We start from the raw sequence: 57,671 nt of genomic DNA on the forward strand, positions 1-57,671 counted from the left end.
TCCTGAAGGGCGAAGGCGATCTGGTGCTGAGCTATACCACCTCGCCCGCCTATCACCTGATCGAAGAGAAGAAAGAGAACTACGCCGCCGCGCCCTTTGCCGAGGGCCACTATCTGCAGGTAGAGGTCGCGGCGCAGCTCGCCAGCAGCAAGCAGCCGAAGCTGGCGCAGCAGTTTATGCAGTTTATGCTGACGCCCGCCTTCCAGAACGCCATCCCGACCGGCAACTGGATGTATCCGGTGATTAAAAGCGAGCTGCCGGCAGGTTTCCAGACGCTGAGCGTGCCGCAAACCGCGCTGCAGTATAGCCCGCAGGAAGTGGCGCAGCAGCGCGCGAACTGGATCAGCACATGGCAACGCGCCGTCAGCCGCTAATCCCGCTCTGGATGGTGCCGGGCAGCGCCGCCGCGCTACTGCTGTGCGGCGTGGCGCTGCTGGCGTTCGGCGCGCTCTGGGCCAGTGCGCCGGCAGGCGACTGGCGTGGGCTGCTGCATGACAGCTATCTGCGCCACGTGGTGCGCTTCTCCTTCACCCAGGCGCTGCTCTCCGCCCTGCTGTCGCTGCTGCCCGCGATACCGCTGGCGCGCGCCCTCTACCGGCGCCGTTTTCCCGGCCGTCAGCTGCTGCTGCGCCTCTGCGCCATGACGCTGGTGCTGCCGGTGCTGGTAGCGGTCTTCGGCCTGCTAACGGTCTATGGCCGCGTCGGCTGGCTGGCGCAGCTCTGCCAGCTGTTCGGCGTCGACTACCGCTTCTCGCCCTACGGGCTGCAGGGCATTCTGCTGGCGCACTGCTTTTTCAACCTGCCGCTGGCGACGCGCCTGATGCTGCAGACGCTGGAGAGTATTCCAGGCGAACAGCGTCAGCTCGCCGCCCAGCTCGGGCTGCGCGGCTGGCACCTTTTCCGCCTGCTGGAGTGGCCCTGGCTGCGCCGTCAGCTGCTGCCGACCGGCGCGCTGATTTTTATGCTCTGCTTCGCCAGTTTCGCGACGGTGCTCTCGCTGGGCGGCGGCCCGCAGGCCACCACCATCGAGCTGGCGATCTTCCAGGCGCTGAGCTACGACTACGATCCCGGTCGCGCCGCGCTGCTAGCGCTGATCCAGCTCGCCTTCTGCCTGACGCTGGTGCTGCTGAGCCAGCGCTTCAGCAAGGCGATCCCGGCAGGCAGCGCGCAGCTGCGCGGCTGGCGCGATCCGCACGATTCGCGGCGCGCGCGCCTCGGCGACACCCTGTTAATCGCGCTGGCGCTGCTGCTGCTGCTGCCGCCGCTGCTGGCGGTTATCGTTGACGGGCTGCGCGGCGTCTCGGGCGGCGCGCTGGCGCAGCCGGCGCTGTGGCAGGCGACGCTGACCTCGCTGCGTATCGCCCTCGGCGCGGGCGCGCTCTGCGTCACGCTTACCCTGATGCTGCTGTGGAGCAGCCGCGAGCTGCGCCTGCGTCAGCGCCTGCTGCCTGCGCAGATGATGGAGACCAGCGGCATGCTGATCCTGGCGATGCCGGGCATCGTGCTGGCGACCGGCTTCTTTTTACTCTTCAACGCCACCACCGGCCTGCCCGACTCGCCCGACGGGCTGGTGATCTTCGCCAACGCGCTGCTCGCCATCCCCTATGCGCTTAAGGTGCTGGAAAACCCGATGCGCGACAGCGCCGAGCGCTATTCGCACCTGTGCGCCTCGCTGGGGATCGCAGGCTGGAACCGACTGTGGCTCATTGAGCTGCGCGCGCTGAAGCGCCCGCTGGCGCAGGCGCTGGCCTTCGCCTGCGTGCTCTCGGTTGCCGACTTCGGCGTGGTGGCGCTGTTCGGCAGCGCCGACTTCCGCACTCTGCCCTTTTATCTCTATCAGCAGACCGGCGCCTATCGCGGCGCGGACGGCGCGGTGACTGCCCTGCTGCTGTTAGCGATCTGCCTGCTGCTGTTTACCCTGATGGAAAAATTACCTGGCCGCCATGCTGACACTGACTAATCTGACCTACCTCTACCAGCATCTGCCGATGCGTTTCAGCTTCAGCGCCGAACGCGGCGAGCGGCTGGCGGTGCTCGGCCCCAGCGGCGCGGGTAAAAGTACGCTGCTCAGCCTGATCGCCGGCTTTCTGCCGGTGAGCCAGGGCAAGCTCTGCATCGACGGCGCGGATCACACCCATAGCGTGCCGTCGCAGCGTCCGGTGTCAATGCTGTTTCAGGAGAACAATCTGTTTCCGCACCTCAGCGTGCAGCAGAACATGGCGCTGGGTCTGCACCCGGGGCTGAAGCTAAACGCCGCGCAGCGGCGGCAGCTGGAGGAGATTGCCGATCAGGTGGGGTTAAGCGACCTGCTGACGCGCCTGCCGGGCCAGCTCTCCGGCGGCCAGCGCCAGCGTGCGGCGCTGGCGCGCTGTCTGCTGCGCGACCGGCCAGTGCTGCTGCTGGACGAGCCCTTCTCGGCGCTCGATCCGGCGCTGCGTAACGAGATGCTGCAGCTGGTGCGGCGCGTCTGCGAGGCGCGGGCGATCACCCTGCTAATGGTGTCGCACAGCCTGGAGGATGCGCAGCAGATTGCACCGCGCAGCCTGGTGATCGTCGATGGCCGCGTCTACTGGGACGGCGCGACCGAAACGCTGCTGTCGGGCAGCACGCGCGAGGCCGACGTGCTGGGCGTCGCGCGCGCGTCAGGCAAAGAACACCTGCCATAACAGCTGGCGGAATAGCGGCATCATCGGGTGGAACTGGATCGCCGCGAAGGCGGCGACCGCAACAGCGATGCCCAGCGGCGCCAGCCAGCGCAGGCGTGCGGGCGGCAGATAAGCCGTCGCCCAGTCGCGGCTCTTGCCGCTGCGCCACCAGCGCCAGCCGAGCCAGCCGCCCAGCCAGACCAGCAGCGCCACCAGCAGCAACAGCCATTTAAACGCGCCGCTCTGCGCGTCCTTCGGCACGTCGATCGCCACGCCCGCCAGAATACCCGGCAGCAGATAGAGCGGCGGCCACAGCACACAGCCAATCAGGTTCGGCGGTAAAAACTTGCGCACCGGCAGCTCGAGCATGCCGGCCGCCAGCGGGATCAGCGGACGCGTCGGCCCGACGAAGCGTCCGACCAGAATGGTGAACATGCTGTGCTGATGCAGCGCGTGCTCGGTTTTATCCAGCAGCCCTTTGTATTTCTGCAAATATTTCCAGCGGTGCAGCGGCCCCTGAAACTTCCAGCCGATGCCGTATGAGATCCAGTCGCCCAGCAGACAACCTACAAAGCCCGCCGCCCAGGCGGGATAGAGCCCAATCTGTCCGCTGCCCACCAGCGCGCCCAGGCTGGCCATCATCACGGTGCCCGGCAGCAGCAGGCCAACAAAGGCCAGCGATTCAAGAAAGGTCACCAGCGCAACGGCGATCAGCGCGTACTCCAGCGACTGCGTAAACAGATGTTGAATCCAGGCTTCCATAACCGTCCTTACTCATACTTTGGATGCTGGATTGTCCAGAGGCGGCACGACAGCGTCAAGGTAAGAATTGTAGGGCAATATTGACAAAAGCCGCCGCGCGCACTGGATAAATAACCATGTTATACTCTGGCTGTTTTTTCGTCTGGAGCCGATGTGAATACGCCTCGCGCAGGATTCCTGCTTACCCGCCACTGGCGCGACAGCGCCCAGGGCACCGAAATCGTTTTCTGGCTGGCAACGGACAGTGGCCCGCAGCGTCTGGTGCTGCCGGTGCAGGAGTCGATCGCCTTTATTCCGTGCGACTATCAGCCGCAGGTGGAAGCGCTGCTGCGCGACGAGCGTCAGGTGCGGCTGCAGCCGCTGGCGCTGAAGGATTTTCGCCGCCGCCCGGTCTTCGGTCTTTACTGTCGTCAGTATCGCCAGCTGCAGCGGCTGGAAAAGCTGCTGCGCGAACAGGGTATTCCGGTATTTGAAGCGGATATCCGCCCGCCGGAGCGCTTCCTGATGGAGCGCTTTATCACCGCGCCGGTATGGTTCAGCGGCGAGCCGCAGGGCGACGCGCTGGTCAACGCGCGCCTGAAGCCCCATCCCGACTATCGTCCGCCGCTGAAGTGGGTGTCTTTGGATATCGAAACCACCCAGCATGGCGAACTCTACTGCATCGGCCTGGAGGGCTGCGGCCAGCGGCAGGTCTTTATGCTGGGGCCGCCCAACGGCGACGCCAGCGCGCTCGACTTCGATCTGATCTATGTCGATACCCGCCCGCAGCTGCTGGAAGCGCTCAACGCCTGGTTCGCCGAGCACGATCCCGATGTGCTGATCGGCTGGAACGTGGTGCAGTTCGACCTGCGCGTGCTGCAAAAACATGCCGACCGCTACGCCATTCCGCTGCGTCTCGGGCGTGAGAGTACGCCGCTGGAGTGGCGCGAACACGGCTTCAAGCCCGGCGTCTTTTCCGCCAGCGCGGCCGGTCGCCTGATCATCGACGGCATTGAGGCGCTGAAATCCGCCTTCTGGGCGTTTCCCTCCTTTAGCCTGGAGGCGGTGTCGCAAAACCTGCTGGGCGAAGGCAAAGCGATCGATAACCCCTGGCACCGCATGGAAGAGATTAACTGGCGCTTCGCCAACGACAAGCCGGCGCTGGCGCGTTACAACCTCAAAGACTGTGAGCTGGTGACGCGCATCTTCCATAAAACCGCCATCATGCCGTTTCTGCTGGAGCGCGCCTCGGTCAACGGCCTGGCGGCGGATCGCCACGGCGGATCGGTAGCCGCCTTTAATCATCTCTATATTCCGCGTATGCACCGCGCAGGCTTCGTCGCGCCCAACCTCGGCGAGGTCGCGCCGGAAGCGAGCCCCGGCGGCTACGTGATGGATTCCCGTCCCGGCCTCTACGATTCGGTACTGGTGCTCGATTACAAAAGTCTTTATCCGTCGATTATCCGCACCTTCCTGATCGATCCGGTCGGGCTGATCGAAGGCCTGGCCCATCCCGACGATGCCGATTCAGTGCCCGGCTTCCGCGACGCGCGCTTTTCGCGCCATACCCACTGCCTGCCCGCCATGGTCGAGCAGATCTGGCAGGGGCGCGAGGCGGCGAAAAAAGAGGGCAATCAGCCGCTGTCACAGGCGTTGAAAATCATTATGAACGCCTTTTACGGCGTGCTCGGCACCAGCGCCTGCCGCTTCTTCGATCCACGGCTCGCCTCATCGATTACGCTGCGCGGCCACGCCATCATGCAGCAGACGCGCGAGCTTATCGAAGCGGAGGGCTTCGATGTGATTTACGGCGATACCGACTCTACTTTTGTCTGGCTGAAGTCGCCGCACGACGAAGCGGAAGCGGCCGCCATCGGCCGCAGGCTGGCGGAGCAGATCAACGCCTGGTGGCGCGAACATCTGCAGCAGCAGTACGGCCTCGAGAGCGCGCTGGAGCTGGAGTATGAAAACCACTTCAGCCGCTTTCTGATGCCGACCATTCGCGGCGCCGAACAGGGCAGCAAAAAGCGTTACGCCGGGCTGATCCGCGAGGGCGTAAAGGAGCGACTGGTGTTAAAAGGGCTTGAGTCGGTGCGCACCGACTGGACGCCGCTGGCGCAGCAGTTTCAGCAGGCGCTCTACGGTCACATTTTCCGCGGCGAGCCCTGGCAGGATTACGTACGCGACACCGTAGCGCGGCTGCTGGCGGGCGAGCTGGACGACCTGCTGGTCTATAAAAAACGGCTGCGCCGCCCGCTGGCTGACTATGAGCGCAACGTGCCGCCGCACGTGCGCGCCGCGCGACTGGCGGATGAGCAGAACCGCAAGCTGAACCGTCCGCTGCAGTATCAAAACGGCGGCTCGATCCGCTACGTGATGGCGACCGCAGGCCCCGAGCCGCTGGAGGCGCGCGTCACGCCGCTGGATTACGATCACTACGTCAGCAAGCAGCTGCAGCCGGTAGCGGACGGCATTTTGCCTTTCGTCGACGGCGACTTTGCTACACTGATTACTGGGCAGCTAGGGCTTTTTTGACAGGTGACGAACGGCCTGCCTTCCAGTACCATAGCGCCCTTCCTGCATCTCACCGCTCTTAAAACCTGACCAGACCGCCCTTTGTCTGGGGAAAAGGTATTGCCTGTGGCGGGGAAACATCACCAAAAACACCTTAAAAATTCGAGCTAGAAAAATATGGTTTTTACATTAGGTCAGCGCTGGATTAGTGATACGGAAAGTGAACTGGGGCTCGGAACGGTCGTGGCGGCAGACGCCCGCATGGTTACGCTGCTGTTTCCGGCCACGGGCGAGAACCGCCTGTATGCCCGTAACGACTCTCCGGTGACTCGCGTTATCTTTAATCCGGGCGATACGGTGACCAGCCACGAAGGCTGGCAGATGCGCGTCGATGAAGTACGCAACGAAAATGACCTGATGACCTATATCGGCACGCGTCTTGATACGGATGAAAGCGAGGTGGTGCTGCGTGAAGTGATGCTCGACAGCAAGCTGGTGTTCAGCAAACCGCAGGATCGCCTGTTCGCTGGCCAGCTCGATCGTATGGATCGCTTCGCCCTGCGCTATCGCGCCCGCAAATATCAGAGCGCGCAGTATCGTCTGCCGGTAAGCGGTCTGCGCGGCATGCGCACCAACCTGATCCCGCACCAGCTGCATATCGCCCACGACGTGGGCCGCCGCCATGCGCCGCGCGTGCTGCTGGCGGATGAAGTCGGCCTCGGCAAAACCATCGAAGCCGGCATGATCATCCAGCAGCAGCTGCTGGCCGGACGCGCCGAGCGCGTGCTGATCATCGTGCCGGAAACCCTGCAGCACCAGTGGCTGGTCGAGATGCTGCGCCGTTTCAACCTCCACTTCTCGCTATTCGACGACGATCGCTACGCCGAAGCGCAGCACGACAGCGACAACGCCTTCGAGACCGAACAGCTGATTATCTGCTCGCTCGATTTCGTGCGCCGCAACAAGCAGCGTCTTGAGCTGCTGGCAGAGGCGGAGTGGGATCTGATGGTGGTCGACGAAGCGCACCACCTCGCCTGGAGCGAAGGCGAGCCGAGCCGCGAATATGCGGTTATCGAAAAGCTGGCGGAGCAGATCCCCGGCGTGCTGCTACTGACCGCGACGCCAGAACAGCTGGGCATGGAGAGCCACTTCGCCCGTCTGCGCCTGCTCGATCCCAATCGCTTCCACGATTTTGCGCAGTTTGTCGAAGAGCAGCAGCACTTCCGCCCGGTCGCCGACGCGGTCTCCTCGCTGCTGGCCGACAAAGCGATCTCGCAGGAAGAGATGAACATCATCAACGATCTGGTGGGCGAGCAGGATATCGAGCCGCTGCTGCAGGTCGCTAACAGCGAACGCGACGGCAAACTTGAGGCACGCAAAGAGCTGATCGCCATGCTGATGGATCGCCATGGCACCAGCCGCGTGCTGTTCCGCAACACGCGCAACGGCGTGAAGGGCTTTCCAAAACGCGAGCTGCACCAAATCCGCCTGCCGCTGCCCGCACAGTATCAGACCGCCATCAAGGTCTCCGGCATTATGGGCGCGCGTAAAAGCGCAGAGGAGCGTGCGCGCGACCTGCTCTACCCTGAGCAAATTTATCAGGAGTTTGAAGGCGACAGCGGCACCTGGTGGAACTTCGATCCGCGCGTTGAGTGGCTGCTCGGCTACCTGACCAGCAACCGCAAAGAGAAAGTGCTGGTGATCTGCGCCAAGGCAGCCACCGCGCTGCAGCTGGAGCAGGTGCTGCGCGAGCGCGAAGGCATCCGCGCGGCGGTGTTCCACGAGGGGCTGTCGATTATTGAACGCGACCGTGCCGCCGCCTGGTTCGCCTCGGAAGAGAACGGCGCGCAGGTGCTGCTCTGCTCCGAAATCGGTTCTGAAGGGCGCAACTTCCAGTTCGCCAGCCGTCTGGTGATGTTCGACCTGCCGTTTAACCCGGATCTGCTGGAGCAGCGCATCGGCCGTCTCGATCGTATTGGCCAGGCGCACGATATTCAGATCATGGTGCCCTGGCTGGAGAAAACCGCCCAGGCGGTGCTGCTGCGCTGGTACCACGAAGGGCTCGACGCCTTCGAGCACACCTGTCCGACCGGCCGCACCATCTACGACAGCGTGCATCAGCCGCTGATCGACTTCCTCGCCGCGCCGGAAAACAGCGAGGGCCTGGATGAGTTTATCGCCGAGTGCCGCAAGCAGCACGAATCGCTGAAGTCGCAGCTGGAACAGGGTCGCGACCGTCTGCTGGAGCTCAACTCCAACGGCGGCGAGGCGGCACAGGCGCTGGCGGCGGAGATCGCCGCGCAGGACAACGATACCGAGCTGGTGAACTTCGCGCTGAACCTGTTTGATATCGTCGGCATAAATCAGGAGGATCGCAGCGATAACCTGATCGTGCTGACGCCGTCCGACCATATGCTGGTGCCCGATTTCCCCGGCCTGCCGGAAGATGGCTGCACCATCACCTTTAACCGTGACCAGGCGCTGTCGCGCGAAGATACCCAGTTCATCACCTGGGAGCATCCGCTGATCCGCAACGGCCTGGATCTGATCCTCTCCGGCGACACCGGCAGCTGCGCGCTGTCGCTGCTGAAAAACAAGGCGCTGCCGGTCGGCACGCTGCTGGTGGAGATGATCTACGTGGTCGAGGCGCAGGCGCCGAAGCATCTGCAGCTGACGCGCTTCCTGCCGCCGACGCCGATCCGTATGCTGCTGGATCGCAACGGCACCAACCTGGCGGGCAAGGTAGAGTTTGAAAGCTTTAACCGCCAGCTCAACGCGGTGAATCGCCACACCGGCAGCAAGCTGGTCAACGCGGTGCAGCAGGATGTGCACGCGATTCTGGTGCAGGCGGAAGAGAAAGTGGTGCCGGAAGCGCAGGCGCTGATCGCCGCGGCGCGCGCCGAAGCGGATGAGAAGCTGGGCGCGGAGCTGTCGCGTCTTGAGGCGTTGAAAGCGGTCAACCCGAACATCCGCGAAGATGAGATTGAGGCGCTGGAGAGCAACCGCCAGCAGGTGCTGGAGAGCCTCAGCGAGGCCAACTGGCGTCTCGACGCGCTGCGCCTGATCGTGGTGACGCATCAGTAATCTTTGGGGCCATTTGGCCCTTTAGACTGTCACAAAATCAAAATGCAGGTGGCATAGACCGAAGAGCAAAGCGTCCCGCGCAAGGGACAAAAACGCCGGGAGCGTTTTTGAACAACGCGGCGCGTTGGCCCGGTAACGGGCGCACCTCAGGGATGAGGGGCGTAATTGCGCGGGCCGAGCTGTCAGGGATGACGCTTTTTGCGTCTTTGCGATCGGTCTATGTCACCTGCATCCGCACCTTGTTAACAATCTTTAGGGCCATACAGCTCCCTTTTACTTTAGACAGAAAGCGAATACATCATGGAACCCTACAATCCGCCGCGCGAGCCCTGGCTGCACATCCTCTATCAGGATGCGCACATTATGGTGGTCAACAAGCCGAGCGGGCTGCTGTCGGTGCCTGGCCGTCTGGAAGAGCACAAAGACAGCGTAATGACGCGCATTCAGCGCGACTACCCGCAGGCGGAATCGGTGCATCGCCTCGATATGGCCACCAGCGGCGTGCTGGCGGTCGCCTTAACCAAGGCAGCGGAGCGCGAGCTGAAGCGCCAGTTTCGCGAGCGCGAGCCGTCAAAAAGCTACGTGGCGCGCGTCTGGGGCCATCCGGCAGCGGAAAAAGGGGTCATCGATCTGCCGCTGATCTGCGACTGGCCGAACCGGCCCAAACAGAAAGTCTGCTTTGAAACCGGCAAAGCGGCGCAGACCGAATATGAAGTGCTGGCGTATCTGGAGGACAACAGCGCGCGCGTGGCGCTGAAACCGATCACCGGCCGTTCACACCAGCTGCGCGTGCATATGCTGGCGCTGGGCCATCCTATCCTGGGCGACGGCTTTTACGCCCATCCCGAGGCGAAAGCCCGGGCACCGCGCCTGCTGCTGCATGCTGAGTCGCTGACCATCACCCATCCGGCGTTCGGCAACAGCATGACCTTCCGCCAGCCCGCCGATTTTTAAGCGGGCCCGCGCGCTACTTAAAGCCTTTCTCGCGGCGAATCAGATCGTAAGCCGCCTGGATCTCCTGCGCCTTCTGCTTCGCCATCTCCATCATCTCCGGCGGCAGGCCTTTCGCCACCAGCTTGTCGGGATGATGCTCGCTCATCAGCCTGCGGTAAGCGCGCTTGATGGTGGTGGCGTCATCGCTGCTTTTCACCCCCAGCACGCTGCAGGCATCTTCCAGCGTCGGCCCGCGCTGCGCCTGCTGATAGCCTGCGCCTTGCCCGCCGCCGAACTGCTGGCCGCCCTCCATCATGCGCAGAAACTGATCGAACTGAATGCGCGAGATGCCGAGCTCTTCGGCGATCACGTAGAGCACCTGACGCTCGTTCGGATGTAGCGAGCCGTCGGCGAAGGCGGCCTGAATCTGAATTTCCAGAAACATCCGAATCAAATCAAAGCGGCCGAAACAGGCGCTGCGCAGCTCTCGCAGCTTGCTACGCAGCGGGTAGTCACCCTGCTTGCCTTCGCGGAAGGCGCGCTGCGCGGCAGTGCGGGCCTCGCCGTGCAGCTGCATGCGATCCATTAATAAAGAAGCGATTTGAATATCGGCTTCGGTAACGCGCCCTTTCGATTTGGTCAGGTGGCCCATCACCTGAAAAGTGGTCAAAAAAAACAGCGTCTGCCGGGTTTGGTTATTCGCGAACCAGGCCTGTCCCTTTGCGCCGCGAACCTTATCGATCAAATGGCCAATCGCCAGGCCGAACACAATGCCCCAAAAACCGGCGCCGGAAAGTAGCCCCAGCACCAGCCCAATAACTTTTCCCCAGTAGCGCATAAACTCCTCAATTCGCCATGCTTGCGGCTGAAAATTGCATTATCATACCTGTCATTTATCCCAGCGCCTAACGGCAACGCGGACAGACACGGATTAACACTGGCACAACGCCGGGCAGTACGTTAGTCTCTGAGCCGATTGTCGGCATGATGCCAGTTTTCATGGAATTCTCGATACCGCGTATGAATAAACGACTACCTACCCTGCTGGCCACCATGATTGGCGCAGCGATATCCAGTCAGTCTGCCCTGGCCGACGATCTTATGTCGCAGTGTATGCTGGGCGTACCGAGCTATAATCGCCCGCTGGTCACTGGCCAGACGAACCAGCTGCCGGTCACGATTCATTCCGACGCGGCAAAGGGAAACTATCCGGACGACGCGGTATTCACCGGCAATGTAGAGGTACAGCAGGGCAACAGCCGCCTGCAGTCAGATGAGATGCAGCTGCATCAGCGCCAGCAGGAAGGACAAACCACGCCGGTTCGTACCGTCGACGCGCTGGGGAATGTGCGCTATGACGACAATCAGGTCATCCTGAAGGGGCCGAAAGCCTGGTCCAATTTGAACACTAAAGATACCAACGTCTGGAACGGCAACTACCAGATGGTGGGTCGTCAGGGACGCGGCGACGCCGAGCTGATGAAGCAGCGCGCCGATAACCGCTACACCATTCTGGAAAACGGCAGTTTCACCTCATGCCTGCCCGGCTACAACAGCTGGAGCGTGGTGGGATCGCAGGTGATCCAGGATCGCGAAGAAGAGGTGGCGGAGATCTGGAATGCCCGCTTTAAGCTGGGCGCGGTGCCGATCTTCTATAGCCCCTATCTGCAGCTACCGATTGGCGATCGTCGCCGCTCCGGTTTCCTGATCCCGAACGCGAAATATGGTAGCAGCAAAGGGTTCGAGTTTATCCTGCCCTACTACTGGAACATCGCGCCGCAGGCGGACGCTACCATTACGCCGCACTACATGTCGAAGCGCGGCATGCAGCTGGAAAACGAATTCCGCTACCTGACGCAGTTCGGCGCTGGCCTGATGGAGTTCGACTATCTGCCGTCGGACAATCAGTACGATAAAGACAAAGCGGCGCGCAGCATCGCGGAAGATAAGAGCAATGACCGCTGGCTCTTCTACTGGCGCCACGCCGGAGTCTACGATCAGCACTGGCGCTTCTACGGTGACTATACCAAGGTTAGTGACCCTTATTACTTTAACGATCTCGACTCAAAATATTACAGTTCAACCGACGGTTATGCGTTGCAAAAATTCAGCATTGGCTACGCCGACACTAACTGGGACGCCACGCTCTCCAGCAGAGATTTCCAGGTATTCGGTGATACGAGCAGTGTTAACGTTTATCGTGCGCAGCCACAGTTAGATTTGAACTTCTATCAGAATGACATAGGGCCGTTTGATGGTCGTATATTTGCACAGGCGGTTAAATTCACGAATGTGAATGAGCGAATGCCTGATGCAACACGTTTGCATATTGAACCTACGCTCGATTTGCCCTTGTCAAACGGTTGGGCGAGTCTGGATACTGAAGCTAAGTTTCTGGCAACGCATTATGAACAAAATAGCGTCGATTATTATAATAATTCCATCGATACCTTGGGTGTAAATCACCTTAAAAATTCAGTAAACCGTACGATGCCGCAGTTCAAGGTTGACGGACGACTGGTCTTTGATCGTAGTATGGATTGGGCTGAAGGCTACACCCAGACGCTGGAACCGCGTATTCAGTATCTTTATATTCCCTACCGCAACCAAAGCGATATCTATCCATACGATTCAACACTGTTGCAAACTGATTATACCGGCCTGTTCCGCGATCGCACCTATAGCGGTCTGGATCGTATAGCATCCGCTAACCAAATGGCGACTGGTGTTACCACACGCATTTATGATCAGGATCTGGTTGAACGATTTAACATTTCGTTTGGTCAAATTTACTCGTTCACGCCTTCGCAGACTGGTGCGAACCAAACAAATGAAGAAGACGATACCGGCAGCTTGGTTTGGGCTGGCGATACGTACTGGAAAGTGAGCGATCGCTGGGGGGTACGTGGCGGACTGCAGTATGATACTCGCCTTGATAACATATCACAGGGCAACGCGGTGCTAGAGTATCGCCGTGATGCGGACCGAGTTTTGCAGTTGAGCTATCGCTATAGCAGCCCAGAATATGTTGCATCCGCCTTAAATGGTTCGGCGTTACTTACCGATCCAAATTACAAGCGAATCTATGAAAAAGGGATTTCGCAAGCAGGTGTGACCTCCAGCTGGCCAATTGCTGATGCCTGGTCTGTAGTTGGAGCTTATTACTATGATACGCGCAACAACAAACCAGCCGAGCAGATGCTTGGTTTGCAATATAGTTCATGTTGCTACGCAATCCGCGTTGGCTATGAGCGTAAAATTAATGGTTGGGAATATAGTGGATCGCGATTTGACAGTAAGTATGACAACCAAATCTCATTCAACATTGAGCTGCGTGGTTTGAGCTCCGGTTATGGCTTAGGCACCGATCAGATGCTGCGCCAGGGCATTATCCCTTACCAGCGCGCTTTCTGATGTTGCGATGTTTGACTGGTAATTCCCGCACTGCGGAAACAACTATGGAAAAAGTATGAAGAACTGGAGAATGCTGATTCTGGGTGTGGCGATAGCCGCCAACACCGCGTTCGCAGCACCACAAGTGGTTGATAAAGTCGCTGCCGTTGTGAATAACGGCGTCGTTCTGGAGAGTGACGTTGACAATATGCTGCGCACCGTAAAGGCGCAGGCGCAGCAGGCCGGACAGCAGCTGCCGGACGACAAGACGCTGCGTCATCAGATCCTTGAACGTCAGATCATGGACAACATCATCCTGCAGATGGGCGAAAAAGCGGGCCTGCAGATCAGCGATCAGCAACTCGACCAGGCGATCGGCAATATCGCCGCGCAGAACCGTATGAGCCTCGATCAGCTGCGCAGCCGCCTGGCCTACGACGGCGTCAACTACAGCGACTACCGCAGCCAGATCCGCAAAGAGATGCTGATTGCCGAAGTTCGTAACAATGAAGTGCGTCGTCGTGTCACCATCCTGCCGCAGGAAGTCGATACGCTGGCAACCCAGGTTGGCGCGCAAAACGCACAGGGCACCGAGCTGAACGTCAGCCAGATTCTGCTGCCGCTGCCGGAAAACCCGACGCAGCAGCAGGTCGACGATCAGGAAGCGCTGGCTAAGCAGCTGGTTGGCGAACTGAAAGGCGGCGCGGATTTCGGCAAGCTGGCCGTGACCTACTCCGCCGATCCGCAGGCGCTGAAAGGCGGCAACATGGGCTGGGGCAAAATCGAAGAGCTGCCGACCCTGTTCGCGCAGGCGCTCTCCTCGGCGAAAAAAGGCGATATCGTCGGCCCAATCCGCTCCGGCGTCGGCTTTCATATCCTGAAGGTCAACGACCTGCGCGGCGAGAGCAAAAACATCTCCGTTACCGAAGTGCACGCGCGCCATATCCTGATCAAACCGTCGCCGATCCTGACCGATGAGCAGGCACGCGCGAAGCTGGAACAGATCGCCGCCGATATCCGCAGCGGTAAAACCAGCTTCGCGGCGGCAGCGAAACAGTTCTCCGACGACCCGGGCTCCGCCAATCAGGGCGGCGATCTGGGCTGGTCCTCACCGGAAGCCTTCGATCCGGCATTCCGCGACGCCCTGCTGCAGCTGCAGAAGGGCCAGACCAGCCAGCCGGTTCACTCCTCTTTCGGCTGGCACCTGATTCAGCTGCTGGATACCCGTCAGGTCGACAAGACCGACGCGGCGCAGAAAGAGCGTGCCTATCGCCTGCTGTTCAACCGCAAGTTTGCCGAAGAAGCGCAGACCTGGATGCAGGAACAGCGCGCCAGCGCCTACGTGAAAATCCTGGACGGCAATGCCCAGTAATTATCGCGTCGTTATTACGCCCGGCGAACCCGCCGGGATTGGCCCCGATCTCGCCATTCAGCTGGCTCAGCAAAGCTGGCCGGTTGAACTGGTGGTCTGCGCGTCGCCGCAGCTGCTGCTTGCGCGCGCCGCTCAGCTCGGCTTGCCGCTGACGCTGCGCGACTATCAGCCCGGTCTTGCGGCGCAGCCGCAGCAGGCCGGCTCGCTGACGATTCTGCCGATAGAGACCGCGCAGCCGGTTACGCCAGGCGAACTCCAGCCAGCCAACAGCGCCTATGTGCTGGCGACCCTGGCGCGCGCCTGCGACGGCTGCCTGAACGGCGAATTCGCCGCGCTGATCACCGGCCCGGTGCATAAAGGCGTGATTAACGATGCCGGCATTCCTTTTACCGGCCATACCGAATTCTTCGCCGACCGCGCCGGCGGTCATCGCGTCGTGATGATGCTGGCGACCGAAGAACTGCGCGTCGCGCTGGCGACCACGCATCTGCCGCTGAAAGATGTCTCTGCGGCGATTACCCACGCCAGCCTGCGCGAGGTCATTACCATCCTGCATCGCGATCTGCAGCAGAAGTTCGCCATCCCTCAGCCGCATATCTTTGTCTGCGGGCTCAATCCCCATGCAGGCGAGAGCGGCCATATGGGACGCGAAGAGATCGATACCATTATTCCGGCGCTCGACTCCCTGCGTGAACAGGGCATCCAGCTTACCGGGCCACTGCCGGCCGATACCCTTTTCCAGCCGAAATATCTGCAGCACGCCGATGCGGTGCTGGCGATGTATCACGATCAGGGTTTGCCGGTGCTAAAATTTCAGGGGTTTGGCCGCGCGGTGAATATCACCCTCGGCCTGCCCTTTATCCGTACCTCCGTCGACCACGGCACCGCGCTTGAGCTGGCCGGTCTGGGCCAGGCGGAGCCGGGCAGCTTTATTACGGCGCTTAACCTCGCCATCACTATGATCAAGAGCAGTAATGAATAATCGCGTCCATCAGGGGCACTACGCCCGTAAACGTTTCGGGCAGAACTTCCTGAACGATCAGTACATTATCGACAGCATTGTCTCCGCCATCCATCCGCAGCGCAGCGAAGCGCTGGTGGAGATCGGCCCTGGCCTCGGCGCGCTGACCGAACCGGTCGGCGAGCGCCTCGACGCCTTAACGGTGGTCGAGCTGGACCGCGATCTGGCCGCACGTCTGCAGACGCATCCGTTCCTCGGTCCGAAGCTAACGATCTATCAGCAGGATGCGATGAGCTTCGATTTCGCCGCGCTGGCGAAAGAAAAAGGCCAGCCGCTGCGCGTCTTTGGCAACCTGCCCTACAATATTTCGACCCCGCTGATGTTTCACCTTTTCAGCTATACTGGTTCGATTAAAGATATGCACTTCATGCTGCAGAAAGAGGTGGTCAACCGCCTCGTCGCCGGGCCAGGCAGTAAAGCCTATGGCCGCCTCAGCGTGATGGCGCAATATTATTGTCAGGTTATCCCGGTACTTGAAGTGCCGCCGCACGCTTTTACACCGCCGCCGAAAGTGGATTCGGCAGTGGTGCGCCTGGTGCCGTTTGTGGAACCGCCGCATCCGGTCAGTGATATTCGCGTACTGAGCCGCATCACCACCGAAGCCTTCGGCAAGCGCCGCAAAACCCTGCGCAACAGCCTCGGCTATCTGTTCACCGCTGGCGCGCTGGAAGAGCTGGGCATTGATGCAGGACTACGCGCGGAAAACGTGTCGGTGGCGCAATACTGTCAGTTGGCCAACTGGCTGGCGACGCACAACGTTGAACCGCTGGAGTAACGCATGAGTGAATCGGCCCGGATGTCTGTTCAGGTACAAAGCCTCTATATCGCTTCTCAATCTTCACCGGAAGAGGAGCGCTTTGTCTTTGCCTATACCATAACCATCCGCAATCTGGGTCGAAACGCCGTACAGCTGCTGGGTCGCTACTGGCTCATCACTAACGGCAACGGGCGCGAAACCGAAGTTCAGGGCGAAGGCGTGGTCGGCGAGCAGCCCGTGATTGCACCCGGCAGCGAATTTCAGTACACCAGCGGCGCTGTTATCGAAACGCCGATGGGCACCATGCAGGGGCACTATGTGATGCAGGATGAGGACGGGGAAACCTTCCACATCGACATCCCGGTGTTCCGCCTCGCCGTAGAAACCCATATACACTGATCTTTTCACCCTTCGCCCGGCTCTGCCGGGCGCGGTTTTTTATTGCGGATAATTCTCTATGAGCACATATCTGATTGGCGACGTTCACGGTTGTTACGATGAGCTGCGCGCTCTGCTGAAGCAGGTCGACTTTTCGCCTGAGCAGGATACGCTGTGGCTGACCGGCGACCTGGTCGCGCGCGGCCCGGATTCGCTTGAGGTGCTGCGCTATGTAAAATCGCTCGGCGAGAGCGTGCGTCTGGTGCTGGGCAATCATGATTTGCATTTGCTGGCGGTGTTCGCCGGCATCAGCCGCAACAAACCCAAGGATCGCCTGACGCCGCTGCTCGAAGCGGAGGACGCCGACGAACTGCTTAACTGGCTGCGCCGCCAGCCGCTGTTGCAGGTCGATGAAGAGAAGAAGCTGGTAATGGCGCACGCCGGCATCACGCCACAGTGGGATTTAGAGACGGCGCAGACCTGCGCGCGCGAGCTGGAGGCGGTGCTCTCCAGCGACAGCTACCCGCTGTTTCTGGATGCCATGTACGGTGACATGCCGAATAACTGGACGCCAGAGCTAAGTGGCCTGGCGCGCCTGCGCTTTTCCGCCAATGCTCTGACGCGCATGCGCCTCTGCTTCCCCAACGGCCAGCTCGATATGATTTGCAAAGAGGCGCCGGACTCCGCGCCGCCGCCGCTCAGGCCCTGGTTTACCATCCCTGGCAAGCTGCCTGAAGACTACACGCAGGTGTTCGGCCACTGGGCCTCGCTGGAGGGCAAAGGCACACCGCCCGGCGTGATCGGCCTGGATACCGGCTGTTGCTGGGGCGGCGTGCTGACGCTGCTGCACTGGGAAAGCCAGCGCTACTATACGCAGCCCTCCAGCCGTCAGTCGTCTATAACCGACAGCGTCCCGCCGCAGCAGTCCGCCTGAGAGAGGCGAAAAAGAAAACGCCTTGTCGTTAGACAAGGCGTGAAATAGTGCCGACGCGGTAGACCGGGCTCGATCGCAAAGTCGCTCAAGGCATCCATGCTCGCTCGGCCCACGCCATCCATGGCGTGGAACGCTTTGCTCTCCTAGCCCGGTCTACCACTTGCAAGCGTTTTAATCATTTGCCAAATGCCCTTCAACAAGGCGTTTTGCTGATTAACGCTTAGCGACGATCGAGGATTTCGAAGCAGTAGCTGTGGGAGTTCTGCCCGTCGGCGTCGTGAAACTCGCTAAAGGTCGATTGCCATTCATCCGGTTCGTAATCCGGGAACTGCGTGTCCCCTTCTACCTCGGCGTCAATATGGGTGAGATAGAGACGATCGGCGCGCTTCAGCATCTGTTCGTAGATCCGCCCGCCGCCAATCACCATTATCTCCGGCACGTCGCCGGCCGCTTTAATCGCCTCATCCAGCGAGGTCACCCAGGTGACGCCTTCCGTCGCGCCCGGTTGGCTGCTGACCACGATATTAAGGCGTCCTGGCAGCGGACGACCGATAGATTCAAAGGTCAGACGACCCATAATCACCGGCTTATTCAGGGTGTTACGTTTAAACCACGCCAAATCCGCAGGCAGGTTCCACGGCATGGCACCTTCCATACCAATGACGCGATCTGCTGCTAATGCCGCGATCAGACTAATCATGTTAAGAGACTCACAGATAAAAAATTCGCGCCATCATACGTAAAGGCGAAACTTTCGTCGATAGGGGGAAGAGTGTAATTACGTAAAGGGCTAATGCCACCGCATTTTTATTACTCAGCAGAGTTTTACACCGCTTTTTTCCTGTGCGGCACCCTAAGCCGCCAGATAAAATAGGTTACCTGGCACAAGGGCGGGAATAGCGCGTTTCACCTTGACCTGACAGGAACCGCTGCTCTGATTTGACTAAAAAAAGGACCCATAAAGTGAATCACTATCTGACGGTTTTGAAAATGTACGCGGTTGTTAACGGTCGCTGTCGTCGCAAAACGTTCTGGCTGTTTTTATTATTCAGCACGCTGATTTCGCTGGCCTGCAGCGCAGTCGATGAACTGATCGGACTGAAGGTTTTTTCTGACCAGGGGCTGCTTTCGCTCATCTACTCCGTTGTCGTCCTGATCCCCTCTGTCGCCGTCGGCGTACGTCGTCTGCACGACCTCGATCGCTCTGGCTGGTGGCTGCTGATTATGCTCATTCCGCTGCTGGGCACGCTGCTGCTGCTGATTTATTTCTGCCTGCGCGGCACGGTCGGCCCCAACCGATTTGGCCCCGATCCGCTTGATGACGCGGCACTGGCCCCCTGAAAAAACGGCTCCCTCGGGAGCCGCTATCTTTTTGACGATTAGAAATCGTAGCGCAGACGCACCAGGTTCATATCGCCCAGGTTGTCGGTGCTGGAGGTGAAGACGTGTTCGTAGTCGACGCGGAAACCGTAGTCGAGGAACAGCGTAACGCCCACGCCGTTGTCGATGCGCTGGTAGTTACGGCCGTTAACATACTCCAGACGATCGCCCATTACGTAAGGCTGCACCGCTTTCAGACCGTACTGCTTGACCGGGATTTTATAGCCAGCGAAGTATTCCAGGCCCCAGGCGTCATCAGCAAAATAGTCGTTAACGTTGCTGCGCTTAGTCAGCAGGAAGTTTTGATACCAGCCGCCGCCCGCGGAGAGCGTCCAGTTGCCCGGCTTCCAGCTTAGTGCAGTGCCGTAGATATTCTGGTTATAGTCGCCGCTGTCGCTATTACCCGGATTACGCATCTCCGCGCGGGTATAGTTCCACGCTGTGCCCCAGGTCAGGTCGTCGGTAATATGGTAATCCACGCCCAGTGAACCGCCGCCTTTACGCTTGTAGCGCAGGCCGTTGCCCGGCAGATATTCGTTGTCGCTGAACAGATAAGAGGCGTAGAGGTCGACCGCGCCGAAGGTATTTTTATACTTCAGCTGCTTGCGCGAACGGTAAGAGCCGTCGTAGTCGCCGCTGATGCCGTTGCCCGGCGCCTGGCCTTTCATGTCGTAATCCCAGATATCGGTCTTCGCGCCGACAACATCATAGAAAACGCTGTTCTGCTGGCCGAAATAGATTTCGCCCCAGGTTTTGCTTTTCAGGCCGGTATAGAGCTGGCGACGCGTGGTGTCGTTGGCGCCATCTTTATAGTGGTTATCCCAGTCGAATACGGCGGGAATATTAACGCCCACCTCGTAGTAGCTGGCCCAGCTAATATCGTCGAACAGATAATAGTCAGCGGCGAAGCGGAAGCGGGTGCCGCCGTCAAAGCCATTACGCTTGAAAGATTTATCGTTGACGCCGGTCTGGTGTTCGAACTGCGGGCGAATACTGCCGCCCACGGTGAAGTTCAGTCGGCTCAGCGGATTGCCCGCCTGCGGATCTTGTTTAAGCAGAGTAACTTCAGCCTGGCTGGCAATGGGCGCAGCCGCCATTAACGCAGCAATAGCGCTCAGTGTGAAAGCACGCATTTTCATTTTTTTATAAATCCCTGATTGGCCCGGAAGAATAGGCGGCGAGATATTACGTTGAGCAGACAGGCTTTCGCTTTATAAATTTGTGCGATTTTTACAGAAAATTATCGCAATAGCATGGTGCGCTAATCCTAAAGACAAATGCGCAAAACTTTAATCGTTTTTAGTTATTTATTATCAAAGCTGCTGATAAAAAAATAAAAAAAACGGCCCCGGAGGGCCGTTTAATTATGCACGGAAATTAACCGTTAATAAGCGCGTGCATTTCCTGTACGGAAATCACTTTTTCCGTTGGATCCGCATTCAGCGACATCGCCGTGGCGAAACCGCCGTTCAGCGTAGTGTCGTAGTGCACTTTATACTGCAGCGCGCTGCGACGAATAACGCGCGAATCCTCAATCGCCTGACGACCGGCAGTGGTGTTGACGATATAGGTATATTCGCCGTTCTTCAGGCGATCCTGAATATGCGGGCGGCCTTCGTGCACCTTATTCACCAGACGCGGATTAATGCCCGCTTCACCCAGCACCACGGCGGTACCATGGGTGGCATCCAGCTCAAAGCCAAACTTCAGCAGCTTGGCCGCCAGATCGACGATGCGCTTCTTATCGCCTTCGCGGACCGACAGCAGCGCGCGGCCGCTCTTCTTCATATTGCTCTGGGCGCCCAGCATCGCCTTCGAGAAGGCTTCGGCAAAGGTACGGCCCACGCCCATCACTTCGCCGGTGGAGCGCATTTCCGGGCCGAGAATGGGATCCACGCCCTGGAATTTATTGAACGGCAGCACCACCTCTTTTACCGAGTAGTACGGCGGGATCACCTCTTTCGTGACGCCCTGCTCGGCCAGCGTTTTGCCCGCCATGACGCGCGCCGCGACTTTCGCCAGCGGCACGCCGGTGGCTTTAGAGACGAACGGCACGGTACGCGCCGCGCGTGGGTTGACCTCAATCAGGTAAACCTCGTTGTCCTTCACCGCGAACTGCACGTTCATCAGACCGCGCACGTTGAGTTCGAACGCCAGGCGCTCGACCTGCTGACGCATCACGTTCTGAATCTCCTGGCTCAGCGTGTAGGCGGGCAGCGAACAGGCGGAGTCGCCCGAGTGGACGCCTGCCTGCTCGATGTGCTCCATGATGCCGCCAATCAGCACGCGCTCGCCGTCGCAGATCGCGTCCACGTCCACCTCGACCGCGTCGTCCAGGAAGCGATCCAGCAGCACCGGCGCATCGTTGGAGACGGAGACGGCGGTCTGGAAGTAGCGCTTGAGGTCGATCTCGTCGTAGACGATCTCCATCGCGCGGCCGCCCAGCACATAAGAAGGACGCACCACCAGCGGATAGCCGAGGCTGGCCGCTTTCTCAACCGCCTGCTCCAGCGTGGTAACGGTGGCGTTAGCCGGCTGCTTCAGGTTCAGGCGATCGACCGCCTGCTGGAAGCGCTCGCGATCTTCGGCGCGGTCAATCGCGTCCGGGCTGGTGCCGATAACCGGCACGCCTGCGGCTTCCAGCGCGCGCGCCAGCTTCAGCGGCGTCTGGCCGCCGTACTGCACGATCACGCCTTTCGGCTGCTCGATGCGCACGATCTCCAGCACGTCTTCCAGCGTGACCGGCTCGAAGTAGAGACGATCAGAGGTGTCGTAGTCGGTAGAAACCGTTTCCGGGTTGCAGTTCACCATAATGGTTTCGAAACCATCTTCGCGCAGCGCCAGCGCGGCGTGCACGCAGCAGTAGTCAAACTCGATGCCCTGCCCGATGCGGTTTGGCCCGCCGCCCAGCACCATAATCTTGTCGCGATCCTGATTCGGGTTCGCCTCGCACTCCTCTTCATAGGTGGAGTACATATAGGCGGTATCGGTGGCGAACTCGGCGGCGCAGGTATCGACGCGCTTATAGACCGGATGCAGGTTGTACTGCTGACGCAGCTTGCGGATCTCCCCTTCCGAGACGCCTGCCAGCGCAGCCAAACGCGCATCGGCAAAGCCTTTACGCTTCAGCGCGCGCAGGAACGGCTGGCTCAGGCCGTTGACGCCCTCGCGTGCCACCTGCTCTTCCAGACGCACCAGCTCTTCAATCTGCACCAGGAACCAGCGATCGATATTGGTCAGGTTGAAGACGCCGTCGACCGACATGCCGGCGCGGAACGCATCGGCGATATACCAGATACGATCGGCGCCTGCATCTTTCAGCTCGCGGCGAATGCGGGTCAGCGCATCGGCATCGTCAAGATGCACTTTCGGGTCGAAGCCGGTAGCGCCGACTTCCAGACCGCGCAGCGCTTTCTGCATCGACTCCTGGAAGGTGCGGCCAATCGCCATTACCTCGCCGACCGATTTCATCTGGGTCGTCAGGCGGTCGTTCGCGCCGGCGAATTTCTCGAAGTTAAAGCGCGGGATTTTGGTCACGACATAGTCGATAGAGGGTTCAAACGACGCCGGCGTCAGGCCGCCTGTAATGTCGTTCATCAGCTCATCCAGCGTAAAGCCGACCGCCAGCTTGGCCGCCACTTTAGCGATGGGGAAGCCCGTCGCCTTAGAGGCGAGCGCCGAGGAGCGCGAGACGCGCGGGTTCATTTCGATAACGATCAGGCGGCCGTCTTTCGGGTTGACCGAGAACTGTACGTTGGAGCCACCGGTTTCCACGCCGATTTCACGCAGCACCGCCAGCGAGGCGTTACGCATGATCTGATACTCTTTATCGGTCAGCGTCTGCGCTGGCGCGACGGTGATGGAGTCGCCGGTGTGAATGCCCATGGCGTCGAAGTTTTCGATAGAGCAGACGATGATGCAGTTGTCATTTTTGTCGCGCACCACCTCCATCTCATACTCTTTCCAGCCAATCAGCGACTCATCGATCAGCAGCTCGTTGGTCGGCGAGAGGTCGAGCCCGCGTTCGCAGATCTCTTCAAACTCTTCACGGTTATAGGCGATGCCGCCGCCGGTGCCGCCCATGGTGAACGAGGGACGAATAATGCATGGGAAGCCAACCTCTTCAGCCACGGCCAGCGCTTCTTCCATGGTATGGGCGATGCCTGAACGCGCCGTATCCAGTCCGATGCTTTTCATCGCCACGTCGAAGCGGCGGCGATCTTCTGCTTTATCGATGGCATCAGCCGTGGCGCCAATCATGGTGACGCCGAACTCTTCCAGCACGCCCTGACGCTCCAGCTCCAGCGCGCAGTTCAGCGCGGTCTGGCCGCCCATGGTCGGCAGCACCGCATCCGGGCGCTCTTTTTCGATAATTTTGCGTACCACTTCCCAGTGAATCGGCTCGATATAGGTCGCATCGGCCATCTCCGGGTCGGTCATAATGGTCGCCGGGTTGGAGTTGACCAGAATGACGCGATAGCCCTCTTCGCGCAGCGCCTTACACGCCTGCGCGCCAGAGTAGTCAAACTCACAGGCCTGGCCGATAACAATCGGGCCTGCGCCAAGGATCAGGATGGATTTTATATCTGTACGTTTCGGCATTTTCTGGCTCCTGATTACTTAGCTTTCGAACGGTAGGCTTCGATCAGCTCGATAAAGTGATCGAACAGCGGCGCGGCGTCGTGCGGGCCCGGGCTCGCTTCCGGATGTCCCTGGAAGCTGAACGCTGGTTTATCGGTGCGGTGAATGCCCTGCACCGTTTTGTCGAACAGCGAAATGTGCGTCACGCGCAGGTTCGCCGGCAGGCTGGCGTCATCGACGGCAAAGCCGTGGTTTTGCGCGGTGATCATGACGCAGTTGTTGTCGAGATCCTGCACAGGATGGTTGCCGCCGTGATGGCCGAGCTTCATCTTCACCGTTTTCGCACCGCTCGCCAGCGCCAGCAGCTGGTGGCCAAGGCAGATGCCGAACACCGGAATTTCGGTTTCGAGGAAGGTTTTGATGGCGCTGATGGCGTAATCGCACGGCTCCGGGTCACCCGGTCCGTTAGAGAGGAAAATTCCGTCTGGATTAAGTTTCAGCACCTCTTCGGCAGGCGTCTGCGCCGGCACCACCGTCAGTCGACAGCCGCGGTCTACCAGCATGCGGAAGATATTGAATTTTACGCCGTAATCGTAGGCCACAACGTGATAGGGCAGCGCTTCCGCGCGCTTCGCCTGCGGCAGCCCCTCGTTCAGCGTCCAGGAGCCCTGCTGCCAGCTATAGGTCTCCGCCGTTGTGACTTCTTTCGCCAGATCCATCCCTTTCAGCCCTGGGAACGCCTGCGCTTTCTGCAGCGCCAGCGCCGCGTCGGGGTTGTCGCCCGCGATGATGCAGCCGTTTTGCGCCCCTTTTTCACGCAGCAGGCGCGTCAGCTTGCGGGTGTCGATATCGGCGATGCCCACCACGTTATTGCGCTGCAGGTAAGCTGACAGGCTCTCTTCGCTGCGGAAGTTGCTGACAATCAGAGGCAGGTCGCGAATGACCAGGCCTTGCGCGTGAATTTGTGTGGATTCTGCGTCAGCGGCGTTGACGCCGACATTGCCGATATGGGGATAAGTGAGGGTGACGATCTGGCGGGAATAGGAGGGATCAGTGAGTATTTCTTGATAACCGGTCATTGACGTATTGAAAACGACTTCCCCCACTGCCGATCCCGTTGCCCCTATGGCCCGACCGTGGAATTGGGTTCCGTCTTCCAGAACCAAGAGCGCTGACTTAATCAAAACATCCTCCAGGGAATAAACAGTCACAATATTTGCATATTAATTCAAAATTTGGCCCTGAATCAAGGCAAAAACCGCCTGTGTGGTCGATTTTTGGCAAATTGCGCGCATTCTAATGATCGCTCTCAGGCTTGTCTACCCTGAAGCGTGATTTTTTAGTGTTTTTTGAGTCACTGGAGAGGAAACACAGCAATAAGTCGCAAAAAAGAGACATTAACGGTAAGAATAAACGGTTGCCTGAAAGAAATAAGATAAAACCGCACTGAAGAGGCTACTATTTTTGACCAAATGGTCAAAAAACCGCTTTTCTTAGCCACACAGGTAGAGAAAACATCTATTTTTAAGCAACACGCACATTAAAAAGACAAAAACCCCCCATTTAAACAACAAAATTAAGGGCGATAATAGCATCGCCCTGCTCAATCAATATGTTAACGATTGAAATAACCACATCACGATGGTTCACAACATTCACAGCATTGATAAATCCAGCACATCACGCATATCGTAAAGCCCAGGTTTCTTCTCTTTCAGCCACAATGCTGCCTTAACCGCGCCATTTGCGAAGGTCATGCGGCTTGAAGCCTTGTGGGTTATCTCAACGCGCTCGCCGATATCTGCAAACATCGCTGTGTGCTCGCCGACGATGTCGCCCGCGCGCACCGTAGCAAAACCGATAGTCTGCGGCTTGCGCTCGCCGGTATGACCTTCACGCGCGTAGACGGCATGCTCCTTTAAGTCCCAGCTCATGGCGTCGGCAATCGCTTCGCCCATCGCCAGCGCCGTGCCCGAAGGCGCATCGACCTTATGGCGATGGTGCGCTTCGACGATTTCGATATCGGCGTAGTCGCCCATGACCTTCGCCGTTTTCTCCAGCAGCTTGAGCACCAGATTCACGCCGACGCTAAAATTGGCGGCGAAGACAATGCCGATATCGGCGGCGGCAGCCTGAATCGCCGCTTTGCCCGCGTCATCGAAACCGGTCGTGCCGATCACCATCGCCTTGTTGTATTCGCGGCACAGCGCCAGATAGTGCAGCGTGCCTTCAGGGCGGGTGAAATCCACCAGCACGTCAAAGTCATCCATCACGCTGCGTAAATCGTCGGCGATAATAACGCCGTTTTTTCCCAGTCCGGCCAGTTCGCCAGCGTCGCTGCCCGTCAGCGAGGATCCGGGGCGCACCAGCGCGGCGCCCAGCTCGACGCCCTCCGCCTGCTGCGTCGCCTCGATCAGATTGCGTCCCATGCGGCCTGACGCGCCTACGATGGCAATGCGGTAATTACTCATATTTATTCATTCCTGATACAAAACTATGCATGCAAAGCGCAATCAGGTTAACGGTCAGTTAACAGATGCGCCACTACTAAACCGGGATAATTAGAATTTCAGGGTAGCGCTTACCGATTATCAGTAAAAGCAATTCCTTTGGCGGGCAATCACCCCTTTCGCCCATAAAAAAGGCCGACTGTCGTCGGCCTCTCAGCAAGCGGTGAAATGCAGGGTTACTGCACGTTGCGCACGTCGACGCGCAGCTCTTTCGGCACTTCAAACACGATATTCTCTTCACGCCCGATGAGCTCGATGGCCGCTTCGCCGCCCAGCTCGCGCAGGCGCTGGATCACCTGCTGTACCAGGATGTCGGGCGCCGATGCGCCAGCGGTAACGCCGATGCACGCGATGCCTTTTACCCACTCTTCCTGGATGTCGTCCGCAGAGTCAATCAGTTTCGCCAGCTTGCCGGCGCGCTGTGCCAGCTCCGCCAGGCGATTGGAGTTGGAGGAGTTCTTCGAGCCGACCACCAGCACCACTTCCGCATCGCGCGCCAGCACGCGCACCGCTTCCTGCCGGTTGGTGGTGGCATAGCAGATATCGTCTTTACGCGGGCCAATAATTGCCGGAAAGCGCGCGCGCAGCGCATCGATCACGTCAGAGGTGTCATCGACCGACAGCGTGGTCTGCGTCATAAAGCAGAGATTGCTCTCATCCTTCACCTGCAGCTTAAAGACATCTTCCGGCGACTCCACCAGATACATGCCGCCGTTCGGGTTGCTGTACTGGCCCATGGTGCCTTCAACCTCCGGATGCCCGGCATGGCCGATCAGGATCGCTTCCACCCCTTTACGACTGGCGCGCGCTACCTCCATATGGACTTTGGTCACCAGCGGACAGGTAGCGTCGAACAGCATGGTCAGGCTGCGCGCTTTCGCTTCGGCGCGTACCGCCTGCGATACGCCGTGCGCCGAGAAAATCAGAATGGCGTTATCCGGCACTTCGCTGATCTCTTCGATAAAGATCGCGCCGCGTTCGCGCAGGCTGTTCACCACGTAGCGGTTGTGTACCACTTCATGGCGCACATAGATCGGCGCGCCGTACATCTCCAGCGCGCGCTCGACAATGCTGATGGCGCGATCGACGCCGGCGCAGAAGCCGCGCGGGTTAGCCAGCAGGATTTGCATCGTTTGCCTCCAGTACCGGATTGACCTCCAGCACATCGATATCGAAGTGAACCTGATGACCGGCCAGCGGATGATTGAAATCGACGGTGATGGAATCCCCGGAAATTTCGCGGATCACACCGGGCATCTCGCTGCCGCCCATGCCGGTAAAGAGCATGATGGCGCCAACTTCCGGCTCGCCCGCATCAATAAAGTCGCGGCGCGAGAAGTACTGGATCAGATCCGGGCTGACGGCGCCAAACGCCGCTTCCGGCTCCAGCGTAAAAGCGTGCTTATCGCCCGCCTTCAGTCCCAGCAGCTCCTGCTCCAGCGCAGCGGAAAGGCTGCCGTCGCCCAGACGGAACAACGCCGGTTTGCCGGACGCAGAGGTTGACTCCGCGACGGAGCCATCCTCAAGCTTCAGCGTGAAATGCAGCAGCACCGCGCTGTCGCGCTCTACAGAGACTGTCATGTCTTACCCTTGTTTTGCCTGTTTGCCGGAGGGGCTGAGAAAGCCCTCCAGCACCACTAACGCGGCGCCGATACAGATGCCGCAGTCAGCGATATTAAAGGTGGCGAAGTGCCAGTCACCGATATAGAAGTCGATAAAGTCGACAACGAATCCGTGATAAGCACGATCGAACAGGTTGCCCGCCGCGCCGCCGATAATCAGCGCGTAGGCGATATTAACGATTTTCTGGCTGGCGCGGCTGCGGTACATCATGACCAGCAGCGCCACCACGATAGCGATGGCGATGCCGGCGAAGAACCAGCGCTGCCAGCCGCCTTTGTCCGCCAGAAAGCTGAAGGCCGCGCCGTAGTTATGCGCGTAGAACAGATTGAGGAACGGCATCAGCGGCTGCGTTTCATGCAGCATCATGTTGTTCATCACCCACTGCTTGCTGGCGAAATCGACCAGGATCACCACCAGCACCAGCCATACCCAGCGTAAGCCGGTTGAGAGAATAGGTTTACGCATCAGGCAAATTTACGCTCTTCGCCGTTGCCGGCAAGGTTGGTGTAACAGCGTCCGCACACGGCAAGATGCTCCGCATTCTGGCCGACGTCCGTAGTGTAGTGCCAGCAGCGCGGGCATTTCTCGCCTTCCGCTTTATGCAGGGCGATTTTCAGACCTTTTACCAGCTCGCTCTGCTGCGCTTCTTCGCTCGCCAGCGCGTAATCCGCCACCGTCGCGCCTGAGGTCAGCAGCACAAAGCGCAGCTCGTCGCCCAGCGCCTGCAGCTTTTCCGCCAGTGCCGCATCGGCATAGAGCGTCACGGTCGCTTCCAGCGCGCCGCCGATACGCTTGTCGCTGCGCGCCTGCTCAATAACTTTATTGACTTCGCCGCGCACCTTCAGCAGCTCCGCCCAGTAGGCGTCGTTCAGCGCGTCGTCCTGCGACAGGCCGAACAGGCCGCTATACCACTCCTCGGTGAAGACATACTGCGCGCGTTTGCCCGGCAGATAGCCCCAGATTTCGTCGGCGGTAAAGGACATGATCGGCGCCATCCAGCGCACCAGCGCCTCGGCGATATGCCACAGCGCGGTCTGGCAGCTGCGGCGCGCCAGGCTGTCGCTCTTCGCGGTGTACTGGCGATCCTTGATGATATCCAGATAGAACGAACCCATCTCGACCGAGCAGAACTGCATCAGGCGCTGGATAACCTCATGGAAATCGTAGTTGTCGTATGACGCGACGATATCCGCCTGCGCCGCCTGCGCGCGGCCGACCGCCCAGCGATCCACCACCACCATCTCTTCCGGCGCCACCATATCGGTTTCCGGGTTGAAGCCGTTGAGGTTCGCCAGCAGGAAGCGCGCGGTGTTGCGGATGCGACGATAGGCGTCGGCAGAGCGTTTCAGGATCTCGTCGGAAACCGCCATCTCGCCGGAGTAATCGGTAGAGGCGACCCACAGACGCAGAATATCCGCGCCCAGTTTGTTCATCACGTCCTGCGGCGAAACGGTGTTGCCGATCGACTTGGACATCTTGCGACCCTGACCATCCACGGTAAAGCCGTGAGTCAGCACCTGACGATAAGGCGCTTTGCCCTTCATCGCGGTAGAGATCATCAGCGAAGACATAAACCAGCCGCGATGCTGGTCGGAGCCTTCCAGATACATATCGGCAGAGTGGCCGCCGAACTCCGGACGGGCGTCGACTACCGCATAGCTGGTAGAGCCGGAGTCGAACCAGACGTCCAGCGTATCCGGCACTTTCACATAGCTGTCGGCGTCGTCGCCCATCAGATCGCGCGGATCGAGATCCCACCAGGCCTGAATGCCGTCCTGCTCGACGCGCTGCGCGACTTTCTCCATCAGCGCCAGCGTGTCAGGATGCAGCTGCTCGGTCTCTTTATGCACGAACAGCGCCATCGGCACGCCCCAGGTGCGCTGACGAGAGATGCACCAGTCCGGGCGATTGGCCACCATCGCTTCGATACGCGCCTGGCCCCAGTCCGGGATCCACTGCACGCCTTTGATCTCTTTCAGCGACTGCGCGCGCAGCCCTTTCTGATCCATGCTGATGAACCACTGCGGCGTGGCGCGGAAGATGATCGGCGTTTTGTGACGCCAGCAGTGCGGGTAGCTGTGCAGCAGTTTTTCCACATGCAGCAGCGCGCCCTTCTCTTTCAGCAGCTCGACGATCACGTCGTTGGCTTTAAAGACATTCAGGCCGTCGAGGGTCGGATAGGTGCCCGGCAGATAGGTGCCGTCCGGGCCAACCGGGTTCGCCACTTCGATGCCATATTTCTGCCCGATAACATAGTCGTCCGGACCGTGGCCCGGCGCGGTGTGTACGGCACCGGTACCCGCTTCGAGCGTAACGTGCTCGCCCAACACCACCGGCGACTGAATGTTCACCAGGAAAGGATGCTGGAAGGTCAGACGCTCCAGCGCCGCGCCTTTGCATTCGCCCAGCACGGTCCACTCGGCGACGCCAGCGCGCTTCAGCACGCTCTCGACCAGCTCTTTCGCGAGGATCAGAGCGCGACCATCGATCTGCACCAGCTGATAGTCGAACTCAGGGTGCAGCGAGATAGCGCGGTTGGCCGGCATGGTCCAGGGCGTCGTGGTCCAGATCACCAGCGAGATCGGGCCGTTGACCGGCGCGTCGCCGAACTGCGCACGCACCGCGTCGCGGTCTACCGCGTTGAACATGACGTCGATAGAGGGCGACGTTTTGTCATAGTATTCGACTTCCGCTTCCGCCAGCGCCGAGCGGCAGTCCAGACACCAGTGCACCGGCTTGGCGCCTTTATGCAGATGACCGTTGCCGATGATTTTGCCCAGCGCGCGGATGATATTAGCTTCGGTCTGGAAGTTCATCGTCAGGTAGGGACGATCCCAGTCACCCAGCACGCCGAGACGGATAAAGTCCGCCTTCTGCCCTTCCACCTGCTCGGCGGCATATTTGCGGCACGCTTCGCGGAATTCAGCCGGCGTGACTTTCTCGCCCGGCTTGCCGATCATCTGCTCAACCTTATGCTCGATCGGCAGACCGTGACAGTCCCAGCCTGGTACATAAGGCGAATCGAAGCCCGCCATGCCTTTCGACTTAACGATAATGTCTTTCAGAATCTTGTTAACTGAGTGACCAATATGGATGCTGCCGTTGGCATAGGGAGGGCCGTCATGCAGGATAAAGGTTTTTTTCCCTTTTTTGGCTTCGCGGATGATGCCGTACAGGTTGTCATCATACCAGCGCTGCAGCATTCCCGGCTCGCGTTTGGCAAGGTCGCCACGCATCGGGAACCCCGTTTCGGGCAAATTCAGGGTAGATTTATAGTCACTCATCAGATTCTCGTTTCCGTATTTTGCGGGGTTAAAGCCCAAAGAAGCGCCGGGCGGTTACCACATCTTTCGCAATTTGTTCTTTCAACGCCTCCAGTGAGGCAAAGCGCTGCTCGTTACGTATCTTATGCTTCAGCACCACATCAATGTGCTTTCCATACAGATTGATATTGATGTCAAGCAGGTGAACTTCAAGCTGCTGGCGTAATCCTTTTACCGTTGGTCGGGTGCCGATATTGGCGACGCCGGGAACGGGCGCGCCCAGGCCAAGCACCTCCACCGCATACACGCCTTTCACCGGCGAAACGATGCGGCGTAAAGGGAGGTTCGCGGTGGGAAAACCGATGGTGCGCCCCAGTGCATCGCCGTGCACGACGCGGCCAGAGATACTGAAAGGATGGCCCAACAGCGTTTGCGCCAGCGCTAAGTCATCATTTGCCAGCGCCTGACGCACGGCTGTGCTGCTGATACGCTTGCCGCCGTCGCAGAAGGTTTCGGTGCTGACGACGTCAAAGCCGTACTCGGCACCCGCCTTCTGTAATAACAGGAAATCGCCCTGACGACCAGCGCCAAAGCGGAAATCATCCCCCACCGCCAGGTACTTAACGCCCAGCTTATCCACCAGCAGATCGGTGATGAAACACTGCGCCGACTGCGCGGCGAAGCGGCGGTCAAAGCGCACGCAGAGCACGCGATCGACGCCCGCTTCCGCCAGGAATTTCAGCTTCTCCCGCAGACGCGTCAGGCGCGCCGGCGCTTTGTCTCCGGCAAACAGCTCAAGCGGCTGCGGCTCGAACAGCATCACCATCACCGGAAGCTGGCGTTTTCGTCCCTCTTCGCACAGGCGCGCCATCAGCGCCTGGTGGCCGCGATGCACGCCGTCGAAGTTACCAATGGTCAGGACGCAGCCGCGATGCTGCTCGTTTAGATTATGAATACCGCGGATAAACTTCATGGCTGACTCAAACCGGTGGAAATCGGCGGATTATACCCTTGAAACCGGCTAAGGTTAACCCGTAGCCACACCTTTCCTGCGCAGAAGGCGCCATTTCTCAGGGCCCGGCGCGCGCTGCCCGTTTATCCGAGAATTTTGTTGGGAAAGGCTGTATTCAACGAGGGGAAGCTGGTAGAATCTTGCGCCATCAATTACGTAACCGGGCGTGGTTTGTAAAACGACGCTTATTTGCACAAATCCATTGACAAAAGAAGGCTCAAAAGGCATAGTCCTCGGCCTTTGATTTGTCCATATAGAACACATTTGGGAGTTGGACCTTGGCTAATATCAAATCAGCTAAGAAACGCGCCGTAACATCTGAAAAACGTCGCAAGCATAACGCGAGCCGTCGTTCTATGATGCGTACTTTCGTTAAGAAAGTATACGCGGCGATCGCAGCTGGCGACAAAGCTGCTGCGCAGAACGCATTTAACGAAATGCAACCGATCGTGGACCGTCAGGCTGCTAAAGGTCTGATCCACAAAAACAAAGCTGCACGTCATAAAGCTAACCTGACTGCTCAGATCAACAAAATGGCGTAAGCCTTTGTTCATCGCTTTGTAAAAAGAACCGGCGCTTAGCCGGTTTTTTTTCGCCTTGAGCAAGCGCCTGCTCCAGGCAAGCGCCTAATCCAGACGCTGCCCGAAGCGGCATAGGATGAAAGCGCGACCGCTAAGCCGTCCGCTGCGCCAGACGCCGTCCCAGAATCACGTAGCCCGCCACTGCAGAGAGAATCGAGCCCAGCAAAATGCCCAGCTTCGCCAGCGTGATAAGCTGCGGATTGCTCTCGCCGTAGGCCAGCGAAGCGATGAAAATCGACATGGTAAAGCCGATGCCGCACAGCACGCCGACCGCAGCGATATCCGCCAGGCGAGTATTGTGCGGCAGCGTCGCCAGCCTGAACTTTACCGCCAGCCAGCAGAAGAGCGTGATGCCCACGGGCTTGCCGATCAGCAGTCCGACAACAATCCCCAGCGGCAGCAGAGAGAAAATATCTCCTGCATGAATGCCTTCGAGCGATACGCCAGCATTGGCGAAAGCGAACAGCGGCAGGATCAGCCAGCGCACCCAGGGATGAAGCGCATGCTCAAGATGAATGGCCGGTGAATGACCCTCCTGCTTTTTCAGCGGGATCAGGAAGCCTACTACCACCCCCGCCAGCGTGGCATGCACGCCTGATTTCAGCACCGCGGTCCACAGCACCATCCCGGCCAGCAGATAGAGGCCAGTATTGCGCACATTCAGCAGATTCATCGCCGCCAGCACGGCAATCGCCACAGCGGCGACGCCCAGCGCGGCTATCGACAGATCGCTGGTGTAGAACAGCGCAATGACAACAATCGCGCCCAGATCGTCGATAATCGCCAGCGCCATCAGGAAGATCTTCAACGCCGGCGGTACACGGCTGCCGAGCAGCGCGAGGATGCCCAACGCGAAGGCGATATCGGTGGCGGTGGGGATCGCCCAGCCGCTGCGCGTAGCGGCATCTGCGCCGTTAAACGCCAGAAACAGCAGCCCGGGCACCAGCATACCGCCCAGCGCGGCAATCAGCGGAAAAATGGCCTGTTCACGCTTTGCCAGCGCGCCCATCACCATTTCGCGCTTCACCTCTAAGCCGACCATCAGGAAAAAGATCGCCATAAGCGCGTCGTTGATCCACAGCAGCAGGTTCTTGCTGATATCGAGCGATCCAAAACGGAATTCGACCGGTACGGCCAGCAGGTTCTGATAACCCTGCTGGGTGTCAGCATAGTTCGCCAGGAACATCGCCAGCGCGGCCGCCAGAATAAGCACGATGCCGCTTGTCGCGTCATTCTGTAGCCATTTTTTAAGTTTGATATTCACATTGTCTCCCGATTTATTACCTGTGCTATCCCAGAGCAGCGGCTATCATAACGGTTAACAAACCTTTAATCGGTTATTAAAAGCTGCATTTACGGAACTTTAAGCACTATGCAGCGAAAAGGCATAAAAAAAGCCAGCGACAGAGCGCTGGCTTGATGCTGACTGCATGACTGATTAACGGGTTAAGTCGTCAAAGAACTTCTTCACGCCGTCGAAGAAGCTTTTCGAACGCGGGCTGTTGTTCTCGCCCGTTGGACCGCCGAAGCTCTCTTCCAAATCGCGCAGCAGCTTTTTCTGCTTCTCGTTCAGATTGACCGGCGTTTCCACCACGACGCGACACAGCAAATCGCCGACCGCGCCGCCGCGCACCGATTTCACCCCTTTGCCGCGCATGCGGAACAGCTTGCCGGTCTGGGTTTCAGCCGGGACTTTCAGCTTCACGCGTCCGTCAAGCGTCGGCACCTCAATCTCGCCGCCCAGCGCCGCCATGGCAAAATTGATCGGCACTTCGCAGTAAAGGTTGTTGTCTTCGCGCTCGAAGATCGGGTGTTTCTTCACCGACACCTGAACGTAGAGATCGCCAGCTGGCGCGCCCTGCTCGCCCGCTTCGCCTTCGCCGCTGAGACGAATGCGATCGCCGGTATCGACGCCTGCGGGGATTTTCACCGACAGGGTTTTCGATTTCTCGACGCGTCCATGGCCATGGCAGGCGTTGCACGGATCTTTAATCACCGAGCCTCGGCCGTGACAGGTCGGACAGGCTTGCTGCACGGTAAAGAAGCCCTGACGCATCTGCACCTGGCCTGCACCGTGGCAGGTCGGACAGGTTTGCGGCTGAGAGCCCGCCTTCGCGCCGCTGCCGTGGCAGACGTCGCACTCCTGCAGCGTCGGGATGCGGATCTCTTTGGTCACGCCGCGCACCGCTTCTTCCAGCGTCAGCTCCATGTTGTAGCGTAAATCGGCGCCGCGCGCTGCGCGTTGACGACGACCGCCGCCAAAAATATCGCCGAAGACGTCGCCAAAGATATCGCTGAAATCCGCGCCGCCGCCGCCAAAGCCGCCGCCGAATCCACCGCCGCCCATACCGCCCTGTTCAAAGGCCGCATGACCGTACTGATCGTATGCCGCGCGCTTCTGCGCGTCAGTCAGGATTTCGTAGGCTTCCTTGACCTCTTTGAATTTGGCTTCCGCTTCTTTGTCACCCGGATTGCGGTCGGGGTGCAACTTCATCGCCAGGCGTTTATACGCCTTTTTAATTTCACGTTCGTCTGCGGATTTGGAGACGCCTAAAATCTCGTAGTAGTCACTCTTCGCCATTTTTAGCCCTTAACATGCTCGCACGGGCGTGGAGAGATCTCCTACGCCCGTGCTGGTTTCAACGGCTGTCAGGCCAACCGTCGCGCCCGGTCAGGGGCAATTATTTTTTGTTGTCTTTCACTTCTTCGAATTCAGCGTCGACCACGTCGTCCTCTTTCTTCGCCGAAGCGTCGGCTGCATCCGCGCCGCCTGCCTGCTGCTGCTGCGCCGCCTCCATCAGCTTGCTGGAAACCTGCATCAGCGCCTGCATTTTAGCGTCGATCGCCTCTTTGTCTTCGCCTTTCAGCGCGGTTTCCAGCTCGCTCAGCGCGGACTCGATTGGCGCTTTGTCGTCGGCGGAGAGCTTATCACCCGCTTCTTCCAGCTGCTTACGGGTGCTATGCGCAATCTGGTCGCCCTGGTTACGCGTCTGCACCAGCTCTTCGAACTTACGATCCGATTCAGCGTTCGCTTCTGCATCGCGAACCATTTTTTCGATTTCGTCCTCGTTCAGACCGGAAGAGGCTTTGATGGTGATCTTCTGCTCTTTACCGCTGTTCTTGTCTTTCGCCGAAACGTGCAGGATACCGTCCGCATCGATGTCGAAGGTAACTTCGATCTGCGGCATGCCGCGCGGTGCCGGCTGAATGCCGTCCAGGTTGAACTGACCCAGCGATTTGTTATCGCTTGAACGCTTACGCTCGCCCTGCAGCACGTGAATAGTCACGGCAGACTGGTTGTCTTCAGCCGTTGAGAAGACCTGGCTGTGCTTGGTCGGAATCGTGGTGTTCTTGCTGATCAGCGAAGTCATCACGCCGCCCATGGTTTCGATACCCAGAGACAGCGGGGTCACGTCCAGCAACAGCACGTCTTTGACGTCGCCCGCCAGCACGCCACCCTGTACCGCAGCGCCCACGGCGACCGCTTCGTCCGGGTTAACGTCTTTACGCGGCTCTTTACCGAAGAACTCAGCCACTTTGGACTGCACCATCGGCATACGCGTCTGACCGCCGACCAGGATCACGTCGTTGATGTCAGAGACAGAGAGCCCCGCATCCTGCAGCGCAACTTTCAGCGGCTCGATAGAGCGGCTGACCAGATCTTCTACCAGCGACTCGAGCTTCGCGCGGGTCACTTTGATGTTCAGGTGTTTCGGACCAGTTGCATCCGCCGTGATGTACGGCAGGTTAACATCGGTCTGCTGCGCAGAAGAGAGCTCGATTTTCGCTTTCTCTGCTGCTTCTTTCAGGCGCTGCATCGCCAGCGGATCGTTGTGCAGATCGATGCCCTGATCTTTCTTGAATTCGGCAACCAGATAGTTAATCAGACGGCTGTCGAAGTCTTCGCCGCCCAGGTGGGTGTCACCGTTGGTGGCCAGCACTTCAAAGGTTTTTTCGCCGTCAACTTCGTCGATTTCGATAATGGAGATATCGAAGGTACCGCCGCCCAGGTCGTAAACTGCGATGGTGCGGTTGCCCTGGCCTTTATCCAGACCGTAAGCCAGCGCGGCTGCGGTCGGTTCGTTGATGATGCGTTTTACTTCCAGACCTGCGATGCGGCCGGCGTCTTTGGTCGCCTGACGCTGCGCATCGTTAAAGTAGGCCGGTACGGTGATAACGGCTTCAGTCACCGGCTCGCCGAGGTAGTCTTCAGCGGTCTTTTTCATTTTTTTCAGCACTTCCGCAGAGATCTGCGGCGGCGCCATTTTCTGACCTTTTACTTCCAGCCAGGCGTCGCCATTGTCGGAAGAGGTGATTTTGTACGGCATGATTTTAATATCACGCTGAACCTCTTCGTCCTGGAAGCGACGGCCGATCAGACGCTTAATAGCGAACAGCGTATTCTGCGGGTTGGTCACCGCCTGACGTTTAGCCGGCTGGCCTACCAGAGTTTCGCCATCCTGCGTATAAGCAATAATTGAGGGCGTGGTGCGATCGCCTTCGGCATTCTCCAGCACGCGCGCTTTACCGCCGTCCATGATCGCAACACAAGAGTTGGTTGTACCCAGGTCAATACCAATGATCTTACCCATCTAAACGTCTCCCACTTAAATTCTTTGTCAATTTGGGTTGTGAACCCTTAATGCGGGCGCTTTGTTGGCTTTCAACCGCCATTACTCGCTTTTTTTCCCGGGCTCACAACGCTCGATGACAACTAGATGGGGCCGCTTCGAAGCGCATCAAGGGTTAAACGAAAATTTTTTTTCGCTGCCAGCTTTTCTGCGCCGCCCGCGCGTCGCGCCTTTGGCTGCGCAAAGAAAAAGCCGCGCAAAGCGCGGCCTGTTGAACAGCATGTTGACTGAGTGCGGTGTGGAGCGCTCGGCCCAGCGAAGGAGCCAAAAAAATATATTATCGTTATTATTACAAAACTAACTTATTTTTCTCTTTTCCCTGATGTCGACGAATAGTCACGTTGCCATAGCCATCAAATAACTGGCCCTATGATAATATTAAGCGGCTTAAATCACAGGGGGAATATTATCTCTTGCGTCCAACCGAACCTCATGGTAATAATGGAAATTCCGAGCATTTTACACCCCCCCTATTCTTTTCTTGTTTGTATCATATGGACATTATTATATGGAAATAAAGATCGGCCATATTGAGGACCGTCAGACTGAAGAATATATTATTCAACAGCTCTGGCAGCATAATAGCCGCTTCGCCGACGTGAATATGAAGCCGCTCAACGTTATATTATATGACGATGACCAACATATTCAGGGCGGGCTGCTGGCGCACACCTGGTTCGGCACGCTGGATATTCACTATCTCTGGATCGACGAGGCGCATCGCAAGCACGGCACCGGACGCGAGCTGATGCAAAAAGCCGAAGAGGAAGCACGCCGCCGCGGCTGCCATATGGCGGTGGTGGATACCTTAAGCTTTCAGGCGCGCGGCTTCTACGAGAAGCTGGGTTATCGCGTCTATGGTGAACAGGATGGCTATGCGCAGCGCTTTGCCCGTTATTATCTGGCAAAAAGATTATAATCCGCACCTAATCAGCGAGGCGCTATGGGCAGCCCATATCGCAGTATCGACGATTTTCTTGCCGCTTTTGCGACCACCATGGATCTATTACCTACGCCATGGGGTTTTAAAGATGCGGCATCACAACATCTCTATATGAATAGCGCGGCGCGCTTATATACCGCTACCCCTAAAAACTATTCTTTAGAGGGAAAAAAAGATAATGAGTTTCCCACGCCCTGGAGCGACTGCGCCGATGAGTTTTGCGAGCACGACGAAAAGGCCAGAACGTTAAAAGCGTGCGTCGCCGTTATAGAAACGCATTACTGGTACGGGAAAAACTATCTCACCCCTTATATTAGCGAAAAATACCCGGTCTTTGACAGCCGTGGCGTTTTTTTAGGCTGTATCTGGAACGCGCGTCCGGTAGAAAGTATTACCGCACTGACGTTTATTCATCCACAAAAGAGCTCAGTGCTGAACACGCAGCTTGAACACCCTCTGTTTACGCCCGCCGAACTGGATGTGATTTTTCTGCTGCTCAGGCGATTCAGCGCCAAAGAGATCGCCCGGATTTACAACCTTAGCGTCAAAACCATCGGCAATCGCATCGCCACTCTCTATCAAAAAGCGGGCGTGCATTCGCTGCAGCAGTTTGAGCAGTACTGCCGCGCTGAGTCGCTGGAGAACTATCTGCCAGAGAAGCTGCTCAGCAAAGGCGTCTCTTTTATTTAAACCGGCAAGGAAACCTGTTGTGAGTAAATTTGATGACTACCCGTTGAGCCGGGTGCCTGCGGGCGAAAGGCTCTCCCTGCTTAGCGTCGCTATCGTGCATATGGGCATGCTGACCGCGCTCGATCAGTTTATGCTCGGCGCCGTGCTCGGTAACAGTATGACGCTCGGCGAAGCCTTTACCGCCATTACCCTGGCGAGCCTGCTGTTTGGCTTTCTGACTTTTGCTCTCGGCTACGCCGGGATGCGCGAAGGTCTGTCAGGCAGTCTGCTGGCGCGCTGGTGCGGCTTCGGTCGCCACGGTTCGGTTTTGATCGGTCTGCTGGTCGCCGTCAGCCTGCTGGGCTGGTTTGGCATTCAGAATGCCGTTTTCGCCCGCTCGCTGAGCTACGCCCTGGACGGCAAGCTGAGCTTTGCACAGTCCGCCTCCTTATCGGGCGCGGTGCTGACGTTGCTGGTCGCCTTTGGCTTTAAGGCGCTGCGCTTTACCGCCCGCGTAGCAGTTCCGCTGTTTATCGCGCTGGTCGGCTGGATCTTCTGGCACGCGTTTCACGGGCAGACGGGCAGCGCTATTCCGCCGGTTGCGGCCACAGAGGCCATTACCGTAAGCGCCGCCATTACCATGGTGATCGGCGGCGCCATTCTCGCCAGCCTGATGACGCCGGATCTGACGCGCTTCTCACGCAGCGGCAAAGATGTTTTCGCCATCACGCTGCTGACCATTCTGGCGGGCGAGTACGGCGTTAACGGGCTGGCTATTCTGATTGCGAAAGAGCTGCAGACTTCCGACATCATCGCCATCATTACCCAGACGACCAGCACGCTTGGGCTGTTCGCGGTGGTCTTTTCGACCCTGCGCATCAACGACCTTAACCTCTACTCTTCGGCGCTGGGCATCGCCAACGCCACGGAAGGGCTGACCGGCTTTAAGCCGCGCTACAGCGTCATCACCCTGCTGCTGGGTTTTCTCGGCACGCTCTGCTCGGTACTGGGCATTCTCGACCGCTTCGTCGATTTCCTGGAGCTATTGGGCGTGATCTTCCCGCCGGTGCTGGGCGTGATGATTGTGGATTACTATCTGCTGAAGAGCGATCGCCAGACGCTGGCGCAAAGCCGCGACAGCAACAGGCTACCGGCGACCTCACAGCTTATCGGCTGGCCTGCGCTGATCGCCAGCGCGGCAGGCAGCGCCACCGGACTGCTGGTTGAGCGCGGCGTGCCGGTTTTCAACTCGATTATCGTCGCCTGTCTTGTTTACCTGCTTGCCGCGCCGCTAATGAAGCGCGCCGCGGCTGCGCCGAAAGCAGCCACCGTCGACTAATCTCTCCTGACGCGCCTGGCTACAGGCGCGTGTCACTCGCCAGCGCGCCCTGCCGTTCGACATTGTAAAGCCACACGCCGATCAGCATTCCCAGCAGCGCCAGTGCCAGCACATACCAGGCCGGCGCCAGCGGCGTCAGGCGTAAAATCAGCGTGACGAAGATGGGCGTCAGGCCGCCGAAGATGGCGTAAGCCACGTTGTAGGAGAAAGAGATGCCGGTAAAGCGCACCGACGCCGGAAAAGCGCGCACCATCAGATAAGGCACCACGCCCACCACGCCGACGCTCAGCCCCGCCAGCCCGTAGTTAAAGAAGAGGCCGCTGCCATCTGACGTCTGGCTGGCGAAAAAATGCCAGCTGCAAACCGCCAGCAGCAGCGAGCCGCCCATCAGGGTTTTTGCTGCGCCCATCCAGTCCACCAGCCATCCGGCAATCACGCAGCCCGCCAGCAGCATTACCGTCGCCAGACAGTTGGCCTGCAAACTCAGCGCGGCACTAATGGCATGCTGTTTCTGCATTAGCGCAGGCGCCATTAAAATCACCACCACGATACAGGCGGAAAGCAGCCAGGTGAGCAGCATAGAGAGCAGCACGCCGCCTTTATGCTGAGTGAGCACGGTTTTTAACGGCAGCGTATCGGCCAGCATTTTACGCTGCTGCATCTGCTGGAAAACCGGCGTCTCGTGCAGCCAGCGACGCAGATACATCGCCAGCAGACCAAACAGCCCGCCAAGAAAGAAGGGAATACGCCAGCCGATGCTGGCGACCGTCTGCGGCGTCATGCTGCTGTTGATGGCGGTCGCGACCAGCGAGCCCAGCAGGATCCCCGCCGTGAGCCCGGCGGTCAGGGTGCCGCAGGCGAAGCCGATGCGCTTCTCCGGCACATGCTCCGCCACAAACACCCAGGCGCCCGGCACTTCGCCGCCAATCGCCGCGCCCTGCAGCAGGCGCAGCAGCAGCATCAGCAGCGGCGCGGCGATGCCCGCCGTATCGTAGGTGGGCAGCACGCCCATCGCCAGCGTCGGCAGCGCCATCAGCAGGATGCTGAGGCTGAACATTTTCTTGCGCCCCACCTTGTCGCCGAAATGCGCCATGATCAGGCCGCCGAGCGGGCGCGCCAGATAGCCTGCGGCGAAAATCGCAAAAGTTTGCAGCTGGCGCAGCCAGTCAGGGATATCAGGCGGGAAGAAGAGCTCGCCGATAACCGCGGCGAAAAAGACGAAAATGATAAAGTCGTAGAACTCCAGCGCGCCGCCGAGCGCGGCCAGCAACAGCGTTTTGAAATCCTGCCTTTTCAGGCGATGGGCAGCATGTGCATCCATAAGCGTACAGGTTCCAGAGGTAGAAGTGGATTTGTAAATTTACGCTTACTATACCGTCCATCTTTCACTACACCAGCGCCGCCAGAGGCTATGCCTGAAATGATGAATTTTTAGTTATTTATCTGCTTTATGGCGCTTTTGGGGCGAAAAGCTGCTACCACGTCGTGATGCGTTTCAACGTAAGGCCCCTCCAGAAGCTGTAAACAATAAGGTACAGAAGCGAAGATCCCCGGCACTTTCACCTTACCGTCGGCCTCTTTCACCCCTTCCAGCGTCTCTTTAATCGACTTCGGCTGTCCCGGCAGGTTCAGCACCAGCGACTGTTTGCGGATCACGCCGACCTGGCGCGACAGAATGGCAGTAGGTACAAACTGCAGGCTAATCTGACGCATCTGTTCGCCGAAGCCGGGCATCTCGCGATCGGCCACCGCCAGCGTGGCGTCGGGCGTCACGTCGCGGCGCGCCGGACCGGTGCCGCCGGTGGTCAGCACCAGGTGGCAAAAACGCTCGTCCACCAGCTCGCAAATCGCCTGTTCGATTAGCGGCTGCTCATCCGGCACCAGCCGGGTTTCGGTAGTAAAAGGGGTGGCCAGCGCGCTGCTTAGCCAGGCTTCCAGCGCCGGAATGCCCTGATCCTGATAAATGCCGTTCGCGGCGCGATCGGAAACGGAGATCAGGCCAATGCGTAAAGTATCCATGATGTTGTTACCCGGGTTGACCGCAAAGCGGTAAGACAAAGGAGGAATAGCAGAGAGGATAATAGAAAGTGAGGCAAAGAGAAAACCGTGGCGGCCAGGCCGCCACGGCAACGGATTACAGCAGGTCAGCGATCATTTTCTCAAGCTTGCCCTGGTCAACGGCGAAGTTGCGGATGCCTTCCGCCAGTTTCGCCACCGCCATCGGATCCTGGTTGTGCTGCCACAGGAACTCAGATTCAGTCATCTTCGCCGGACGCGCTTTCACGTCGCCGCTGTAGCTCAGCTTACGCTCAACCGTGCCTTCGCTCTCCGCCAGCTCTTTCAGCAGCGCGGGAGAGATGGTCAGGCGATCGCAGCCCGCCAGTTCCAGGATCTCGCCGACGTTACGGAAGCTCGCGCCCATCACCACGGTTTCATAACCGTGCTGCTTGTAGTAGCTGTAAATTTCAGAAACTGACACCACGCCCGGATCTTCGTGCGGCGCGTACTCTTTCTTGTCGGTGTTGTTTTTGTACCAGTCAAGGATACGGCCCACGAACGGCGAAATCAGGAACACGCCCGCTTCAGCGCAGGCGCGCGCCTGGGCGAAGGAGAAGAGCAGCGTCAGGTTACAGTTGATACCCTCTTTTTCCAGCTGCTCCGCCGCGCGGATGCCCTGCCAGGTCGACGCCAGCTTGATCAGGATACGGTCGTTGCTGATGCCCGCGTCGTTGTAGAGTTTGATCAGGCTGCGCGCTTTGGCGATGCTGCCTTCGGTGTCGTAGGAGAGACGCGCGTCGACTTCGGTCGAGATGCGGCCCGGGATCAGCTTGAGGATTTCCAGACCAATGTTGACGGCCAGTTTGTCCGACACCAGCGAGATCAGCTCATCTTTGCTGCCGTTCTGCTCGCGCGCCCAGCTAATCGCTTCGTCGATCAGCTTGCGGTATTCAGGGATCTGCGCGGCGTTCAGGATCAGAGAGGGGTTGGTGGTGGCGTCTTGCGGCTGATAAAGCTTCATGGCTGCGATATCGCCGGTGTCGGCGACAACGGTGGTGAGTTGACGCAAGGAGGTCAGTTTGTCCGTCATGTCTGTTGTCTCTTATGTAATGTCAGGGTGAAAAAGGCTGTTGCGATAATATCATGCGGCAACCGAGGCGCAAGGTCGCCAGATGCCGTTTACGATAGCGTGAACAGATGGCTGCGATTTGCCTGTCGCTGCGGCTTTTTTGTTACACTCGGCGGCCTGACAAGTGACATTTCCCTGTAGCGACAAAGGATAACCGAGGAAGCGACTATGTTAATGGTGATCTCACCTGCCAAAACGCTCGATTTTAGCAGCCCGCTGGCGACCCAGCGTTATACCCAGCCTGCGCTGTTAGAAAAATCACAACAGCTGATTGAGGTGGCGCGCGATCTCTCACCGGCGCAGATCGCTTCGCTTATGGGCATCAGCGACAAGCTGGCGCTTCTCAATGCTGAACGCTTCAACAGCTGGCAGCCCGACTTTACGCCGGAGAATGCGCGCCAGGCGATTCTGGCGTTTAAAGGCGACGTCTACACCGGTCTGCAGGCGGAGAGCTTCAGCGAAGCGGATTTCGACTTCGCCCAGCAGCATCTGCGCATGCTCTCCGGCCTGTACGGCGTGCTGCGTCCCCTCGACCTGATGCAGCCCTATCGTCTCGAGATGGGCATCAAGCTGGCCACCCCAGCCGGCAAAGATCTCTACGGCTTCTGGGGCGATCTGCTGACGCAACACCTTAACGCCGCGCTGCAGGAACAGGGCGACGAGGTGCTGATTAACCTGGCGTCGGACGAATATTTCCGGGCGGTGAAGCCGAAGCAGCTGCAGGGCCGCGTGGTGAAACCTGTGTTTCTCGACGAAAAGAACGGCGTCTTTAAGGTAATCAGCTTCTACGCTAAAAAGGCGCGCGGCCTGATGAGCCGCTACATCATTCAGCATCGCCTGAGCGATCCCGAGGCGCTGAAGCAGTTTGATGTGGACGGCTACTTCTTCGATGAGGCGAGCAGCAGCGAAAGCGAGCTGGTATTTAAACGTCACGAGCAGAAGTAATAAAAAAGGCGCCCTCATGGACGCCAGTTAAATGCTTCAACGCGCACAGGCGCGAAGTCAGGCCTTGAGCAAAAACGCGCGCAGCGGCGCGAAGTCAGCCTGCATAGCGTGCGACAGCAGGGGCAAACCAGCGCGATCCGCCAGCGCCTGCGGCAGCGGCAGCGCCTGGCCAAGAATCGCCTCGACGCTCTCTTTGAATTTCGCCGGGTGCGCCGTGCCGAGGAACAGGCCGAACTCCCCTTCCTGCAGCTGATCGCGCAGCAGACGGTAAGCGATAGCCGCATGCGGCTCGGAGATATAGCCGATCTCAGCCAGCTCGCGCATGGTCGCCTCGGTGGTCTCATCGCTCACTGCGCCGTAGGCGAGATCGGTCAGGCGCCAGGTTTTGCGGCGGAACAGCTCCTCTACGCGCGGCCAGTTATTCGGCTGGCTGACGTCCATGGCGTTCGACAGCGTGGCGACCGTGGCGTTTGGCGTCCAGCTGCCGCCCTGCAGGAAGCGCGGCACGGTGTCGTTAGCGTTCGTGGCGGCGATAAAGCGCTTGATCGGCAGGCCAAGTGATTTTGCCAGCAGGCCGGCCGTCAAATCGCCGAAGTTTCCGCTCGGCACCGAGACCACCAGCTGGTTGCGTTTCTCCTGCGGCAGCTGCGCCACCGCTTCGAAGTAGTAGCAGATCTGCGCCAGCAGGCGGCTGATATTGATAGAGTTCGCGGAGTTCAGGCCAATCGCCTTTTTCAGCGCTTCGTCGTCGAACGCCTGCTTCACCAGCGCCTGACAGGCGTCGAAGTCGCCGTCGATGGCGATGGTTTCGATATTGCCGCCCAGCGTGCAGAACAGCTTCTCCTGCAGCGGGCTGATTTTGCCCTGCGGATAGAGAATCACTACGCGGACGTTTTCCATGCCGTAAAAGGCGTGCGCCACGGCCGCGCCGGTGTCGCCGGAGGTCGCGGTCAGGATAGTGATCTGCTCGTCCGCGCCTGAGACGTAAGAGAGCATCTGCGCCATAAAGCGCCCGCCGAAATCTTTAAACGCCAGCGTCGGGCCGTGAAACAGCTCCAGACAGGCGATATCGTCGCTGACTTTCGCCACCGGCGCAGGAAACGCAAAGGCGGTTTTAACGCGTTCAGCCAGCTGGTGCGGCGCGATTTCATCGCCGATATAGGCAGAGAGAATTTTGCTGCTGCGGCTGACGAAATCCATCTCCAGCATCGCGTCGATGTCGGTCAGCTCGAATTCCGGCAGTTCAAGCGGGAAGAACAGCCCCTGTTGCGATCCCAGGCCCTGTTTTACCGCCTGCGAAAAGCTCACCTGCTCGTTATGATCCTTAAGGTTGTAGAGTTTCATGCGTTATCCCAGTTTACGTGCGCCAGCCGTATCAAGACGGCAAATATGGACGAAGCCTTCATCATTCTGCAGATAGTGCTGGCGCAGCCAGTCCGCCATCCGCTGCGCCGTTTCCATCTGATTGCAAACGGCGAAAAGCGTCGGGCCAGAACCTGAAATGCCGCACGCCAGCGCGCCAATGTCGACGGCGGCCTGGCGCGCCTCGGCAAAGCCCGGCAGCAGTTTGGTGCGGTAAGGTTCGGCGATCACATCCTGCATCAGTTTAGCGGCCAGCAGCGGCTGACCGCTATGACAGGCGTGAATAAAGCCTGCCAGCAGGCGGCCGTGTTTGATCACATCCTCTTTGCGATACTGCGCGGGCAGGATGGCGCGCGCTTCGGCGGTAGAGACTTTAATACCGGGGTAAGCCATTACCCACAGCCAGTCGTCGAAGCCCGGCACCGCCTGGCTGATGATGCCGTTCTCCTCCAGCATCAGCTGGATGCCGCCGAGGAAGCACGGCGCGACGTTGTCATAGTGCACGCTGCCGGAAATGCGCCCTTCCAGCTCGCCCATCAGCGTCAGCAGCTGGGTGTCGCTGAGCGGCTTGCCGCAAAACTCGTTCATCGCCATTAAGCCAGCCACCACCGAGCAGGCGCTGGAGCCGAGGCCGGAGCCGATCGGCATATTTTTCTCCAGCGTCATCGCCACCGGTACTTCTTCGCCAATCGCTTCGCAAAAGCGCTGCCAGCACTGATAGACAATATTCTCTTTGGGATCGTCCGGCAGCTTGCTGACAAAGCGCCCGCTGTTTTGCAACGAAAAGCGCGGCGCCGCCTCTACCGTGACGCAGTCGCCCAGCAGCGCGCCGTCCACCGGCGACACTGCCGCGCCCAGCACATCGAAGCCGACGCTGACGTTGCCAATCGAGGCCGGTGCGTAAATTTTTACCATCATCAAACTCCCAACTTCCACGACAGGGTGCGCAGCAGATCGGCGAAGACGCCCGCCGCCGTCACATCATTTCCCGCGCCGTATCCGCGCAGCACCAGCGGGATCGGCTGATAATAACGGCTGTAAAACGCCAGGGCGTTCTCGCCGTTTTTCACTTTATAGAGCGGATCGTTGCTGTCGACCGCGTCAATCTTCACTTTGCAGACGCCGCCCTCTTCAATCGCGCCGACGAAGCGTAACACTTTTCCCTGGTCACGCGCTGCGGCGACGCGCGCGGCGAAGGCGCTGTCCAGCTCCGGCAGACGCTGCATAAATACCTCGACGTCGGCGATCTCGTTCAGGCTGGCAGGCAGCAGTGGCTCAATCTCGATATCGCTCAGCTCCAGCTTATGGCCCGCTTCGCGCGCCAGGATCAGCAGCTTGCGCGCCACGTCCATGCCGGAGAGGTCGTCGCGCGGATCGGGCTCGGTAAAGCCCATGTCGCGCGCCAGCTTCGTCGCTTCCGAGAGCGACACGCCCTCGTCCAGCTTGCCGAAAATAAAGGAGAGCGAACCCGAAAGGATACCGGAAAACTTAATCAGCTCGTCGCCAGCATTTAACAGATTTTGCAGGTTTTCAATTACCGGCAGTCCTGCGCCGACGTTGGTGTCGTAGAGGAATTTGCGACGCGATTTCGCGGCGGCGGCGCGCATCTGCTGGTAGTAGTTCCAGGAAGAGGTGTTGGCCTTTTTGTTCGGCGTGACCACGTGGAAACCGTCGCCGAGGAAGTCGGCGTAGAGATCGGCCACCGCCTGGCTGGAGGTGCAGTCGACGATGACCGGGTTAAGCAGATGATACTCTTTCACCAGTCGAGTGAGGCGGTCAGGATTAAACGACTCTTTCGCTTCGCTCAGCGCGCCTTTCCAGTCGCTCAGGTCGATGCCATGCACGTTGGTCAGCAGCGCGCGCGAATTGGCGATGCCGCAGACGCGCAGATCGATATGCTTCTGTTTCAGCCACGCCTGCTGGCGATAGAGCTGATCCAGCAGCGCGCCGCCGACGCCGCCGACGCCGACCACAAAGACTTCAATCACCTGATCGGTGGCGAACAGCATCTGGTGCACCACGCGCACGCCCGTGGTGGCGTCGTCGTTGCTCACCACCACCGAGATGGAGCGCTCTGACGAGCCCTGCGCGATGGCAACGATATTGATGTTAGCGCGCGCCAGGGCGGAGAAGAATTTAGCGGAGATGCCGCGCAGGGTACGCATGCCGTCGCCGACCACGGAGATCACCGCCAGCTGTTCCATTACCCCTAGCGGATCGAGCAGGCCATCTTTCAGCTCCAGGTAGAACTCCTCTTCCAGCACGCGGCGCGCCCGCGCCTGCTCGTTCTGCGGCACGCAGAAGCTGATGCTGTATTCGGAAGAGGACTGGGTAATCAGCACCACCGAAATGCCGGTGCGGGACATGGCGGCGAAGACGCGCGCCGCCATGCCGACCATGCCCTTCATGCCCGGTCCGGAAACGTTGAACATCGCCATATTGTTCAGATTGGTGATGCCCTTGACCGGATTCTCGTCCTGCTCTCCTTCGCCGCCGATCAGGGTGCCAGGCGCCTGCGGGTTGGCGGTGTTTTTGATCAGGCACGGGATCTGAAACTGCGCGATAGGCGCGATGGTACGCGGATGCAGCACTTTCGCGCCGAAATAGGAGAGCTCCATCGCCTCCTGGTAAGACATTGACTTCAGCAGGCGGGCGTCGGGCACCTGACGCGGATCGCAGGTATAGACGCCATCTACGTCGGTCCAGATTTCACAGCAGTCGGCGCGCAGACAGGCGGCCAGCACTGCGGCGGAGTAGTCGGAGCCGTTGCGCCCCAGCACCACCAACTCCCCCTTCTCGTTACCAGCGGTGAAGCCAGCCATCAGGATCATGTTTTGCGGCGGGATCTGGCTGGCGGCAATACGGCGCGTCGATTCGGCGATATCCACGGTGGATTCGAGATAGTGGCCGACGGCCAGCAGCTTCTCTACCGGGTCGATGACGGTAACGCCGTGGCCGCGCGCCAGCAGCAGCGCCTCCATAATAGCGATGGAGAGCTTCTCGCCGCGGCAGATAATGGCGGCGTTGACGCTGTCGGGACACTGCCCCAGCAGGCTGATGCCGTGCAGCACCTGTTTCAGCTGAGCGAACTCCAGGTCGACGCGGGTTTTCTGCCCGTCATAGTCGAAGCCTGGCTGCTGCTGCGCCAGCCCCTGCAGCAGTTCGTCGAAAATACGCTCGGCGTCGCTGATATTGGGCAACGCGTCCTGACCGCTGATGGTTTTCTCAATCATCGCCACCAGATGGTTGGTAATTTTCGCAGGTGCAGAGAGTACGGTGGCAACCTGTCCCTGCTGCGCATTGCTTTCCAGAATGTCAGCGACGCGAAGAAAACGTTCCGCGTTCGCTACCGAGGTCCCACCGAATTTCAGCACTCGCATGTTAAAGCTCTCCTGAATTTTTGCCGAAAAAAAAGCCCGCACTGTTCAGGTGCGGGCTTTTTTCTGTTTTTCCTGTATGCGTCAGCCCGCACCGTTACCTGTGGTAATGGTGGTTGTAATAATGGTGATGTTCAGGCTGGTTGAGTTACGCATTGAGATTTTTTCTGTCTGTCTTTTAGAGTCTGTCTGCCTTCCAGAAGTAAAGCAAAGCGCCGATCAAGTCAACGAATTTGTCCGGCGGCCACTTTTTCGCCGCTGCGCACTGCTGCCTGCCGGGGCGGGGATCGCCTACAGAATCGTTTGCCCGCAGCAGGCTTTTTGCGATCAGCCGCTATGAATGGCGCTTTTTCAGGAAGATTTATCTATAAGTTTTTTTTCTACATCATGCAGGAGACGATGCAGCATGGCGCTGTCGCGCTGCTCCAGCAGGCCGATACGCTGATCGATCCAGTCGGCCATTTTGCGATCGTCGCCTACCTCAAGCGTCTGCAGCAGCCGTTCAAAACGGTGGCGCAGCGCCTCCAGCTGCTGGGCGTCCGCCGGAGGGGCCACCGGCGGCGTCACGCGATTAAGCGCGGAGAGCTGATAGCAGTACACCATGACCGCCTGACCAAGGTTGAGCGAGGGATAATCTTGTGCCATCGGAATGCCGGTCAGCAGATCGACCTGATCCAGCTCTTCATTGGTCAACCCGCTATCCTCGCGCCCAAAGACCAGCGCCATACTGTTTACCCACTGACGCTTCTCCAGCAGTTGCGCTTCAACCTGCTGCGGCGTGGCGTAATAGCGGAATCTGGCGCGGCTGCGCGCCGTGGTGGCGACGGAAAAGTCGATATCGGCCAGCGCGTCGCTCAGGGCGTCAAAGGTGCGCAGATTATCGAGGATCTCGCCCGCGCCGTGCGCGACCCGGCGCGCAGCGGGATCTTGCCAGGCGTCGCTGGCGACGATGCGCAGCTCGTTAAAGCCCATCGTTTTCATCGCCCGCGCCGCTGCGCCAATATTTTCCGCCCGGGCGGGCGAAACCAGAATAAGGGGGAACCGCATGATTATTCCATTTGTGTTTAGAAATCGCGCCGTATAGTAGCACGTGCTGCGGTTAAAGCCGGAATGTCGCCGTTTAAGAAAATAATTTGTTAACGATGTTAAATTTGAATAAACAACGCTGAAATCTCATAAAGCGTTCCGAGTCGGCGATAACTAAAATTAATTCCTGAAAAATCTTCTCTATCAGAAGATTATGGAAAGCTTCTCTGCAATTATCATTTGCGTATACATAATGTGAATATGTAGCGAAATTGATATTTTTTGTGAGCTAAGCTTGCATTACAAGAGAAGTTTTTCACATAAGTGTTAACGTGCTACAATTGCATTTGATATAAGTCAACGAAGCGTTGTTTTTATGCTTATCGGTTGTTGTTGGTGCTGTTAGGTTGCTGTTAATACGGTTAGGATATGCGCCAAAAGATTCTCTCCTGGGGCAGGCAATATTCATTCTGACTGGCTGAGCTAACACTGTTGTTGACGTTGATAGATGGTGTATCAAGAACATAATTTCGTACAACGGTTAAGCGCCACACACCGCGCTTTTTAGCGAGCCTGAATACCCGCGTACGCCCTGTTTTCGATTTGTTGGCAAATTTTAGGTAGCGAAACATGCAGACCCCACACATTCTTATCGTTGAAGACGAACTGGTCACGCGTAACACCCTCAAAAGCATTTTTGAGGCGGAAGGTTATGTCGTGTATGAGGCAACCGACGGCGCTGAAATGCATCAGGTATTGACCGATAACGACGTCAACCTGGTGATCATGGATATCAACCTGCCAGGCAAAAACGGCCTGCTGCTGGCGCGCGAGCTGCGCGAGCAGGCAAACGTGGCGCTGATGTTTCTGACCGGTCGTGATAATGAAGTGGACAAAATCCTTGGTCTGGAGATCGGCGCGGATGACTACATCACCAAACCTTTCAACCCGCGTGAGCTGACCATCCGCGCGCGCAATCTGCTGTCGCGCACCATGAATCTGGCGATGCCGAGCGAAGAGCGCCGTCAGGTGGAAAGCTACAAGTTCAACGGCTGGGAGCTGGATATCAATAGCCGCTCGCTGATCAGCCCTAACGGCGAACAGTATAAACTGCCGCGCAGCGAGTTCCGCGCCATGCTGCACTTCTGTGAAAACCCGGGCAAAATTCAGACCCGCGCCGATCTGCTGAAGAAGATGACCGGCCGTGAGCTGAAGCCGCACGACCGCACCGTCGACGTCACCATTCGTCGCATCCGCAAGCATTTTGAATCTACGCCGGATACCCCGGAGATCATCGCCACTATTCACGGCGAAGGCTACCGCTTCTGCGGCGATCTGCAGGAATAAAAAACCTGCCGGACTCGCGGGCTGGCTGACTCTGCCAGCTCGGCCCGCCTCACCCGCGAGCGAGCTTTAGCCGCCGTCGATAAAAAACGCCCCGAAGGGCGTTTTTTTATTCCCGCCACGGCATAATCGGCACCGCGCTCAGCGCATTCTTCGGCGATCCCTCAACCACCCTGTCAGAGTAACTCAGGTAGATCAGCGCATGGCGCTTCTGATCGAAAAAACGCACCACCTGCAGCTTTTTAAACACCAGCGAGGTCCGCTTCTTGAAGACGACTTCGCCCTGCGCCTTGCCATTAGCGATGGCGTCGCTCAGCTCAACCGGCCCGACCTGCTGGCAGGAGATCGCCGCGTCGGCGGTATCTTCGGCCAGACCCAGGCCGCCCTTAATGCCGCCGGTTTTCGCCCGGCTGATATAACAGGTTACATTTTTTACATCCGGATCGTCGAATGCCTCAACCACGATCTTATGATCGGGCCCAAACATCTTGAATACCGTATCAACCGAGCCGATCTCTTCGGCCATAACCGGCGATGCCAGCAGCAGCGTGGCGAATGAAGCAGCGAAAAAGCGGGATATTGTCATAGCGTTACCATTGCAAACCTAATAGACGAGCATGTAATGTACTGGCAATTGGCCGCGTTGACCAAACCAGAACCGGTTTTATCCCACATTGACATGGCACAATCTCCCAACAAAACTGCCCACGCCTGATGTGCAATTAGTGCTATTATTCGGCGACTGCGTTAGTCGCACCCAGAGAGAATGAGGATGTTTTATGGACCAAGCCGGTATCATTCGAGATTTGCTTGTCTGGCTGGAGAGCCATCTGGATCAGCCCCTTTCACTGGACAATGTTGCCCTGAAAGCGGGTTATTCTAAATGGCATTTACAACGGATGTTCAAAGACGTCACGGGTCATGCCATCGGCGCCTATATCCGCGCTCGCCGCCTGTCTAAAGCGGCCGTAGCGCTGCGCCTGACCAGTCGCCCGATTCTGGACATCGCTCTGCAGTACCGTTTCGATTCCCAGCAGACCTTTACCCGCGCCTTTAAAAAACAGTTTAACCAGACGCCCGCATGGTATCGCCGCTCATCGGAATGGAACTCATTCGGCATTCGTCCGCCGATTCGCCTTGACGACAACAGCATGCCGGAGTCGACCTTCGTCACCCTGCCAGAAACCGTGCTGGTCGGGCAAACGCAAACCTACAGCTGCACCCTGGAGCAGATCTCCAGCTACCGCGACGAGATGCGCATTCACTTCTGGAAGCAGTTCCTGCTGGAAACCGACACCGTTCCGCCGGTGCTTTACGGCCTGCATCAGGTGCGCGCCAGCCAGGAGAAGGATGACGAGCAGGAGATTCTTTACACCACCGCCGTGCCGTCCGATCAGGCGGTGAATCTGCACTCCGGCCAGAGCGTACTGCTGGAGGCGGGCGACTACGTGCAGTTCACCTATAACGGCCCGCGCGACGAGCTGCAGGAATTTATTCTGCTGCTCTACGGCACCTGCATGCCGACGCTCGGCCTGACGCGCCGCCAGGGCCAGGATATCGAACGCTTCTACACCCATGGCGGCAAGAAGCGTCCCGAGCCGCCGCAAGAGATCCGCTGCGAATATCTCATCCCGATTCGCCGCCAGCAGGCGGGCTGATCGTTAAGATGCCGTCATTACGACGGCATTTTTTTAGCGCTGCAGCTCATCCAGCGCGGGCGCGTCAAGATGCGAAATATCACCCGCCGTTTCTACCACCCAGCCTTCCGCCAGCCAGGCGCTCTGCTGGTGATCGACGCGCGAGATAGAGCAGTTACGCAGGCGCAGACGGCGCTCCGCATGGGCCGGCAGGCCAAGAATGGTGCTAATCAGCACGCCGAGCGCCATCCCGTGACTCACCAGCAGCGGTCGGCTGCCAGCGGGCAGCGCCAGACAGGCGTTCAGCGCCTCATGCATGCGCGCCGCCATCTCCGCCATCGATTCGCCCTGCGGAATGCGGCCGTCTACGGTGCCATCCACCAGCGCGCTGCGCCAGCGCTCTTCCTCTTCGGTTAGCCCGTCCAGCGGACGCTTCTCCAGCACGCCCATATTCAGCTCGCGCAGGCGCGGCTCCAGCGTCACCGTACAGCCGCAGGCGTCAGCGATGATCTCCGCGGTGCGCTGCGTGCGGCCCAGATCGCTGGCGATAACATGCGTAATGCCAAGCTGTTTTACGCGCTCACCCACCTGGTGGGCCTGTTGCTCTCCTTTCTCCGTCAGCGGACTGTCGGATTGTCCCTGAATGCGGCGTTGCGCATTCCATACCGTTTCACCGTGACGAACAAGATAGACCTGTAGCATGCTGAGTTTCCGTTATACTGCGACAAATTTGCCTAAAGGGTTCAATAGATTATGTACCAGGTTATCGCAGCCACCATCAATCCGGCAAAAATTCGCGCCATCTCTCAGGCGTTCAACGACGTTTTCGGCGAAGGATCCTGCCATATTCGCGGGGTCGAGGTCGATAGCGGCGTCGCGGCGCAGCCCCTGAGCGATGCGGAAACGCGAACCGGCGCACGCCAGCGCGTCGCCAATGCGCGCCAGGTTGCGCCGCAGGCGGATTTTTGGGTAGCGATTGAGGCCGGTATAGAGGCGGATTGCGCCTTTGCCTGGATGGTCATTGAAAACGCCGACCAGCGCGGCGAGTCGCGCTCCGCCAGCTTTACGCTGCCGCCGGTGGTGATGGCGGGCCTGAGCGCCGGGCGCGAGCTGGGCGACGAGATGGCGCGGCTGACCGGCGTGGAGAATATCAAACATAAAGGCGGCGCTATCGGCGCCTTTACGCAGGGTCTGCTGACCCGCTCCAGCGTTTATCATCAGGCGCTTATTCTGGCGCTCTGCCCGTTTACTCATCCGCTTTATCAGCGCTGAGGTCGCCGCGTCCCAGCTGCGCCTCCAGCCAGCGCCGCAGTTCAGGCGGCGCCTCTTTCAGGCTGTTCGAGCCGCGCGTAATGGTGGCGATGCCGACGCCCAGCTCGTTTTTCAGCTCGCGCTGGCTCATCGCGCCGTTCATTAGCTCCTCGACGATGCGCAGGCGCGTGCCGAGCGCTTCGCGCTCGTCCGGCGTCAGCATCAGCTGCAGCAAAGGCAGCGCCACATCATCGGCGTAAGCCTGCTGCATCAGCGCGGTAAAGCGCCGCCAGTTATCTTCAGAAAGGGAATGTTGCGCCGACCGGGCGGGAGATTGCGTCATCAAACAGGCTTCCGTACTCACTAACGAGTACGGAAGCATAGCACGCTAGTAGCGGCGGTTCCACTCGCTGTCCGACAGCACCTTATCCGGTTCGCCCATAAAGTGGCGATAGTAGGCGTCGTAGGCCAGCACGTTTTTCACGTAGCCGCGCGTTTCAGAGAAAGGAATGGTCTCGATAAAGGCGACCGCATCGAGATTGCCCGCGCTGACGTTTTGCCAGCTACGCACGCGCCCCGGTCCCGCATTGTAGGCCGCGGAGGCGAAAATGCGGTTCTGCCCGAACTGCTGATAGACATACTCCAGATACTGGGTGCCGATCTGAATATTGGTCTGCGGATCGAGCAGCTGGTTGCTGTTCATATAGCCGGGAATGTTATACATCTTCACGGTGTGCGCCGCCGTCGCTGGCATCACCTGCATCAGGCCGCTGGCGCCGACCGGCGAGCGCGCTTTCGGGTTCCAGGCGCTCTCCTGGCGTGAGATCGCCATGGCGTAGCTCGGCGCGATGCCTTTGTCGCGGGTATTGCTTGTATAGAAGCTCTCCCACGCCAGCGGGAAGCGCTCTTTCAGGCTGTCCCACATCTTCGCCGTGATGGTCGCCTGCACGCTGAGATCCCACCAGTCCTGTTCGTTGGCGTAGCGCGCCAGCATCTGCTGCTGCGTGTGGTTTTTGCTGGCGATAAGGTTGGCCCACTCGCTGCGCGCCAGATTGTCCAGCCCCCAGTACATCAGCTCGCGCACGCGCGCCAGCTCCGGCCCCTGCACCGTCGCGCTGTCGGGCTTCGGCGCTTCATCAATCTGAAGCGGATATTTCACGCCCAGCCGCTGCGCCGCCACCATCGGGTAGAAGCCGCGCGCCTGCATCAGCTTATGCAGGATTTCGTCCGCCTCCTCTTTGCGCCCCTGGGAATAGAGCAGATCGGCCTGCCAGTACTGCCATTCATCTTTCTCTTTCGCCTCGAGCGGCAGCCGCGCGATCCAGGTATTCAGACCCCGGCGATCGTTCTGCGACAGCGCCAGACGCACCCGGCGTTCAATCAGCGCCGTAGACTGGCTGTTCATCACCACGGCATCGCGCCAGCGCGCCTGCTCTGAGGTTAGATCGCTGCCCATCATGCGCCAGACCACGATCTCCTTCAGCGCCTGCTCGTCGTCCGCTTCCATCTTCTGGCCGCGTACCAGCAGCGGAATCATGCTGCGCGCATTCTCCATATCGGCGCGCGCGACGCGGGTAAAGGCGTAAATCGTCGCCTGACGGGTAAAATCGGTCGGCCCGACCGTCTGCGCGAAGTTCACCACCGTCTGCGGATCGTTCTGCAAGGCGAGCACGCCCGTGGCGATGGTCTGGTAATCTTCCGGCAGGCTTTTCGCCAGGTAACTCACCAGGCTGTCGTTGCCCGCCTTCATCGCGAGGCGAATGCGTTCCAGCACGGTAATCGGCGACATCTGGCCGGAAGATTGCCAGACGGAGAAGAGGCGGTCGCAGTCGTTGGGCAGCGCGGTGCCGCGCAGCCAGATCGCCTTCGCCCCCTCAAACGCCTGCTGCTGCGCGCCCGTCGCCCATTTGGCATAGAGCCAGTTGCAGCGCGCCTGTACCGGCGTGGGCGCTTCCGGGCTAAAGCTCAGAATGCCCTGCCAGTCCTGGCGGTGCGCCAGCACGTTGACGAAGCGGGTTTTCAGCGAGCGCGCCGGCGGCAGCGTCGGATATTGCTGGATAAAGTTGTTAACGGCGAGCGGCGTTTCCTGATCGAGATCCTGCGCCAGCAGGCGGTACTGCAGGTAAGGGTATAACGGATAATCCTGTAGCGTCGGCAGCAGCTGCTCCACCGTCGCCATCTGGTTGCTGTCCCACGCCTGTTTAATCTGTTGATAACGTTCTCGCTGCTGATCCAGCGAGTCTGCCCATGCGCTGCTGGCCACTGCGGCCAGACAGATCCCTGTCATCCAGTTACGCCACTTCTCCACGAAAATCTCCTCTGTTGCTGCTCTCCGGCTGCGTGCCAGGCATTCTTCATGCTAACCAGGGGAGCCGGCTCTTGCCATGTTCTTCACAAAATTTACGCAAGGCGACGCACAGGTCGGCTAAAAGCGAGTTGCTGGCTGGCGCGCGGCAATGTGATTCTGTTAAAAATCCGTGTAGAAGGCGCGCATGGCGGCGTTTGCGGGGCGATCTGATTACAGGTAAGATTGATCCCCTGCCGGCCTGGGCGCGCAACACATTAAAATGGCGGCAATTATCGCGGTTAACCGGATACGCCCTCTCTTCCACGGCGCATCACTTTCGGCTATCAATCCCAACAGAGACCTCTATGGAAACCCGGCGCGACGAACGCATTCAGAAACTGACCCTGGCGCTAAAACGCACCGACAAGCTGCATCTGAAAGATGCCGCGCAGCTTTTAGGCGTCTCGGAGATGACCATTCGACGCGATCTGAGCGAACCGGCCTCGACCGTGGTGCTGCTGGGCGGCTATATCGTCAGCGATCCGAAAAGCCATGGCGGCCACTATTTTGTTTCGGATCAGCACGGTCAGAACGCGGCGAAAAAGCAGCGCCTGGCGCAGGCTGCCGCCAGCCTGATCGGCGAGAACGACACGGTGTTTTTCGACTGCGGCACCACTATTCCCTATATCGTCGACGCCCTGCCCGAGGATCTGCCCTTTACCGCTGTCTGCTGCGCCATGAACACCTTCCTGGCGCTCAAAGAGAAACCGGCCTGCAACGTGATCCTGAGCGGCGGCGAGTTTCACGCCGACAACGCCCTGTTCACGCCGATCGGCGCGCACTCGGTGCTTGACGACCTCTGCCCGACGCTGGCGTTTATCTCGGCGGCCGGCATCGATATAGCGCAGGGCGCGACCTGCTACAACCTCAACGAGCTGGCGATGAAACATCACGCCATGCTGCGTGCGCGCCAGCGTATCCTGGTGGCGGACAGCAGCAAATTTGGCAAGG

At 58.8% G+C, this 57,671-nt stretch carries 49 protein-coding genes and 1 other annotated feature (2 of these 50 cut by a window edge); of the genes, 22 read left to right on the plus strand and 27 right to left on the minus strand.

Annotated features, from left to right (window positions below; translation table 11 throughout):
- The 3 genes in view from thiB to thiQ are tightly spaced (each overlapping or abutting the next) and all read left to right on the plus strand, a layout consistent with a single transcriptional unit that may run on beyond the window.
- Positions 1–374, plus strand: partial view of a thiamine ABC transporter substrate binding subunit gene (thiB, locus tag ACR6A7_RS17120; protein ID WP_434126300.1) — the final stretch only. Its footprint begins 613 nt before the window's first position; only the last 374 of its 987 coding nucleotides appear in the window; its start codon lies beyond the left edge, outside the window; its stop codon occupies positions 372–374.
- Entirely contained in the window at positions 350–1,960 is a 1,611-nt protein-coding gene (thiP, locus tag ACR6A7_RS17125; RefSeq protein ID WP_434126301.1) for a thiamine/thiamine pyrophosphate ABC transporter permease ThiP, read from the plus strand. The genes thiB and thiP overlap by 25 nt, the downstream gene beginning before the upstream one ends.
- Positions 1,944–2,666 (plus strand): thiamine ABC transporter ATP-binding protein ThiQ, encoded by a 723-nt coding sequence (gene thiQ / locus ACR6A7_RS17130; protein WP_434126302.1) that lies wholly within the window; start codon positions 1,944–1,946, stop codon positions 2,664–2,666. The genes thiP and thiQ overlap by 17 nt, the downstream gene beginning before the upstream one ends.
- On the opposite strand, the gene ACR6A7_RS17135 is transcribed toward thiQ, so the two are convergent.
- The gene (locus ACR6A7_RS17135; RefSeq protein ID WP_434126303.1) at positions 2,643–3,407 is read right to left on the minus strand and encodes a DedA family protein; all 765 of its coding nucleotides are present in this window, start codon (positions 3,405–3,407) and stop codon (positions 2,643–2,645) included. The genes thiQ and ACR6A7_RS17135 overlap by 24 nt on opposite strands.
- A 153-nt stretch (positions 3,408–3,560) precedes the next feature.
- Here ACR6A7_RS17135 and polB point away from each other — a divergent pair, with 153 nt between their 5' ends.
- From polB to rluA, 3 genes are all read left to right on the plus strand, one after another.
- Entirely contained in the window at positions 3,561–5,921 is a 2,361-nt protein-coding gene (polB, locus tag ACR6A7_RS17140) for a DNA polymerase II (RefSeq protein ID WP_434126305.1), read from the plus strand.
- Between the two features lie 156 nt (positions 5,922–6,077).
- Positions 6,078–8,984, plus strand: coding sequence for an RNA polymerase-associated protein RapA (rapA, locus tag ACR6A7_RS17145; protein ID WP_434126307.1), 2,907 nt, complete (start codon positions 6,078–6,080; stop codon positions 8,982–8,984).
- Positions 8,985–9,284: 300 nt separating this feature from the next.
- Positions 9,285–9,938 (plus strand): bifunctional tRNA pseudouridine(32) synthase/23S rRNA pseudouridine(746) synthase RluA, encoded by a 654-nt coding sequence (gene rluA / locus ACR6A7_RS17150; protein ID WP_434126309.1) that lies wholly within the window; start codon positions 9,285–9,287, stop codon positions 9,936–9,938.
- Positions 9,939–9,951: 13 nt separating this feature from the next.
- Here the strand turns inward: rluA and djlA are convergent, their stop codons facing one another.
- Positions 9,952–10,755, minus strand: a complete 804-nt coding sequence (gene djlA / locus ACR6A7_RS17155) for a co-chaperone DjlA (protein WP_434126311.1) — start codon at positions 10,753–10,755, stop codon at positions 9,952–9,954.
- Between the two features lie 182 nt (positions 10,756–10,937).
- Here djlA and lptD point away from each other — a divergent pair, with 182 nt between their 5' ends.
- The 6 genes from lptD to apaH are packed head-to-tail and all read left to right on the plus strand — an operon-like array spanning position 10,938 to position 17,772.
- The gene (gene lptD, locus ACR6A7_RS17160) at positions 10,938–13,331 is read left to right on the plus strand and encodes an LPS assembly protein LptD (RefSeq protein ID WP_434126312.1); all 2,394 of its coding nucleotides are present in this window, start codon (positions 10,938–10,940) and stop codon (positions 13,329–13,331) included.
- Between the two features lie 55 nt (positions 13,332–13,386).
- Complete coding sequence (gene surA / locus ACR6A7_RS17165) at positions 13,387–14,682, plus strand: peptidylprolyl isomerase SurA (RefSeq protein ID WP_434126314.1); 1,296 nt, start codon at positions 13,387–13,389, stop codon at positions 14,680–14,682.
- Positions 14,672–15,664 carry a 4-hydroxythreonine-4-phosphate dehydrogenase PdxA gene (gene pdxA, locus ACR6A7_RS17170; RefSeq protein ID WP_434126316.1) on the plus strand — a complete coding sequence of 331 codons (993 nt, stop codon included), beginning with the start codon at positions 14,672–14,674 and terminating at the stop codon, positions 15,662–15,664. The genes surA and pdxA overlap by 11 nt, the downstream gene beginning before the upstream one ends.
- Entirely contained in the window at positions 15,657–16,478 is an 822-nt protein-coding gene (gene rsmA, locus ACR6A7_RS17175; protein ID WP_434126317.1) for a 16S rRNA (adenine(1518)-N(6)/adenine(1519)-N(6))-dimethyltransferase RsmA, read from the plus strand. Before pdxA ends, rsmA begins: the two co-directional genes overlap by 8 nt.
- 3 nt (positions 16,479–16,481) lie before the next feature.
- On the plus strand, positions 16,482–16,859 hold the full coding sequence (apaG, locus tag ACR6A7_RS17180) for a Co2+/Mg2+ efflux protein ApaG (protein WP_434126319.1): 378 nt from the start codon (positions 16,482–16,484) through the stop codon (positions 16,857–16,859).
- Between the two features lie 58 nt (positions 16,860–16,917).
- Positions 16,918–17,772, plus strand: coding sequence for a bis(5'-nucleosyl)-tetraphosphatase (symmetrical) ApaH (gene apaH, locus ACR6A7_RS17185; RefSeq protein WP_434126320.1), 855 nt, complete (start codon positions 16,918–16,920; stop codon positions 17,770–17,772).
- A gap of 220 nt (positions 17,773–17,992) precedes the next feature.
- On the opposite strand, the gene folA is transcribed toward apaH, so the two are convergent.
- Complete coding sequence (gene folA, locus ACR6A7_RS17190) at positions 17,993–18,472, minus strand: type 3 dihydrofolate reductase (protein ID WP_434126322.1); 480 nt, start codon at positions 18,470–18,472, stop codon at positions 17,993–17,995.
- 263 nt (positions 18,473–18,735) lie between these two features.
- Between folA and ACR6A7_RS17195 the strand changes: the two genes are divergently transcribed.
- Positions 18,736–19,113: a DUF805 domain-containing protein gene (locus tag ACR6A7_RS17195; protein WP_434126324.1), complete on the plus strand. Its 378-nt coding sequence runs from the start codon at positions 18,736–18,738 to the stop codon at positions 19,111–19,113.
- A gap of 38 nt (positions 19,114–19,151) precedes the next feature.
- Here ACR6A7_RS17195 and ACR6A7_RS17200 read toward each other — a convergent pair whose 3' ends face one another.
- The 9 genes from ACR6A7_RS17200 to ribF form a co-directional block, all read right to left on the minus strand.
- A complete protein-coding gene (locus ACR6A7_RS17200) occupies positions 19,152–20,291 on the minus strand; it encodes a porin (protein ID WP_434126325.1) in 1,140 nt (379 codons plus the stop codon).
- 238 nt (positions 20,292–20,529) lie between these two features.
- The gene (gene carB / locus ACR6A7_RS17205; protein WP_434126327.1) at positions 20,530–23,754 is read right to left on the minus strand and encodes a carbamoyl-phosphate synthase large subunit; all 3,225 of its coding nucleotides are present in this window, start codon (positions 23,752–23,754) and stop codon (positions 20,530–20,532) included.
- 14 nt (positions 23,755–23,768) lie between these two features.
- Positions 23,769–24,917: a glutamine-hydrolyzing carbamoyl-phosphate synthase small subunit gene (carA, locus tag ACR6A7_RS17210; protein WP_434126329.1), complete on the minus strand. Its 1,149-nt coding sequence runs from the start codon at positions 24,915–24,917 to the stop codon at positions 23,769–23,771.
- Positions 24,918–25,388: 471 nt separating this feature from the next.
- A complete protein-coding gene (dapB, locus tag ACR6A7_RS17215; RefSeq protein WP_434126331.1) occupies positions 25,389–26,204 on the minus strand; it encodes a 4-hydroxy-tetrahydrodipicolinate reductase in 816 nt (271 codons plus the stop codon).
- Positions 26,205–26,419: 215 nt separating this feature from the next.
- Entirely contained in the window at positions 26,420–27,373 is a 954-nt protein-coding gene (ispH, locus tag ACR6A7_RS17220; RefSeq protein ID WP_434126333.1) for a 4-hydroxy-3-methylbut-2-enyl diphosphate reductase, read from the minus strand.
- On the minus strand, positions 27,354–27,824 hold the full coding sequence (gene fkpB, locus ACR6A7_RS17225; RefSeq protein ID WP_434126335.1) for an FKBP-type peptidyl-prolyl cis-trans isomerase: 471 nt from the start codon (positions 27,822–27,824) through the stop codon (positions 27,354–27,356). The genes ispH and fkpB overlap by 20 nt, the downstream gene beginning before the upstream one ends.
- 3 nt (positions 27,825–27,827) lie before the next feature.
- Positions 27,828–28,331, minus strand: a complete 504-nt coding sequence (gene lspA, locus ACR6A7_RS17230; RefSeq protein WP_434126336.1) for a signal peptidase II — start codon at positions 28,329–28,331, stop codon at positions 27,828–27,830.
- The gene (ileS, locus tag ACR6A7_RS17235) at positions 28,331–31,150 is read right to left on the minus strand and encodes an isoleucine--tRNA ligase (protein ID WP_434126337.1); all 2,820 of its coding nucleotides are present in this window, start codon (positions 31,148–31,150) and stop codon (positions 28,331–28,333) included. Before ileS ends, lspA begins: the two co-directional genes overlap by 1 nt.
- Positions 31,151–31,178: 28 nt before the next feature.
- Complete coding sequence (ribF, locus tag ACR6A7_RS17240; protein WP_216492605.1) at positions 31,179–32,102, minus strand: bifunctional riboflavin kinase/FAD synthetase; 924 nt, start codon at positions 32,100–32,102, stop codon at positions 31,179–31,181.
- A gap of 317 nt (positions 32,103–32,419) precedes the next feature.
- Here ribF and rpsT point away from each other — a divergent pair, with 317 nt between their 5' ends.
- A complete protein-coding gene (rpsT, locus tag ACR6A7_RS17245; RefSeq protein ID WP_033749434.1) occupies positions 32,420–32,683 on the plus strand; it encodes a 30S ribosomal protein S20 in 264 nt (87 codons plus the stop codon).
- Between the two features lie 130 nt (positions 32,684–32,813).
- Here the strand turns inward: rpsT and nhaA are convergent, their stop codons facing one another.
- The 3 genes from nhaA to dnaK form a co-directional block, all read right to left on the minus strand.
- The gene (nhaA, locus tag ACR6A7_RS17250) at positions 32,814–33,986 is read right to left on the minus strand and encodes a Na+/H+ antiporter NhaA (RefSeq protein WP_434126339.1); all 1,173 of its coding nucleotides are present in this window, start codon (positions 33,984–33,986) and stop codon (positions 32,814–32,816) included.
- Positions 33,987–34,160: 174 nt separating this feature from the next.
- Positions 34,161–35,303: a molecular chaperone DnaJ gene (gene dnaJ / locus ACR6A7_RS17255; RefSeq protein WP_434126341.1), complete on the minus strand. Its 1,143-nt coding sequence runs from the start codon at positions 35,301–35,303 to the stop codon at positions 34,161–34,163.
- A 100-nt stretch (positions 35,304–35,403) separates the two neighbouring features.
- Positions 35,404–37,314, minus strand: coding sequence for a molecular chaperone DnaK (gene dnaK, locus ACR6A7_RS17260; RefSeq protein ID WP_434126342.1), 1,911 nt, complete (start codon positions 37,312–37,314; stop codon positions 35,404–35,406).
- A 547-nt stretch (positions 37,315–37,861) separates the two neighbouring features.
- Here dnaK and ACR6A7_RS17265 point away from each other — a divergent pair.
- From ACR6A7_RS17265 to ACR6A7_RS17275, 3 genes are read left to right on the plus strand one after another with little or no spacing between them, the layout of a single operon-like run.
- Positions 37,862–38,272: a GNAT family N-acetyltransferase gene (locus ACR6A7_RS17265; protein WP_434126344.1), complete on the plus strand. Its 411-nt coding sequence runs from the start codon at positions 37,862–37,864 to the stop codon at positions 38,270–38,272.
- Between the two features lie 24 nt (positions 38,273–38,296).
- Positions 38,297–38,986 carry a helix-turn-helix transcriptional regulator gene (locus tag ACR6A7_RS17270; protein WP_434126346.1) on the plus strand — a complete coding sequence of 230 codons (690 nt, stop codon included), beginning with the start codon at positions 38,297–38,299 and terminating at the stop codon, positions 38,984–38,986.
- Positions 38,987–39,005: 19 nt separating this feature from the next.
- A complete protein-coding gene (locus ACR6A7_RS17275) occupies positions 39,006–40,304 on the plus strand; it encodes a cytosine permease (RefSeq protein ID WP_434126348.1) in 1,299 nt (432 codons plus the stop codon).
- 19 nt (positions 40,305–40,323) lie between these two features.
- On the opposite strand, the gene ACR6A7_RS17280 is transcribed toward ACR6A7_RS17275, so the two are convergent.
- The 3 genes from ACR6A7_RS17280 to tal form a co-directional block, all read right to left on the minus strand.
- Positions 40,324–41,625, minus strand: a complete 1,302-nt coding sequence (locus ACR6A7_RS17280) for an MFS transporter (RefSeq protein WP_434126349.1) — start codon at positions 41,623–41,625, stop codon at positions 40,324–40,326.
- Positions 41,626–41,735: 110 nt separating this feature from the next.
- On the minus strand, positions 41,736–42,323 hold the full coding sequence (gene mog, locus ACR6A7_RS17285; RefSeq protein WP_434126351.1) for a molybdopterin adenylyltransferase: 588 nt from the start codon (positions 42,321–42,323) through the stop codon (positions 41,736–41,738).
- A 115-nt stretch (positions 42,324–42,438) separates the two neighbouring features.
- A complete protein-coding gene (gene tal, locus ACR6A7_RS17290; RefSeq protein ID WP_033749420.1) occupies positions 42,439–43,392 on the minus strand; it encodes a transaldolase in 954 nt (317 codons plus the stop codon).
- A gap of 207 nt (positions 43,393–43,599) precedes the next feature.
- Between tal and yaaA the strand changes: the two genes are divergently transcribed.
- Entirely contained in the window at positions 43,600–44,376 is a 777-nt protein-coding gene (gene yaaA / locus ACR6A7_RS17295) for a peroxide stress protein YaaA (RefSeq protein WP_434126353.1), read from the plus strand.
- 57 nt (positions 44,377–44,433) lie between these two features.
- Here yaaA and thrC read toward each other — a convergent pair whose 3' ends face one another.
- The 5 genes from thrC to ACR6A7_RS17320 all read right to left on the minus strand — a co-directional run bounded on the left by thrC (position 44,434) and on the right by ACR6A7_RS17320 (position 50,162).
- Positions 44,434–45,720 (minus strand): threonine synthase, encoded by a 1,287-nt coding sequence (gene thrC, locus ACR6A7_RS17300; protein WP_434126355.1) that lies wholly within the window; start codon positions 45,718–45,720, stop codon positions 44,434–44,436.
- Between the two features lie 3 nt (positions 45,721–45,723).
- The gene (gene thrB / locus ACR6A7_RS17305; protein ID WP_096073867.1) at positions 45,724–46,653 is read right to left on the minus strand and encodes a homoserine kinase; all 930 of its coding nucleotides are present in this window, start codon (positions 46,651–46,653) and stop codon (positions 45,724–45,726) included.
- Positions 46,654–46,655: 2 nt separating this feature from the next.
- Positions 46,656–49,118: a bifunctional aspartate kinase/homoserine dehydrogenase I gene (gene thrA, locus ACR6A7_RS17310; RefSeq protein WP_434126357.1), complete on the minus strand. Its 2,463-nt coding sequence runs from the start codon at positions 49,116–49,118 to the stop codon at positions 46,656–46,658.
- Positions 49,119–49,143: 25 nt separating this feature from the next.
- Positions 49,144–49,261, minus strand: a sequence feature (Thr leader region).
- A complete protein-coding gene (gene thrL / locus ACR6A7_RS17315) occupies positions 49,200–49,271 on the minus strand; it encodes a thr operon leader peptide (protein ID WP_071997498.1) in 72 nt (23 codons plus the stop codon). Its footprint overlaps the feature before it by 62 nt.
- A 195-nt stretch (positions 49,272–49,466) precedes the next feature.
- Entirely contained in the window at positions 49,467–50,162 is a 696-nt protein-coding gene (locus tag ACR6A7_RS17320; protein WP_434126358.1) for a tRNA/rRNA methyltransferase, read from the minus strand.
- A gap of 609 nt (positions 50,163–50,771) precedes the next feature.
- Between ACR6A7_RS17320 and arcA the strand changes: the two genes are divergently transcribed.
- Positions 50,772–51,488: a two-component system response regulator ArcA gene (gene arcA / locus ACR6A7_RS17325; protein WP_033749412.1), complete on the plus strand. Its 717-nt coding sequence runs from the start codon at positions 50,772–50,774 to the stop codon at positions 51,486–51,488.
- Between the two features lie 106 nt (positions 51,489–51,594).
- Here arcA and creA read toward each other — a convergent pair whose 3' ends face one another.
- The gene (creA, locus tag ACR6A7_RS17330) at positions 51,595–52,071 is read right to left on the minus strand and encodes a protein CreA (RefSeq protein ID WP_434126360.1); all 477 of its coding nucleotides are present in this window, start codon (positions 52,069–52,071) and stop codon (positions 51,595–51,597) included.
- Between the two features lie 193 nt (positions 52,072–52,264).
- Here creA and robA point away from each other — a divergent pair, with 193 nt between their 5' ends.
- On the plus strand, positions 52,265–53,143 hold the full coding sequence (gene robA / locus ACR6A7_RS17335) for an MDR efflux pump AcrAB transcriptional activator RobA (RefSeq protein ID WP_434126362.1): 879 nt from the start codon (positions 52,265–52,267) through the stop codon (positions 53,141–53,143).
- Between the two features lie 33 nt (positions 53,144–53,176).
- Here the strand turns inward: robA and gpmB are convergent, their stop codons facing one another.
- Complete coding sequence (gpmB, locus tag ACR6A7_RS17340) at positions 53,177–53,824, minus strand: 2,3-diphosphoglycerate-dependent phosphoglycerate mutase GpmB (RefSeq protein WP_434126364.1); 648 nt, start codon at positions 53,822–53,824, stop codon at positions 53,177–53,179.
- Between the two features lie 51 nt (positions 53,825–53,875).
- On the opposite strand from gpmB, the gene yjjX reads away from it, so the two are divergent.
- On the plus strand, positions 53,876–54,394 hold the full coding sequence (yjjX, locus tag ACR6A7_RS17345) for an inosine/xanthosine triphosphatase (protein ID WP_434126366.1): 519 nt from the start codon (positions 53,876–53,878) through the stop codon (positions 54,392–54,394).
- Here yjjX and trpR read toward each other — a convergent pair.
- Positions 54,369–54,716 carry a trp operon repressor gene (trpR, locus tag ACR6A7_RS17350; RefSeq protein ID WP_033793430.1) on the minus strand — a complete coding sequence of 116 codons (348 nt, stop codon included), beginning with the start codon at positions 54,714–54,716 and terminating at the stop codon, positions 54,369–54,371. The two genes, yjjX and trpR, sit on opposite strands and share 26 nt — an antisense overlap.
- Before the next feature lie 45 nt (positions 54,717–54,761).
- Positions 54,762–56,681 carry a murein transglycosylase gene (gene sltY, locus ACR6A7_RS17355; RefSeq protein WP_434126367.1) on the minus strand — a complete coding sequence of 640 codons (1,920 nt, stop codon included), beginning with the start codon at positions 56,679–56,681 and terminating at the stop codon, positions 54,762–54,764.
- A gap of 344 nt (positions 56,682–57,025) precedes the next feature.
- Here sltY and deoR point away from each other — a divergent pair, with 344 nt between their 5' ends.
- Positions 57,026–57,671, plus strand: the 5' portion of a protein-coding gene (gene deoR, locus ACR6A7_RS17360) for a DNA-binding transcriptional repressor DeoR (RefSeq protein ID WP_434126369.1). 128 nt of this gene lie beyond the right edge of the window; the window shows 646 of its 774 coding nt (coding positions 1–646); it begins with the start codon at positions 57,026–57,028; its stop codon lies off the right edge, out of view.

The organism is Pantoea phyllosphaerae, assembly GCF_051025595.1.
Taxonomy (GTDB): Bacteria; Pseudomonadota; Gammaproteobacteria; order Enterobacterales; family Enterobacteriaceae; genus Pantoea.

What these genes read in the sequence shown, in the direction of transcription:
- thiP (WP_434126301.1), top strand. Translation starts at nt 350, where the DNA reads ATGGCAACGCGCCGTCAGCCGCTAATCCCGCTCTGGATGGTGCCGGGC.
- thiQ (WP_434126302.1), top strand. Translation starts at nt 1,944, where the DNA reads ATGCTGACACTGACTAATCTGACCTACCTCTACCAGCATCTGCCGATG.
- ACR6A7_RS17135 (WP_434126303.1), bottom strand. Translation starts at nt 3,407, where the DNA reads ATGGAAGCCTGGATTCAACATCTGTTTACGCAGTCGCTGGAGTACGCG.
- rapA (WP_434126307.1), top strand. Translation starts at nt 6,078, where the DNA reads ATGGTTTTTACATTAGGTCAGCGCTGGATTAGTGATACGGAAAGTGAA.
- rluA (WP_434126309.1), top strand. Translation starts at nt 9,285, where the DNA reads ATGGAACCCTACAATCCGCCGCGCGAGCCCTGGCTGCACATCCTCTAT.
- djlA (WP_434126311.1), bottom strand. Translation starts at nt 10,755, where the DNA reads ATGCGCTACTGGGGAAAAGTTATTGGGCTGGTGCTGGGGCTACTTTCC.
- lptD (WP_434126312.1), top strand. Translation starts at nt 10,938, where the DNA reads ATGAATAAACGACTACCTACCCTGCTGGCCACCATGATTGGCGCAGCG.
- surA (WP_434126314.1), top strand. Translation starts at nt 13,387, where the DNA reads ATGAAGAACTGGAGAATGCTGATTCTGGGTGTGGCGATAGCCGCCAAC.
- pdxA (WP_434126316.1), top strand. Translation starts at nt 14,672, where the DNA reads ATGCCCAGTAATTATCGCGTCGTTATTACGCCCGGCGAACCCGCCGGG.
- rsmA (WP_434126317.1), top strand. Translation starts at nt 15,657, where the DNA reads ATGAATAATCGCGTCCATCAGGGGCACTACGCCCGTAAACGTTTCGGG.
- apaG (WP_434126319.1), top strand. Translation starts at nt 16,482, where the DNA reads ATGAGTGAATCGGCCCGGATGTCTGTTCAGGTACAAAGCCTCTATATC.
- apaH (WP_434126320.1), top strand. Translation starts at nt 16,918, where the DNA reads ATGAGCACATATCTGATTGGCGACGTTCACGGTTGTTACGATGAGCTG.
- folA (WP_434126322.1), bottom strand. Translation starts at nt 18,472, where the DNA reads ATGATTAGTCTGATCGCGGCATTAGCAGCAGATCGCGTCATTGGTATG.
- ACR6A7_RS17200 (WP_434126325.1), bottom strand. Translation starts at nt 20,291, where the DNA reads ATGAAAATGCGTGCTTTCACACTGAGCGCTATTGCTGCGTTAATGGCG.
- carB (WP_434126327.1), bottom strand. Translation starts at nt 23,754, where the DNA reads ATGCCGAAACGTACAGATATAAAATCCATCCTGATCCTTGGCGCAGGC.
- dapB (WP_434126331.1), bottom strand. Translation starts at nt 26,204, where the DNA reads ATGAGTAATTACCGCATTGCCATCGTAGGCGCGTCAGGCCGCATGGGA.
- ispH (WP_434126333.1), bottom strand. Translation starts at nt 27,373, where the DNA reads ATGCAAATCCTGCTGGCTAACCCGCGCGGCTTCTGCGCCGGCGTCGAT.
- fkpB (WP_434126335.1), bottom strand. Translation starts at nt 27,824, where the DNA reads ATGACAGTCTCTGTAGAGCGCGACAGCGCGGTGCTGCTGCATTTCACG.
- lspA (WP_434126336.1), bottom strand. Translation starts at nt 28,331, where the DNA reads ATGCGTAAACCTATTCTCTCAACCGGCTTACGCTGGGTATGGCTGGTG.
- ileS (WP_434126337.1), bottom strand. Translation starts at nt 31,150, where the DNA reads ATGAGTGACTATAAATCTACCCTGAATTTGCCCGAAACGGGGTTCCCG.
- ribF (WP_216492605.1), bottom strand. Translation starts at nt 32,102, where the DNA reads ATGAAGTTTATCCGCGGTATTCATAATCTAAACGAGCAGCATCGCGGC.
- dnaJ (WP_434126341.1), bottom strand. Translation starts at nt 35,303, where the DNA reads ATGGCGAAGAGTGACTACTACGAGATTTTAGGCGTCTCCAAATCCGCA.
- dnaK (WP_434126342.1), bottom strand. Translation starts at nt 37,314, where the DNA reads ATGGGTAAGATCATTGGTATTGACCTGGGTACAACCAACTCTTGTGTT.
- ACR6A7_RS17265 (WP_434126344.1), top strand. Translation starts at nt 37,862, where the DNA reads ATGGAAATAAAGATCGGCCATATTGAGGACCGTCAGACTGAAGAATAT.
- ACR6A7_RS17270 (WP_434126346.1), top strand. Translation starts at nt 38,297, where the DNA reads ATGGGCAGCCCATATCGCAGTATCGACGATTTTCTTGCCGCTTTTGCG.
- ACR6A7_RS17280 (WP_434126349.1), bottom strand. Translation starts at nt 41,625, where the DNA reads ATGGATGCACATGCTGCCCATCGCCTGAAAAGGCAGGATTTCAAAACG.
- mog (WP_434126351.1), bottom strand. Translation starts at nt 42,323, where the DNA reads ATGGATACTTTACGCATTGGCCTGATCTCCGTTTCCGATCGCGCCGCG.
- tal (WP_033749420.1), bottom strand. Translation starts at nt 43,392, where the DNA reads ATGACGGACAAACTGACCTCCTTGCGTCAACTCACCACCGTTGTCGCC.
- yaaA (WP_434126353.1), top strand. Translation starts at nt 43,600, where the DNA reads ATGTTAATGGTGATCTCACCTGCCAAAACGCTCGATTTTAGCAGCCCG.
- thrC (WP_434126355.1), bottom strand. Translation starts at nt 45,720, where the DNA reads ATGAAACTCTACAACCTTAAGGATCATAACGAGCAGGTGAGCTTTTCG.
- thrB (WP_096073867.1), bottom strand. Translation starts at nt 46,653, where the DNA reads ATGGTAAAAATTTACGCACCGGCCTCGATTGGCAACGTCAGCGTCGGC.
- thrA (WP_434126357.1), bottom strand. Translation starts at nt 49,118, where the DNA reads ATGCGAGTGCTGAAATTCGGTGGGACCTCGGTAGCGAACGCGGAACGT.
- ACR6A7_RS17320 (WP_434126358.1), bottom strand. Translation starts at nt 50,162, where the DNA reads ATGCGGTTCCCCCTTATTCTGGTTTCGCCCGCCCGGGCGGAAAATATT.
- arcA (WP_033749412.1), top strand. Translation starts at nt 50,772, where the DNA reads ATGCAGACCCCACACATTCTTATCGTTGAAGACGAACTGGTCACGCGT.
- creA (WP_434126360.1), bottom strand. Translation starts at nt 52,071, where the DNA reads ATGACAATATCCCGCTTTTTCGCTGCTTCATTCGCCACGCTGCTGCTG.
- robA (WP_434126362.1), top strand. Translation starts at nt 52,265, where the DNA reads ATGGACCAAGCCGGTATCATTCGAGATTTGCTTGTCTGGCTGGAGAGC.
- gpmB (WP_434126364.1), bottom strand. Translation starts at nt 53,824, where the DNA reads ATGCTACAGGTCTATCTTGTTCGTCACGGTGAAACGGTATGGAATGCG.
- yjjX (WP_434126366.1), top strand. Translation starts at nt 53,876, where the DNA reads ATGTACCAGGTTATCGCAGCCACCATCAATCCGGCAAAAATTCGCGCC.
- trpR (WP_033793430.1), bottom strand. Translation starts at nt 54,716, where the DNA reads ATGACGCAATCTCCCGCCCGGTCGGCGCAACATTCCCTTTCTGAAGAT.